The sequence below is a fragment of the Lysobacter sp. FW306-1B-D06B genome (genome assembly GCF_038446665.1).
Lineage (GTDB): Bacteria > Pseudomonadota > Gammaproteobacteria > Xanthomonadales > Xanthomonadaceae > Lysobacter_J.
This window is the reverse complement of the sequence record NZ_CP151802.1, coordinates 3455351-3513021: the sequence shown is the minus strand read 5'-3', so window position 1 is coordinate 3513021 and position 57671 is coordinate 3455351. Positions and strand designations below refer to the sequence as shown.

General features: G+C 64.7%; 39 protein-coding genes and 2 tRNA genes (2 of these 41 running past the window's edge). 15 read left to right on the top strand and 26 right to left on the bottom strand.

Going from position 1 to position 57671, the window contains the following annotated elements; translation table 11 throughout:
- From AAFF32_RS16235 to AAFF32_RS16180, 12 genes are all read right to left on the bottom strand, one after another.
- Window positions 1-1141, bottom strand: the 5' portion of a protein-coding gene (locus AAFF32_RS16235; RefSeq protein WP_342315765.1) for a pectin acetylesterase-family hydrolase. The gene continues 164 nt to the left of window position 1, outside the view; only the first 1141 of its 1305 coding nucleotides appear in the window; it begins with the start codon at window positions 1139-1141; the stop codon falls past the left edge of the window.
- A 350-nt stretch (window positions 1142-1491) separates the two neighbouring features.
- Window positions 1492-2592: a hypothetical protein gene (locus AAFF32_RS16230; protein ID WP_342315764.1), complete on the bottom strand. Its 1101-nt coding sequence runs from the start codon at window positions 2590-2592 to the stop codon at window positions 1492-1494.
- Window positions 2593-2653: 61 nt separating this feature from the next.
- A complete protein-coding gene (locus AAFF32_RS16225; RefSeq protein WP_342317293.1) occupies window positions 2654-3523 on the bottom strand; it encodes a DMT family transporter in 870 nt (289 codons plus the stop codon).
- A gap of 54 nt (window positions 3524-3577) precedes the next feature.
- Window positions 3578-4624, bottom strand: a complete 1047-nt coding sequence (murB, locus tag AAFF32_RS16220; RefSeq protein ID WP_216962286.1) for a UDP-N-acetylmuramate dehydrogenase — start codon at window positions 4622-4624, stop codon at window positions 3578-3580.
- A gap of 65 nt (window positions 4625-4689) precedes the next feature.
- The gene (locus tag AAFF32_RS16215) at window positions 4690-5748 is read right to left on the bottom strand and encodes a quinone-dependent dihydroorotate dehydrogenase (protein ID WP_216962283.1); all 1059 of its coding nucleotides are present in this window, start codon (window positions 5746-5748) and stop codon (window positions 4690-4692) included.
- Window positions 5749-5907: 159 nt separating this feature from the next.
- Window positions 5908-7440 (bottom strand): aldehyde dehydrogenase family protein, encoded by a 1533-nt coding sequence (locus AAFF32_RS16210; RefSeq protein ID WP_216962281.1) that lies wholly within the window; start codon window positions 7438-7440, stop codon window positions 5908-5910.
- Window positions 7441-7512: 72 nt separating this feature from the next.
- A tRNA-Arg gene (locus tag AAFF32_RS16205) sits at window positions 7513-7589 on the bottom strand.
- A gap of 255 nt (window positions 7590-7844) precedes the next feature.
- The gene (locus tag AAFF32_RS16200) at window positions 7845-9110 is read right to left on the bottom strand and encodes a dicarboxylate/amino acid:cation symporter (RefSeq protein ID WP_342315763.1); all 1266 of its coding nucleotides are present in this window, start codon (window positions 9108-9110) and stop codon (window positions 7845-7847) included.
- 80 nt (window positions 9111-9190) lie between these two features.
- A complete protein-coding gene (locus AAFF32_RS16195; RefSeq protein ID WP_342315762.1) occupies window positions 9191-9970 on the bottom strand; it encodes a L,D-transpeptidase family protein in 780 nt (259 codons plus the stop codon).
- Window positions 9971-9984: 14 nt separating this feature from the next.
- Complete coding sequence (locus AAFF32_RS16190; protein WP_216962272.1) at window positions 9985-10836, bottom strand: MurR/RpiR family transcriptional regulator; 852 nt, start codon at window positions 10834-10836, stop codon at window positions 9985-9987.
- Between the two features lie 24 nt (window positions 10837-10860).
- Entirely contained in the window at window positions 10861-11958 is a 1098-nt protein-coding gene (locus AAFF32_RS16185) for a dipeptide epimerase (RefSeq protein ID WP_216962269.1), read from the bottom strand.
- Between the two features lie 59 nt (window positions 11959-12017).
- Window positions 12018-13418 (bottom strand): SH3 domain-containing protein, encoded by a 1401-nt coding sequence (locus AAFF32_RS16180; RefSeq protein ID WP_342315761.1) that lies wholly within the window; start codon window positions 13416-13418, stop codon window positions 12018-12020.
- 323 nt (window positions 13419-13741) lie between these two features.
- On the opposite strand from AAFF32_RS16180, the gene AAFF32_RS16175 reads away from it, so the two are divergent.
- From AAFF32_RS16175 to AAFF32_RS16155, 5 genes are all read left to right on the top strand, one after another.
- Complete coding sequence (locus AAFF32_RS16175; RefSeq protein ID WP_342315760.1) at window positions 13742-15208, top strand: transglutaminase-like domain-containing protein; 1467 nt, start codon at window positions 13742-13744, stop codon at window positions 15206-15208.
- Window positions 15209-15253: 45 nt separating this feature from the next.
- Window positions 15254-18274: a TonB-dependent receptor gene (locus AAFF32_RS16170; RefSeq protein WP_342315759.1), complete on the top strand. Its 3021-nt coding sequence runs from the start codon at window positions 15254-15256 to the stop codon at window positions 18272-18274.
- A 75-nt stretch (window positions 18275-18349) separates the two neighbouring features.
- Window positions 18350-19615: a diaminopimelate decarboxylase gene (gene lysA / locus AAFF32_RS16165; RefSeq protein WP_342315758.1), complete on the top strand. Its 1266-nt coding sequence runs from the start codon at window positions 18350-18352 to the stop codon at window positions 19613-19615.
- Complete coding sequence (locus AAFF32_RS16160) at window positions 19605-21152, top strand: serine hydrolase (RefSeq protein WP_342315757.1); 1548 nt, start codon at window positions 19605-19607, stop codon at window positions 21150-21152. Before lysA ends, AAFF32_RS16160 begins: the two co-directional genes overlap by 11 nt.
- Window positions 21153-21217: 65 nt before the next feature.
- Window positions 21218-21856 (top strand): M15 family metallopeptidase, encoded by a 639-nt coding sequence (locus AAFF32_RS16155; RefSeq protein ID WP_342315756.1) that lies wholly within the window; start codon window positions 21218-21220, stop codon window positions 21854-21856.
- 4 nt (window positions 21857-21860) lie between these two features.
- Here the strand turns inward: AAFF32_RS16155 and AAFF32_RS16150 are convergent, their stop codons facing one another.
- Entirely contained in the window at window positions 21861-22922 is a 1062-nt protein-coding gene (locus AAFF32_RS16150; protein WP_342315755.1) for a serine hydrolase domain-containing protein, read from the bottom strand.
- Between the two features lie 125 nt (window positions 22923-23047).
- Between AAFF32_RS16150 and AAFF32_RS16145 the strand changes: the two genes are divergently transcribed.
- Entirely contained in the window at window positions 23048-23509 is a 462-nt protein-coding gene (locus AAFF32_RS16145; RefSeq protein WP_216962253.1) for a hypothetical protein, read from the top strand.
- Between the two features lies 1 nt (window position 23510).
- Here AAFF32_RS16145 and AAFF32_RS16140 read toward each other — a convergent pair whose 3' ends face one another.
- Window positions 23511-24986 carry a M15 family metallopeptidase gene (locus tag AAFF32_RS16140; protein WP_342315754.1) on the bottom strand — a complete coding sequence of 492 codons (1476 nt, stop codon included), beginning with the start codon at window positions 24984-24986 and terminating at the stop codon, window positions 23511-23513.
- 710 nt (window positions 24987-25696) lie between these two features.
- Here AAFF32_RS16140 and AAFF32_RS16135 point away from each other — a divergent pair.
- The 7 genes from AAFF32_RS16135 (at window position 25697) to AAFF32_RS16105 (ending at window position 45923) form a co-directional block, all read left to right on the top strand.
- Window positions 25697-25769 (top strand) — tRNA-Val (locus tag AAFF32_RS16135).
- Between the two features lie 685 nt (window positions 25770-26454).
- Window positions 26455-27573, top strand: coding sequence for a dsDNA nuclease domain-containing protein (locus AAFF32_RS16130; RefSeq protein WP_342315753.1), 1119 nt, complete (start codon window positions 26455-26457; stop codon window positions 27571-27573).
- Between the two features lie 38 nt (window positions 27574-27611).
- Window positions 27612-29309: a hypothetical protein gene (locus AAFF32_RS16125; protein ID WP_342315752.1), complete on the top strand. Its 1698-nt coding sequence runs from the start codon at window positions 27612-27614 to the stop codon at window positions 29307-29309.
- A gap of 674 nt (window positions 29310-29983) precedes the next feature.
- The gene (locus AAFF32_RS16120; RefSeq protein ID WP_342317292.1) at window positions 29984-31657 is read left to right on the top strand and encodes a ShlB/FhaC/HecB family hemolysin secretion/activation protein; all 1674 of its coding nucleotides are present in this window, start codon (window positions 29984-29986) and stop codon (window positions 31655-31657) included.
- Between the two features lie 66 nt (window positions 31658-31723).
- Window positions 31724-42004, top strand: a complete 10281-nt coding sequence (locus AAFF32_RS16115) for a hemagglutinin repeat-containing protein (RefSeq protein ID WP_342315751.1) — start codon at window positions 31724-31726, stop codon at window positions 42002-42004.
- 500 nt (window positions 42005-42504) lie between these two features.
- A complete protein-coding gene (locus AAFF32_RS16110; RefSeq protein ID WP_342315750.1) occupies window positions 42505-43083 on the top strand; it encodes a hypothetical protein in 579 nt (192 codons plus the stop codon).
- Between the two features lie 224 nt (window positions 43084-43307).
- Window positions 43308-45923 carry an autotransporter outer membrane beta-barrel domain-containing protein gene (locus AAFF32_RS16105; protein ID WP_342315749.1) on the top strand — a complete coding sequence of 872 codons (2616 nt, stop codon included), beginning with the start codon at window positions 43308-43310 and terminating at the stop codon, window positions 45921-45923.
- On the opposite strand, the gene AAFF32_RS16100 is transcribed toward AAFF32_RS16105, so the two are convergent.
- Both AAFF32_RS16100 and AAFF32_RS16095 read right to left on the bottom strand, forming a co-directional pair.
- Window positions 45852-46115, bottom strand: a complete 264-nt coding sequence (locus AAFF32_RS16100) for a hypothetical protein (protein WP_342315748.1) — start codon at window positions 46113-46115, stop codon at window positions 45852-45854. The genes AAFF32_RS16105 and AAFF32_RS16100 overlap by 72 nt on opposite strands.
- A gap of 282 nt (window positions 46116-46397) precedes the next feature.
- A complete protein-coding gene (locus AAFF32_RS16095) occupies window positions 46398-46694 on the bottom strand; it encodes a hypothetical protein (RefSeq protein ID WP_342315747.1) in 297 nt (98 codons plus the stop codon).
- A gap of 142 nt (window positions 46695-46836) precedes the next feature.
- On the opposite strand from AAFF32_RS16095, the gene AAFF32_RS16090 reads away from it, so the two are divergent.
- Both AAFF32_RS16090 and AAFF32_RS16085 read left to right on the top strand, forming a co-directional pair.
- Window positions 46837-47181 (top strand): DUF6572 domain-containing protein, encoded by a 345-nt coding sequence (locus tag AAFF32_RS16090; RefSeq protein ID WP_342315746.1) that lies wholly within the window; start codon window positions 46837-46839, stop codon window positions 47179-47181.
- 173 nt (window positions 47182-47354) lie between these two features.
- Window positions 47355-50117 (top strand): UvrD-helicase domain-containing protein, encoded by a 2763-nt coding sequence (locus AAFF32_RS16085; RefSeq protein WP_342315745.1) that lies wholly within the window; start codon window positions 47355-47357, stop codon window positions 50115-50117.
- Window positions 50118-51428: 1311 nt separating this feature from the next.
- Here the strand turns inward: AAFF32_RS16085 and AAFF32_RS16080 are convergent.
- From AAFF32_RS16080 to AAFF32_RS16035, 10 genes are all read right to left on the bottom strand, one after another.
- Window positions 51429-51737, bottom strand: a complete 309-nt coding sequence (locus AAFF32_RS16080) for a hypothetical protein (RefSeq protein ID WP_342315744.1) — start codon at window positions 51735-51737, stop codon at window positions 51429-51431.
- Between the two features lie 305 nt (window positions 51738-52042).
- Window positions 52043-52609 carry a hypothetical protein gene (locus AAFF32_RS16075; protein ID WP_342315743.1) on the bottom strand — a complete coding sequence of 189 codons (567 nt, stop codon included), beginning with the start codon at window positions 52607-52609 and terminating at the stop codon, window positions 52043-52045.
- Between the two features lie 16 nt (window positions 52610-52625).
- Window positions 52626-52919 carry a hypothetical protein gene (locus AAFF32_RS16070; RefSeq protein ID WP_342315742.1) on the bottom strand — a complete coding sequence of 98 codons (294 nt, stop codon included), beginning with the start codon at window positions 52917-52919 and terminating at the stop codon, window positions 52626-52628.
- A 24-nt stretch (window positions 52920-52943) separates the two neighbouring features.
- Window positions 52944-53783: a hypothetical protein gene (locus AAFF32_RS16065; protein WP_342315741.1), complete on the bottom strand. Its 840-nt coding sequence runs from the start codon at window positions 53781-53783 to the stop codon at window positions 52944-52946.
- Window positions 53773-54015: a hypothetical protein gene (locus AAFF32_RS16060; RefSeq protein ID WP_342315740.1), complete on the bottom strand. Its 243-nt coding sequence runs from the start codon at window positions 54013-54015 to the stop codon at window positions 53773-53775. The genes AAFF32_RS16065 and AAFF32_RS16060 overlap by 11 nt, the downstream gene beginning before the upstream one ends.
- A gap of 121 nt (window positions 54016-54136) precedes the next feature.
- Window positions 54137-54715, bottom strand: a complete 579-nt coding sequence (locus AAFF32_RS16055; protein ID WP_342315739.1) for a hypothetical protein — start codon at window positions 54713-54715, stop codon at window positions 54137-54139.
- 81 nt (window positions 54716-54796) lie between these two features.
- Window positions 54797-55927 carry a hypothetical protein gene (locus tag AAFF32_RS16050; protein ID WP_342315738.1) on the bottom strand — a complete coding sequence of 377 codons (1131 nt, stop codon included), beginning with the start codon at window positions 55925-55927 and terminating at the stop codon, window positions 54797-54799.
- Window positions 55927-56571, bottom strand: coding sequence for a helix-turn-helix transcriptional regulator (locus AAFF32_RS16045; protein ID WP_342315737.1), 645 nt, complete (start codon window positions 56569-56571; stop codon window positions 55927-55929). Before AAFF32_RS16045 ends, AAFF32_RS16050 begins: the two co-directional genes overlap by 1 nt.
- On the bottom strand, window positions 56561-57388 hold the full coding sequence (locus tag AAFF32_RS16040; protein WP_342315736.1) for an ATP-binding protein: 828 nt from the start codon (window positions 57386-57388) through the stop codon (window positions 56561-56563). The genes AAFF32_RS16045 and AAFF32_RS16040 overlap by 11 nt, the downstream gene beginning before the upstream one ends.
- A protein-coding gene (locus tag AAFF32_RS16035) for a helix-turn-helix domain-containing protein (protein WP_342315735.1) crosses the window boundary here: on the bottom strand, window positions 57370-57671 show its 3' portion. Its footprint extends 463 nt past the window's final position; only the last 302 of its 765 coding nucleotides appear in the window; the start codon falls outside the window, past its right edge — the gene reads right to left on this strand; its stop codon occupies window positions 57370-57372. Before AAFF32_RS16035 ends, AAFF32_RS16040 begins: the two co-directional genes overlap by 19 nt.

Here is a 57671-nt window from a genome sequence, read left to right as displayed (position 1 = left end):
TGAAGTCGACGATCGTGTCGCAGTGGCTTTCGTTGAGTGCGCGGAACTGCGGGAAATAGCCGCCGACGTTGGACAGGCTATCCGTCGTGGCCTTCAGTCGCGTGGTGTCGACTGCCCACTTCTGGTGCAGCAGCGCTTCCTTCGCGGCCTGGTTCGGCGCGTTCTGGATCTCCGGGAAGAAGCGCTCGTAGGAATACGAGGAGTAGTTCAGGTCCTGCCAGAAATAGGTGATGCCCAGGCGATCGCTTCGGCGCTTGTTCGCCAGCGCGGGAATCAGCGTGGCGTAGTCGTTGCGGCTGAAGCCCGGGCCCAGGCGGCCGGCGAGGTAGTCGATCGGACCGTTGGTGGCGTCCAGGCCCCATGCGGGGCGGATCGTCGCGAACAGCGGCACCGACGGATACTGCGCCGGACTGGCGCCATTGGGCGCGCTGAACACCGGGCCCGAATCGTTGATCAGGAACGCGCGATTGGGCGCGAGATCGCCGCGCATGTGTTCGTAGTTGAGCATGCTGCCCACGCCGCCGGCGCTGCATCCGGCCTGCACCAGTTGGGTTGGCCGCGGCAGGTGGTCCTTCAACCACGACACCACCGCGCGCGCGTTGCGCAGGCCGTTGTGGTGGTAGACCAGCGGCGCGCCGCCGTTCGGGTCGGGATACACCGCGACGCGATCGCCGCTGTAGATGTCGCCCGTGCAATAGGGCACGTAGACCAGGTTCCACTTCTGCGTCTTGACCACGTCGCCGGTCGGCGAGATGCGCAGCACGAACGGGCTCACCAGGCTCGCACCTGGATTGAGCAGCGACATGTAGTCGTCCGGAATACCGTCGGGATTGCGCGCGCTGCGCGGCGTGAGGCCCTTGCAGCTGGCGTAGTCCCAGCAGGCGCCGCCGCCTTCCATGTAGATGAGCGTGTTGCGCGTGTCGGCGACGCGGTTGACGAAGAACTTGTACGGCGTGCCGTTCCCGCATACGGCGCCCGTCTGCGGCGCGAGCTGCACGGTCTGCCAGCCGCTGTAGTGGCCGGGCGCGAATCCGTCGTCGAAGCCGGCGGGATTGGCCAGCAGCGGATAGGTCGGCGCATTGCGCTGCGCGGGTGTCACCTTGTTGTCGGCCGCGGGCGGCGAGACCAGATTCACCAGCACCTGCCACCAGGCGTAATCGCCTTCCCTCGGCCAGTGCGGCGGCCGGCATGGCGAGGGCGAAGAGGAGCACGAGCGTTGCGGGCTTGCGGTTCATGGGAGCAACTCCTGTCGATCCTATGGGGCGTGCGAGCGCGGCAAACGGCGGCCACGCGCTGACGGCCGCCGCAGCGGGCGGCGCACTGCAACCGTACGAGCGCGTACTTCTTGCCGCCGCCAACGCGGCCGGGTCAACGAAGGCCGCGTGAAGATGCGGGCAAACGGCCGCTTTCACCCGCTGCGCGGCCGGTGTGCCCCCCTTTCACCCCGCAGGCGGCGCCGTCCCTAGTGCGGCGCACCACGCCACCGCGCGCTCATCGCATGCGGCAGGTGGCACCGGCGCAGGTCATGGTGTTCCAGTCGAGGATGCTCGAATGGCCCGGATCGCCCGTCGGCCGCTGCACGCCCTTGGGCACGATGAAGGTGGCCGAGTGCGCGCCGTACAGGCCGGCGGGGATGCGCATGGGCCGCACCACGACGTAGGCGTTGTGCATGGAATAGTCGCGGCTGCTGCGCGGCGGCGCGCCGGAAACCGGTGGTGCATCGCGCAGTTCGATGGCGGCGAACGCGGATGCCCAGGCTTGCATGTCGCTGGATCGTGCTTCACGCAGCAGCCCCTTGGCGACGGCCTCGCGCAGGCCGGCTTCACCGGCCAGCGGCGCATCGGGATCGCGGAACTGCTCGGGCTTCTGGTTGGCATCGGTGACCAGCGCGGACTTCGACCCGTCGCCGATAGCGACGAATCCGTCCTGCGCGATATACGCCCGCGTCACCCGCTGTCCGAAGACGCGGCGCGCGATCGGATTGAGCTCGCCCAGGTTGCGCTCGCTCACGTAGAACTGGCCGCACTGACCCTTGTTGTCGTAGCTGCTGTTGATGCGCGGCACCGACGGCGGCAAGCCGGCGACGGCCTGCCGGTGATACCCGCTTACCAGCACGGCGACGATGCGCGTGCGGGGCGACCAGCCGATGTTCCAAACCGTGGGCTCGTACGCGCCCAGCATCAGCACGACCGGCGCCGCATCTTCGCTGACGGCCACGTCGATCTGCGTCGCCGTGTGGCCGCTCTGGTCGATCTGGTAATCGAGCTTGCGGCCCGAATACGCGCCGGCGGCGTACACGTTGAACCTGGACGGGAGACCGGCGAATTCGCAGCCGGGGACGGAGGAGGGGCTGTCACGCGAGGCCGGGACCTCGAACGGCACCAGGCGGCTTTCCTTCGCGGGAGCCGGAGGCGGCGCGGGCCGGCCCAACGGCGGCAGATCCGCGGCCGGCGCGACGGAGCGGTCGGCAAACCCGGACGATGCGTTCGAAGCGGCGTCCGCTTTCGCTCTGCGGTGCGCCGGGTTCCATTCCTCGCACGCGGTCAATGAAACAAGCGACACCAGCGCCGCCAGCGCGATCCTTGCCTTCATGTCCATCCCCCTGATGATGCGCGCATCGTACGGGGGCGGTCGCGATGCTGTCGACGCCGCGTTACTCGCCCGGCTTGGCCGCTTCCGTCGGCGCGTTCGTGGCGTGGCGGCGCAGCAACACGGCCTCGCGGTGCGCGATGTAGGCGTTGGCGGCGAGGATGATGCCGGCACCGACCCAGGTCCATGCATCGACGACTTCACCGAACCACAGCCAGCCCACCAGCGCCACCAGCGGCAGCTGGACGAAGCTGATCGGCGTCAGCGCGGAGACTTCGCCCAGCTTGAGCGCATGCGTCCACAGCACCTGTCCGCCCGTGCCGAACAAGCCGGCGGCGACCACCCACACCCACGCGATGCCCTGCGGCCACTCCCACACGAACAACGCCGGCACCAGCGACAACGGCACCCAGAACAGGTACGTGTAGAGCACGATGGTGTTGGCCGCATCCACGCGCGAGAGCTGCTTGATCTGGATCGCCACGACCGCGCTCAATACCGCCGCGGCCAACGCGATCAGCGTGCCGGCGGTGAACTCGTGCGAGCCCGGCCGCACGATCACCAGCACGCCGATGAAGCCCAGCGCCACCGCGGCCCAGCGTCGCCCGCGCACGTGTTCGCCGAGCATCAGCGCGGCGAGGATCGTCACGAACACCGGCGAGGAATACGAAAGCGAGATCGCCTGCGCCAGCGGCAGGTGGCCGATGGCCCAGAAACCGCACAGCATCGAGAAGATGCCGATGAAGCAGCGCACGAAGTAGCGCGGCAATTGCTTCGTGCGCAGCGACGCCGGGTCCATGCGCATCAGCAGCGGCAGCACCGTGAGCAGGCCGAAGAAATTGCGGAAGAAGGCGATTTCCAGCGTGTTGAGCGAATGCGACGCCAGGCGGATCGTAATGGCCATCACGCCGAAGCACAGCGTGCTGGCGAGCATGAAGCCGGCGGCACGAAGCGGATGGGGCAGGGCTTCGCTCACTGACGCCGTTCCTTACCAGTTCGCGCCGACGATGCGCGGCTCGGGTTCGATGGACACGCCGAAGCGCGTGCGTACCGAATCGGCGATGCGGCGCGCCAGGACCAGCAGTTCATGCCCGCTCGCCTTGCCGTGGTTCACCAGCACCAGCGCGTGGCTCGGCGCGACGCCCGCATCGCCGTCGCGGTGGCCCTTCCAGCCGCAGGCGTCGATGAACCAGGCGGCGGAGAGCTTGCGCGTGTCGGCGGCGTCGCCACGGAACACCGGCATCGTCGGGTCCTGCGCATGCAAGGCATCGGCCTGCGCGACCGGCACGATCGGGTTCTTGAAGAAGCTGCCGGCGTTGCCGAGCACCGCCGGGTCGGGCAGCTTGCGGCGGCGGATCGCGATGACCGCCTCGGCGACGTCGCGCGGGGTCGGCACGGCGATTCCCATCGCGATGATCTCGTCGCCGATGCCGGCGTAATCGAGCTTCAGCGCAGGCGTGCGCGATAACGCGAACTCCACCGCGGTGACGATGTAGCGGTCCGGTTCGTGCTTGAACACGCTATCGCGATAGGCGAAGGCGCAGCGTTGCGCATCGAAACGGTGGACTTGTCCGCTGGCCGGCTCGAAGCACTCCACCGCGTGGACGAACGCACGCACTTCCACGCCGTAGGCGCCGATGTTCTGGATCGGCGCAGCGCCGACGGTGCCGGGAATCAGCGCGAGGTTTTCCAGGCCGGCGAAACCGGCGTCGAGCATGCGCATGACGAAGCCGTGCCACGGCACGCCCGCGTCGGCGCGCACGATCGCCGCGTCGCCTTCATCGCGCACCACGCGAACGTCCTGCCCGGTGAGCGCGAGCATCGGCGCATCCGGATCGCCGGCAAACAGAAAATTGCTGCCGCCACCGAGGACGAGCGGCGCGTGCCCGGCGAATTCGGGGCGTGCGAAAAGGTCCGGGAGTGCGGTCGCGTCGGCGACTTCCGCCAGCAATGCCGCGGTCGCGGCGACGCCGAAGGTGTTGCGCGTTTGCAGCGGCGCGTCGCGGAAGAGGCGGATGGGATTCCCGTAGCTCATGTCACTCAACGCTCGTCATTCCCGCGAAAGATTCCCGCTTTCGCGGGAATGACGGAAAGAGAGTCTCATACGATCGGCGGCATGTTGCCGCGGCTCGGTGCTTCCTTGCGCCGGCGCATGGCCTCGACGCATTCCTTCACCAGGGCCGGGCCCCGATAGACCAGCCCCGTGTAGGTCTGCACCAGCGTCGCGCCGGCCGCCATCTTCGCGGCCGCGTCGGCGCCGGAGAGGATGCCGCCCACACCGATCATCGGAATCGATTCGGGCAGACGCGTACGCATCATGCGCAGCACGGCGGTCGCCTGGCCGAGCAGCGGCTTGCCGGACAGCCCGCCGGTTTCCTGCGCATGCGGCGCGCCTTCGATGCCCACGCGCGAGACGGTCGTGTTGGTGGCGATCACGCCGTCCACCTGCAGATCGCCCAGCACGCGCGCGGCGGCTTCGACGTCGTCGTCGGTGAGGTCGGGCGCGATCTTCACCAGCATCGGCACGCGTCGGCCGTGCACGGCGGCCAGGCGCTCCTGCGCCTCGCGCAGCGTGCCCACCAGGCGGCGCAGTGCCTGCTCTTCCTGCAATTCACGCAAGCCAGCGGTATTGGGCGAGGAGATGTTGACGGTGACGTAATCGGCCAACGGATACACGCGCTCCAGGCAGAGCAGGTAGTCGTTCTCGGCCGACTCGTTGGGCGTGTCCTTGTTCTTGCCGATGTTGATGCCGAGCAGGCCGTGGCGACGCTTGGCCTTCTCGACATTGCGCACCAGCGCATCCACGCCGCCGTTGTTGAAGCCCAGGCGGTTGATGACGGCCTGCTGGTCCGGCAGACGGAACATGCGCGGCTTCGGGTTGCCTTCCTGCGGACGCGGCGTGACCGTGCCGACCTCGACGAAGCCGAAGCCCAGCGCGAGCAGGGCGTCGATATGCGCGCCGTTCTTGTCCAGCCCGGCGGCCAGGCCGACCGGATTGGGGAAGGTCAGGCCGAAGGCGCGCGTCGGCAGTGGCGTCGGCGGGCGCGCGAGGAACGCGCCCGCGCCGGTGCGGTACGCCACTTCCAGCGCGCTGAGCGCGGCGCCGTGCGCGGTTTCGGCATCGAGGCCGAACAGGAAGGGGCGGGCAAGTCCGTACATTTGTTCGGGATTAGGGATTCGAGATTCGGGATTCGGTGGGAACTCGGTCGAACTGGGAGCCCGTGATCGTGATTGGAATGAACCGGACTTCACGGGACAAGTCAACGACGTCGCGCGCCGCTTTCACGAATCCCCAATCCCGAATCACGAATCCCGACTTCACAGATCGAACTTGATGCCCTGCGCCAACGGCAGCGCGTCGGAATAGTTGATCGTGTTGGTCTGACGGCGCATGTACGCGCGCCACGCGTCCGAACCGGACTCGCGGCCACCACCGGTTTCCTTCTCGCCGCCGAAGGCGCCGCCGATTTCCGCGCCCGAGGTGCCGATGTTGACGTTGGCGATGCCGCAGTCCGAACCGGCCGCCGACAGGAACGCTTCGGCCGCCTTGAGGTTCTGGGTGAAGATCGACGACGACAGGCCCTGCGGCACGTCGTTCTGCATGTGGATGGCGTCGGCCAGCTCGCGGTACTTCATGACGTAGAGGATCGGCGCGAAGGTCTCGTGCTGGACGATCTGCGCGTCGTTGGACAGACCGGTCACGATGGTCGGCAACACGAAGTTGCCCGGACGGTCGATCGCGGCGCCGCCAGTCTCGACCTTGCCGCCGGCGGCCTTGGCCTGCTCGATGGCGTCCAGGTAGGCCTGCACCGCGTCGCGGCTGTTGAGCGGGCCCATCAGGTTGGCCGGGTCGGTCGGGTCGCCGATCTTCTTCTCGACCTGCTTGTAGGCGGCGATGAGCTTGGCCAGGACGTCGTCGTAGATGGATTCGTGCACGAACAGACGGCGCGTGGTGGTGCAGCGCTGGCCCGCGGTGCCGACCGCGCCGAAGGCGATGGCCGGGATGGCGAGCTTCAGGTCCGCCGTGGCGTCGACGATGATCGCGTTGTTGCCGCCCAGTTCCAGCAGCGAGCGGCCCATGCGGCGCGCGACGCGCTCGCCGACGATGCGGCCGACCTTGGTCGAACCGGTGAAGCTGATGAGCGGGATGCGCTTGTCGTCGACGAAGCTGGAGGCGAGCTCGGTGCCGGCGTCGTTGAACAGGAAGAAGATGTCCGGGAAACCGCCGGCCTTCAGCGCTTCGTTGCAGATCTTCATCGAGGCCACCGCCGACAGCGGGGTCTTCGGCGAGGGCTTCCAGATGGTGATGTCGCCGCAGATGGCGGCGATGAACGAGTTCCACGCCCACACCGCGACCGGGAAGTTGAACGCCGAGATCACGCCGACGATGCCGAGCGGGTGCCACTGCTCGTACATGCGGTGGCCCGGGCGCTCGGAGTGCATGGTCAGGCCGTAGAGCTGGCGCGACAGACCGACGGCGAAGTCGCCGATGTCGATCATCTCCTGCACTTCGCCGTCGCCTTCGGGCTTGGACTTGCCCATTTCCAGCGCGACCAGCGAACCCAGCGCGTCCTTGTGCTTGCGCAGCGCGTCGGCGCACAGGCGGATGGCCTCGCCGCGACGCGGTGCCGGGGTGGTGCGCCACACCTTGAAGGCGGCCTGGGCGCGCTCGACGATGGTGTCGTAATCGGCCTGCGAGGACGCGTGGACCTTCGCCAGCACTTCGCCGTTGGTGGGGTTGATCGACTCCAGCACGCCGGCGTCACGCGAGGTGGACCATTCGCCGCTCCCGAGGTAGGTGCCGGATTCGGTGGCGGTCAGGCCGAGGGCGGTGAGGACGGGGTGGGTCATCGACGTGCTCCTGTAGGACGGGCGGAAAGCAGGCGCGGCACGGTCGCCACGGGTCTCCTGCGTTCGCCGAATTGGCGGCCCCGACACGATTCGAACGTGCGACCTTCCCCTTAGGAGGGGGACGCTCTATCCAGCTGAGCTACGGGGCCATGAGTCCGGGCATTTTCGCATGAACGCGCGCGAATCGGGCCGGGTCGCTGCCGCCGCGGGGCAGATTCCGACGTTTTCGTGCGTGTTTGCGCGTCCCCGTGCCGGTGGCCAGCGGGTTTCAATGGCGTCATTCCCGCGCAGGCGAGAATCCAGCTGGCCGGGTGCTTCCGTTCCCCGGAAGGTGAGGGCGCGCTCGCCTGGATCCCCGCCTGCGCGGGGATGACGGCAGGGCCTACGCCCGTTCGTTGGAAGGGCTACGAATCGCCGCCTTCGCCCAGCGCGGGTTCCACCGGATCGTGCTGCCCCTTGGCGACCACGGTGGTCGCAGTGAGGTCGCCGGTCACGTTGCCCAGCGTGGCGAACACGTCCGGAATCGTGTCCAGCGCCAGCAGCAGGCCCAGCGGCTCGATCGGCAGCCCCAGTGCCTGCGTCACCGGCATGTTGGTCGCCATGAAGCTGACCTGCCCGGGCAGACCCACCGAGCCCATGCTGATTACCACCGCCAGCGCGGCCGCGGCGGCCCACTGCGCGAAGGTCAGGTCCACGCCGTAGGCCCAGCTGATGAAGGCCGCCACGCCCAGGTACTGGATCGGGCTGGTGATGCGGAACAGCGACACCGCCATCGGCAGCACCAGCGAGGTCACGCTGAGCGGGTGGCCCAGGCGTTCGCGCGAGGATTCGATCATCGCCGGCAGCGAGGCCAGCGAGGACTGCGTGCTCGCCGCCACCACCTGCGCCGGTGCGATTGCCGATGCGAAGCGTTGCAGGCGCTCGCGGCCGGCGATCACCGCGATGGGGTACATCAGCGCGGTCGCCAGCAGATACATCGTAGATAGGATCGCGATGTACCAGCCGAACGCGCCGATCATGCCGTGGCCCACGCGCGCGCACACCGCCAGCACCAGCGCGAACACGCCGATCGGCGCGACCCACAGCACCCAGTGCACGATCACGATCATCACGTCGGCGATGCCCTGCACCAGGTCGAGCACGCGCGCGCGGCGACCGGCCTCGATCTTCGTCAGCGCGAAGCCGAAGAACAGAGCGAACACCACCAGCGGCAGCATCGCGCTCGAGGCGGCGGCGGACAGTGCGTTGGCGGGGATGATCCCGGCGAACCATTCCGCCAGCGAGCTGGGCAGCGACAGTTGCGCCGCGCCGGCAGTGGCCGCGCGCAACGAATCGGCGAGCCCTTCCTGGCGCGGGACGAACGAGAACAGGATCGGCGCCAGCGTCGCGGCGAACGCGGCGCAGACGGCAAGGATCACCACGAAGGTGACGATCGCCTTGCGCGCCGTGCGTCCGGACGCGGCGGCATCGGTGGCGTTGTTCACGCCGATCACCACCAGCGCCGCGACCAGCGGCACCACCGTCATCTGCAGCGCGTTGAGCCACAAACGCCCGATGGGCGCGACGAAGTCGGCCACCTTGCCGGCCAGCGCGGGATCCAGCCAAGCCAGCAACAGGCCGATGACGGCGCCGAGGAAGAGTCCGAGGAGTACGCGGGCGGTGGTCGACATCGGGTGTCCGTTGGGAAAGTCGGTGGTTCGGTGGCCATCCTCGCGCAGTCGCGCAGCGGAAGGCCAGGGGCGCCGTATTCTCAGCGCCGCGAGGCCGCGCGTGGCAGGTGCCAGGTGTCGTGCAGTCGTTCCAGTTCGTTATCGGGCAATAACGCGAACACGGGTTTACGGCGCGGGTCGAGCCATGTCAGCAGTTCCTGCATCGCCGGCTCGGGCATGGCGGTGCAGCCCGCCGTGGGTTCGCCCGGCGCGCGCCACAGGTGGGCGAAGATGCAACTGCCCGCGCCACTGCGGTTGTCGGGGTTGTGTTCGATCACGAAGCCGAGCTTGTAGCGCACGTCGCCGCCTGCGTGCAGGTCGCGGCGCATGGGTTCGCTGGAGCCTTCCACGGCCGCCTGGCCGACCTGCTTCGCGTCCACGATGCGGTTGTAGAGCGGGGATGCGTTGACGTCGATGCACCAGTCCGACGCGCTCATCGCCTCGTAAGGCCACGCGCTCGCGACGGTGTCGGCGTAACCGAACGCCGTGCCGATGCGGAACACGCCCGCCGGCGCGCGACCGTCGCCTTCTTGTTTCTGCGGGCCATCGGACTGCGCGGGATTCAGGCCGATGCCCCACGCGGCGCCGCTGCGTCCCACCGTGATCGGCGTCGCTTCACCCACTTCGCGCCACTGCTCTCCTTCGCGGTCGTAACGCCGCAGCGTGCCGGTGGTCGCGTTCCAGTCGGCGGTGGTAACCATCACCAGCTGGCGCGCGTCGTCCCACGGCGTGGTGGGCGTCGGCGCAACGCTGGCGCAGCCGGCCAGCGCGAGGAACGACAGGGCAGCGAGGCTTCGTACGAGTGCGGCGGTGACGCGCATGCGCAAATCCCGGATCAGTGGTCGAGCAGATCCTGCATGCGCTCGAAGTTGAAGTCGAGCTGCAGGCGGCGTTCTTCGCTGGCATCGCACAGCAGGACGAAGATGAGGTCGAGCAGGTGCTGCAACGCCGACTGGTACAGCAGCGGCTCGATATGCCGGCGCTCATCGTGCGCGGACACCAGCAGCGCCGCGTCGCCGTGCGCGCGCAGCGGGTTGGGCGTGTGCCGCGTGACCGTGATGACCTTGCCACCGTGCTCGCGGAACAGGCGGCTGATCTGGCACAGCGCCGGCTGCCGGCCCTGCTCGGAGAACACCAGCAGCACGTCGCCCGGTGCGGCGGTGGACACGCCCGACTGCATCAGGATCGCATCGACGTAGTGCACGGTAAGGATGCCCAGCATCGACAGCCGCGTCGCGAACGCACGCGCCGGAATGCCGTCCTCGCCCAGGCCAATGATGAACACCTTGCCCGCCTGCTGCACCGCGTGGGCAATGGCGTCGATGCGCTCGGGCGGATTGATCGTGCGCGTCTGCGCCTCGGCCAGTGCCTTCAGGTGCCACAGGTTCTCGGCCAGCGCGGCGTGGGGGTCCTCGATGCGCGCTTCGCGCGCGGTACCGTTTTCCTCGCCACCGTCGCCGCGCGCCACGGCCTGGCCGATGGAGTACTTCAGATCCGGATAGCCCTTGTAACCTAGCTTCTGGCTGAACTTCACCACGCTGGACTGGCTGATCCCCAATGCGTTGGCCAGCTGCTGCGACGAGTAGTCGCGCAGCAGGTGAGCGTTCTCCAGCAGGAAGTCGCCGATGCGCCGTTCGATGGCCGACATCTGGTCGCGTTCGGCGCGGATCTTGAGCAGCGGCGACATGCGGGCTCCGGACTCGGTGGGCGGTCAGTCTGGCAGAAGTTCCAGCCCGCGGATCTCGCGGATGCCCAGGCCCGGCGCGTCGGTCACCGAGATCTCCGATTCGTTGAAGATCACGCCGCCATCGACCGGATTGAACGCACTCAACGACGGGCCGTCCAGGTCGACCTTGGTGATCGCGTTGGACTTGGCCACCGCCAGGTGCACGGCAGCGGCGACGCTGATGCTGCTTTCCAGCATGCAGCCGATCATGCATTCCACGCCGTAAAGCGCGGCGATGTCGGCGATGCGGATCGCGTTGGACAATCCACCGGTTTTCATCAGCTTGATGTTGATGATGTCGGCCGCGCGCATCTTGATCAGGTCGATCACTTCGGTCGGGCCGAACACGCTCTCGTCGGCCATGATCGGCGTGTGCACGCGTTCGGTGACGTACTTCATGCCGTCCAGGTCCTGCGCTTTCACCGGCTGCTCGACCAGTTCCAGGCGCACGCCGGCGTCCTCGAGCATGCGGATCGCGTGCACGGCCTGCTTCGCGGTCCAGCCCTGGTTCGCGTCCAGGCGGAGCAGGGCGCGGCCCTGCACGGCGGCGTAGATCGCCTTGACGCGCTCGACGTCGACGCCGATGTCCTTGCCGACCTTGATCTTCAGCGATTCGAAGCCGCGGTCCACCGCGCTGATCGAATCGGCGACCATCTTGTCGATGTAGTCCACCGAGATGGTGATGTCGGTGGTGATCACCGGATCGCCGCCGCCGAGCATCTTGTACAGCGGCACGCCGTAGAGCTGGCCGAACAGGTCGTACACCGCGATTTCCACCGCCGCTTTCGCGCTGGTGTTCTTCTCCAGCGCGGTCTGGATCAGCTGGGTGATGCGGTTGAGGTTGGCGATCTCCTGGCCGATCAGGCGCGGCGCGATGAACTTGCGGATCGCCTCGATGATCGAGCCGTGCGTGTCGCCGGTGATGACCGCGGTGGCCGGCGCTTCGCCGTAGCCGATGTGCCCGGTATCGGTGTGCACGGCCACGACGATGTCCTCGATCGCCTCGACCGTGCGCAACGCGGTCTTGAACGGTGTCTTCAGCGGAACACGCAGCATGCCGAACCGGATTTCGGTGATTTTCATTCTGGAGATTCGAAAGTGGGGTTTTCGGGATTCGGATTCGATGTGGCGCAGCGCCGCGATTACGGCCGGATGCGCTGGATGTTGGTGATGCGGTCGACGAAGGTCTGCGTGCCGTTGAACAGCAGCGGCGTCAGCGGCGAAACGGTCACGCCGTTGGTCTTGGCACGCATCGTGCGCCCGTCCGCACCGGCGAAGCTCAGGCCGGTGGTGTCGTGGATCACGTACGGTTCGCCGTCGACCTCACCGATCACCATCATCACGTGGCCCGGGATGTAGACCAGATCGCCCACCTGCAACTCGCGCACCACGGCCATGCGCTTGTCGCGGCCGTCCTTCTCGTTGAACGCGATGCGGTTGAGCGCCGGGCTCACCGCCTGGTCGCTGGTGTTGCGCGGCAGCTGCACGCCCATGCTGCGGTAGATCTCGGAAACGAAGCCGCTGCAATCGCGCGCGTTATAGCTGTGGCCCCAGCCGTAGCGCTCGCCGAGGAACTTGAAGCCCTGTTCGATCAGATGCCGCGACGCGAGCGCGAGCGGGGCGTCGGACGTCGGTTCACGGCGCGGCAGCAGCGCCGGCGCGAACGCGAGGCGGCCGTTGTCGTCGCGCACGGGAAGCTGGATCACGTGCGAGGTATAGGCGTGCTGACCGTTGACCGGCTCGCCCACCGGCCAGTCCGCAAGGACCGGCACACGCACGCCCATGTCGAGCTGGAGCTCGGAGACGCGCGGCTCCTCGGGTGTGTAGACGGTGGTCGCGCGCGCGCCGGTGACGATGCGGAACGGCGTCCTGCGGCCGTAACCGAGCACCTCCTTCGCGCGGCCTTTGGCGACGTACTGCTTCTCGATCCACGCCGCATAGCGTGTGTTGACCACGAACCACCAGAGGCCGTCGCGGCTTTCGTGCACGATCGCGACGGGATCGCCCGGGAACAGGGCGCTTTCCTGGAAGCGGTCGATGTCGTGGTCGTCGTTCGAACTGAACACGCGCGTGCGTGTGGGGAATGCGCGCAGGTCGGCGCGATGGACGACCAGGCCGAAACGCGTGGGCTGCGAGGCGGGAATCGCCGATGCGTTGGCGTTGGCGACGATCGCGTCGAGGTCCGACGCGGCGACGGGCTGGCCCTGCACGTCGTAAAGGGCGCGCGTGGGCCGCTTCGAAATGCCGTCGACCCATGCGGCGACCCGCGTGCGCTCCAGCGTTGCCGGCAGTGCGTCCAGGTCGTGCATGCTCCGGTCGAGCTGCATCAGCTTCGCGTTCTGCGCGGCGATCGCCCGGGCGTCGAGGATCACCCGATCCGGTTCGGCCTGGCGCGCGACCCACCAGGCCGGATCGAGCTGGGCGCGTTCGACGCCGACGACGCCGGTCTCGGCGGGTACGGTCCAGGCGCGCTCGTAGGCGGCCGCGGACGAAAGCAGGCCCAGCGACAGCAGCGGGGCGGCAAGGCAAAGAAAAATTCGCATGCGAAGTCCTGGCGCGAACGGCCCGAGGCGGGCGGGGCGAGCCGCCGGGCGGGCGTCGGGTTCCGGCATAAACGACGGGAACGCGGCGCCATTGCCGGTCGGGCAGCCCTGGGCCTGAGCGTCATCCATCATCGCGTCCCCTCATGACCGCCCGAACGTAGGGCGGCCGCTCGGGCCAGAATAGATACTTCTTTTGTTGCGATAGTCAAGAATAAATTATTGACCGGGTACTCCTCCCATGTTACACAGCGATGAACGGCCCCAGAACGGCCGCCCAGTGAGTGGCATGCGTGGACGGTCTTCGGTCTTCCCTGCGATCGCCAATGCCCCGGACGCGCCCCCGGCACGTCCTGGCCGCGGCCGTCATCGCGCTGGCCGCCATGGTCGCCACGGATGCGGCGATCACCGCCACGTCGTCGCCGCTTCCTGAGATCGTCGTGCGGATCGACGCCGGCGATTTCAGCGGCGCGCAGACCCGCATCGATACGGCACTCGCCAAGCCGGGCCTTGATGCCGCCACCCGCGCCGACCTGGAATTCCAGCGCGAACGCATGCGCCGCATCCGACTGGACTTCACGCTCACCGCGGATCAGGCGAAGGCGAAGCTGCGCGAATCCATTCCGGACCTGCGCGATGACGAGTTCGCACGCTGGACCGCATCGAACCAGCTCGAGCACCTCGTCATCGACGGAACGCCCTGGTACTTCAATCGCTCGGTGTCGAACCTGTTCCGCGTCAGCCCCGAGGCGCTCGCGCGCCGCGCCACGCCGTTCCAGCGCAACGACGGGCCGATGGAGAACGCCAACGCGTACCACGACGAAGCCGTCGCCGACGCGCGCCGCAGTGGCACGTCGAGCGTCGCGCCGCGTCGCGTTCGGGTGACGCAGGGCATCACGGTCGATGCGGACGCTGTGCCCGCGGGCGAGACCGTGCGCGCCTGGATTCCGTATCCGCGTGCGCTGCCGGGCCGGCAGGAAGGTATCCGATTCGCGTCCAGCACGCCGGCGAAGCACCGCATCGCGCCGGAGTCGACGCAGCAGCGCACGGTGTACCTCGAGCAGCCCGCCGTGGCCGGCAAGCCGACGACGTTCTCGATCAGCTACGAACTCACGGTGTTCGGCGAACACCACGTCATCGATCCGGACAAGGTCGTTGCCGTCGCCAACCGCCCCGACCTCGCGCCGTACCTGGCGCAGCGTCCGCCGCACATCGTCTTCACCGACCAGATGCGCGCGTTCTCGCAGCAGGTCGTGGGCGATGAAAAGAATCCGTACCGCATCGCGCGCAAGCTGTTCGAAGCGGTCGACCGCATTCCCTGGGGCGGCGCGCGCGAGTACTCCACCATCACCAACATCAGCGATTACGCGCTGCACGCCGGCCATGCCGACTGCGGCCAGCAGACGCTGCTGCTGATGACGCTGCTGCGCATGAACGGCATCCCGTCGCGCTGGCAGTCCGGCATGGTCTATTCCGACGGCACCTACGACAACCTGCACGACTGGGGCGCGCTGTACCTGGAGCCCTACGGCTGGGTGCCGATGGACGTGACGACCGGGCAGTTCAAGGGCGCGCGCGATCCGGACGTGGAGTGGTTCTACCTCGGCGGCCTGGACGCGTACCGCCTGACTTTCAACGACGACTACGGCACGGACTTCGTGCCGGCCAAGCAGCACATGCGGTCGGAGACCGTGGATTCGCAACGCGGCGAAGTCGAGTGGTCAGGGGGAAACCTCTACTTCGACCAGTGGGAATACAGCTTTGAAGCGCAGGTGCTGCACGCGCCTGGCTGAAGGTCTACGGGAAATACATTCAACCTTTGAGGGAGGGGATTGGGGATGAGCGGCAAGGTTTTCCGCAAGGCAGTATTGGGGCTGGCGCTGGGTGCCTGCCTGGGATCCATGGCGCCCATGGCGTATGCACAGAACGTCACCGGTTCGGTTGGCGGTCGCGCAAGCGCGGGCGACCAGATCACCGTCGTCAACAACGCCACCGGACTGAGCCGCACCGTGACGGTCGGTTCCGACGGGACGTATCGACTGGGCCAATTGCCGGTGGGCGACTACCGCCTGCAGGTGGTTCGCGACGGGCAAGCGGTCGGCGAGGCGGTCGCGGTCAATGTCGCGCTGGGCGGCAACACCACGGTGAATCTCGGCGCGCAGGGTGAGGTCGTCAACCTCGCCGCCGTGCAGGTCGTGGGCTCACGCGTGGTGAACCGCGTCGACGTGCGCTCCATCGAGACGGCGACCAACATCACCCGCGAGGAACTCGCGCGCCTGCCGGTGCAGCAGAGCGTCGAAGCAGTCGCGCAGCTCGCGCCCGGCGCGCAGGCGGGCAATTCGACCTTCGGCGGACTCTCGTTCAGTGGCTCCTCGGTGGCCGAGAACGCCGTGTACATCAACGGCCTGAACGTTACCGATTTCTACACCAGGCAAGGATTCTCCAGCGTTCCGTTCGCGTTCTATCGCGAATTCCAGGTGAAGACGGGCGGCTACTCAGTCGAGTTCGGTCGCAGCACGGGCGGCGTGGTCAACACGATCACGCGTTCGGGCAGCAACGAAGTCGAAGGCGGTGTGGAGATCACGTTCGAGCCGGCCGCGATGCGGTCCTCGGCCGATGACCAGTACCACCGCGACGGCACCGTCCACGCGCTGGCCAGCCGCGACGAGCAGCAGTTCACCAAGGCCAACGTCTGGGCGTCCGGCCCCCTGGTGCGTGATCGCCTGTTCCTGTTCGCGATGTACGAGCAACGCGACTTCGGTGAGCGCTATACCAACGATCCCGGCAACACCTGGACGACCAGCGACTCGGACGACGGGTTCTGGGGCGCCAAGCTGGACTGGAACATCACCGACAACCACCTGCTCGAACTGCTGGCCTTCTCCGACAAGTCCGACGCGGATCTGTCGGCTTACAACTACAACTTCGCCGCCAACCAGATCGGCGCGTACCAGGGCGACAGCTTCTCCACGACGGGCGGTGACAACTGGTCGCTCACCTACACCGGTCACATGACCGAGAACTTCGTCGCCAAGGCGATGTACGGCATCAACAACCGCAGCAGCTTCGTGCGTTCGGCATTGGACGAGCAGTGCAGCCGCGTGACGGCCGGCTCCAGCTACTCGGCGATCTACGCCTCCATGGGCAGGCCTGTGCTGGGCTGCCATCCGACCGGCAACTCGGTGGTCCAGCGTGACGACGAACGCGAAGCCTCGCGCCTGGACTTCGAATGGAGTCTGGGGGATCACCTGCTGCGGTTCGGTTTCGATCGCGAGTTGATGACCACCGAGCAGTCCTCGCGTTATCCGGGACCGGAGGGCCAGACCTACACCGCCATCACCGTCACGCCGGGCCAGGAAATCTGGGACACGTCGAACGCATTCGTGCCGCCCGGTGTCACCCAGGCCATCGATGCGCGCAGGCGCCTGCAGGGCGGCACCTTCGAAACGGAGGCCAATGCCTTCTACATCGAGGACAACTGGAACATCACGCCCAACCTGCTGGTCAACCTGGGCGTGCGCTGGGACAGCTTCGACAACCGGACGGCCACCGGCGAGAGCTTCATCAAGATCGACGACATGGTCGCCCCGCGCGGCGGCTTCTCGTGGGACATGAAGGGCGACGGCAGCACCAAGGTGTACGGCAACCTGGGCCGCTATTACCTGCCCGTCACCAACAACATCAACGTGACTTTCGCCGGCGGCCTCACCGACGAGCACACCTACTACGCCCTCAACGGGTGGAGTCAGCAGGCCAACCCGGTCACCGGCGCGGCCTACATGGCGCCCGTGCTCGGCCCGCAGATCGGCCCGGTGGACACCCGCCTCAACATCGGCGGCGGCGATCTGCGCCAGAGCGTGGACCGCGACATCAAGGCGGTCTATCAGGATGAGTTGATCCTGGGCTACCAGGCCATGCTCGATCCGGCGTGGTCGTGGGGTGTCAACGGCACGTACCGGCGCATGGAACGCGCGCTAGACGACATCCGCATCAACCACACGCCGTGCGGACCGACCGGCAGCACGTTGTTTCCGATCGGCAACCCCGGCGAGAGCCTGACGATCTGGGGCGATGAAAGCATCGGTTGCCAGACCGAAGGCTGGATCACCATCGATACGTCGAAGGACGGCTATCGCAAGGGCGGAAGTGGCGAGGTGATCGGCTACTGGGACCCGGAACGTACCTACAAGGCGGTGGAGTTCCAGATCGACCGCGCGTGGGATGCGAAGTGGGCGCTCAATGCCTCCTACCTGTGGTCCAAGTCGGAGGGCAATTTCGAAGGCCCGGTCAACTCCGATACCGGCTACGGCGACACGGGCATGGTGCAGCACTGGGATCACCCGGCCAACAACCAGCGCTACGGCTATCTGTTCAACGACCACCGCCACCAGATCAAGGTGCGCGGCAGCTATGCACTCAACGAGACGTGGACGTTCGGCGCCAACCTGCAGGCGCAGTCGGGCGGCCCAGTGACGGCCTTCGGCGTGGCTTGGCCCAACGACAGCATCGCGGCGGGCAGCTTCACCAACGAGTTCGGCAGCGGCGGCTCGGGCTGGATCTGCGTGCAGAACTGCACCGGCTCCTATGCCGATCGCGTGTTCGAGTACACCCCGATGGCGGCCTATGGTCGTCTGCCGTGGACCTGGACGCTGGGCGCGAACGTGACCTGGAAGTTGCCGGTGGAAACGACCGATCTGCAGGTTCGCTTCTCGGTCTTCAACCTCACCAACAACCAGGAAAAGATCAACATCCACTCGCGCTACGAAGCGGCTCCCGGTGTCTATCGCCCGTACTTCGAGGAAGGAACCCGTTGGCAGTCGCCTCGTTACGCGCAGCTCGTGGTGAGCTGGCGCTTCTGAGTCGCGCTTGATGCCCGTGTCTGGCGGCGGACATCCGCCGCCAGACATCCGGGTCAACGAACAATGGAAGTAAGGATGACCGTCACTGCAGACGTGGCCGACGCGAGGACGTTCGAGGGCGTCGATCTGGACGTCCTCGCAACGAAGATCCAGACGCCCTTCTACGCCTACTCGGCCAACGCGATCCGCGGGCGTATCTCCGGGCTGCGAAGCGCATTCCACGGCCTCGACCTGCGCATCTGCTACGCGGTCAAGGCCAATTCGAACATCGCGATCCTGCAGTTGATGGCGCAGCAGGGCGTCGGTGCCGACATCGTGTCGCTCGGCGAGATGCAGCGCAGCCTGAAGGCGGGCATTCCCGCCGCATGCATCGTCTTCTCCGGCGTTGGCAAGACGGGCGAAGAGATCGGCGCGGCGCTGGATGCGGGCGTATGGCGCTTCAACGTCGAATCGACGGACGAGCTCGCACTGCTGCAACGCATCGCCAGCGCACGCGGTGTGACCGCGCGTGCCGCGGTGCGCATCAACCCGGACGTCGACGCGCAGACACACGCGAAGATCTCCACGGGCAAGGCGGAGAACAAGTTCGGCGTCTCCATCGACGAGGCGCGTGGCTGGTTCGCCGCGGCGGCGTCGATGAGCCATGTGCGCCTGGATGGCCTGCACGCGCACATCGGTTCACAGATCCTCAGCCTGGATCCGTTCCGCGAGGCGCTGCGCCGTGTCGACGACTTCAGGCGGCAGCTGGAAGAAGCCGGCCATTGCATCGCCAGCGTGGACATCGGCGGCGGCTTGGGCGTCGCGTACCGGCGCGGTGTGGATCGGCCGATTCCGATCGAAGACTACGCCGCGCTCGTGCGCGAGACCTTCGCCGATTTCGGCGGAACGCTGGTGCTCGAACCAGGTCGATACCTGGTGGCGGAAGCGGGCGTGTTGCTGACGCGCGCGATCCGCGTCAAGCACGGCACGGACCGCAGCTTCCTCGTGGTGGACGCAGCGATGAACGACCTGTTGCGCCCTTCGCTCTACGACGCCTGGCACGAGATCGTGCCGCTGCACGATCGCAGCGGGACGGCGCGTTACGACGTGGTCGGGCCGGTGTGCGAAACCGGCGACACCTTCGCCCGCGATCGCGCCCTGCCGACTTGTGAGGCCGGCGATCTGTTGCTGATCGGCGCCGCGGGCGCGTACGGTGCGTCCATGGCATCCACCTACAATTCGCGGCCGCTCATCGCGGAAGTTCTGCTCGACGACGGCCGCTACGCGATCATCCGTCGGCGCCAGACTTTCGAGGAGATGATCGCCGGCGAGCAGCTTGCGCAGGCATGGCATGAAACCTGAGCGACGTTTCCGCGGCTTCCTCCTGGCCCTGTCGCTGGCGTGGCTGCCGGCGCACGCGCAAACCGATCGCGCCGCGGTCGATGCGATCTTCGACGACGTCGTCGCGCGTTATCGCCTTCCCGGGCTCGCGCTGGGCATCGTCGAGGATGGGCGCGTGGTGTACTCGCGCACGGCGGGCGAACTCGTGGCGGGCGAGGGCGAACGCATCGACGCGGACACCTTGTTCAAGGTCGCTTCGAACAGCAAGTCGATGACCACCGCGACGCTGGCGCGGCTGGTCGACGCCGGCAAGCTGCGCTGGGACGACCCGGTCGTGAAGTGGCTGCCGCAATTCCGCATGCATGACGCGTGGGTGGGCCAGCAGATGCAGGTGCGGGACCTGCTGATTCACAACAGCGGCCTGCGCGCCGGCGCGGGCGATCTGATGCTGTGGCCGGAGCCGAACACGTTCACGCGGGCGGACATCATCCATGGGCTTGCCTACCTCAAGCCGTACCGCAGTTTCCGGTCGGGCTACGACTACGACAACCTGATGTACATCGTCGCCGGCGAAGTCGCCGCCGCGGCGGGCGGCGCGTCGTACGAAACGCTGGTTCGACGCGAAGTGTTCGAACCGCTGGGCATGACGCGCTGCCAGATCGGCGAATGGAACCGGCGCGAGGTCGGCAACGTCGCCCAGCCGCACCGTCGCGAAGGCGAGCGCAACGTTCCGGTGCGCAGCGACGGCGACATCGTGCGCGCCACCACGATGGACCCCGCCGGCGGCGTGCGCTGCAGCCTCAACGACATGCTGCGCTGGACCGCCAACTGGCTGAAGCCGGAGGCGAAGAACGCCGGCTGGCTTTCGCAGGAACAACGCCAGGCCCTGTGGGCGCCGCAGATGCCGATGCCCGTTTCCAAGCGCATGCGCGAATGGGACCACAGTCACTTCTCCGCGTACGGTTACGGATGGCGGCTGGCCGACGTGGACGGCGTGTTCAAGGTCGCGCACACCGGCACGTTGATGGGCATGTACTCGGCGGTGACGATGCTGCCCGACAAGGGCGCCGGCTTCGTCATCCTCATCAACGGCGAGGGTGAAGATGCGCGCACCGCACTGACGCAGGTTCTGGTCAAGCGCTACACCTCGGGCGATCCCGCGCTGTCCGTCGCGCATTACGCAGGCCTGCTTGAGAAGGAAGAAGCGGCCCGACCCGCCGCCGAAAAGGCGCCGGATACGTCGCGTCGCCGTCGTGCCACCGCGAAGGAACTCGCTCCGCACCTGGGCGTGTACCGCGATCCCTGGTTCGGCGAAGTGACGTTGTGTCGCGATGGCGATGCGGTTCGCCTGCGCGCGCGCAAGTCGCCGCAGCTGGACGGCGTGGTGCAGAAGGTCGGCGATCGCTGGCTCGTCGACTGGGACGATCCGAGCGTGGACGCCGAGGCCTGGCTCGACATGGCTGGCAACGGGTTGCGCATGGCGAAGGTCGATCCGCAGGCCGATTTCAGCTACGACTACGAAGACCTCGCGTTCGAGCGCGTCGGGAACTGCCCGTGATGCACGGCGGCGCGCTCGCGGCCGTCGCGCTGCTCTGCTTCGCCGGCTGCGCGTCCACGCCAACGATGAACGTATCGCCGGCCGCCACGCCCGAAGCCGCGGGTTTGGTGGATCTGCGCACGCTCGTTCCGGACATCGATCTCGACATCCGCTACGCCGGCCACGACAACTTCACCGGCGCACCCGTCGACGGCTACGGCGCACCGCGCTGCTACCTGCTCGCGCCGGCCGCGCAGGCGATCCAGCGCGCCGAAGCTGTGCTGCGTGCGCAAGGCCTGCGCCTGCGCATCTACGATTGCTACCGTCCCGCGCGCGCGGTTCGTCGATTCATCGCTTGGGCGCACGACGACGATCAGCGTACGAAGCCGGACTACTACCCGGCGTTGGAGAAGCGCGACCTGCTGGGCGAGTACATTTCGCCGACCTCGGGACACAGTCGCGGAGCGACGATCGATCTCACGCTGATGCAATGCGACGCGGCAGGCGCGTGTTCGCCGCTCGACATGGGCACGCCGTTCGACTTCTTCGATCCGCTGGCCAACACTGATTCGCCGCGCGCGACACCGCAGCAGCGCGCCAACCGCGAACGCCTGCGCGAAGCGATGCGCAGCGCGGGCCTGCGCAACTACCCGATGGAGTGGTGGCACTACACGCTCGATCCGGAACCGGCGCCGAAGGTGTTCTACGACGTGCCGATCCGGTAGTCGATCAGCGCGGAGCCGGATCGCGCATTGCCAGCGCACTGATCTTCTTCGCCGTCTCATAAGGTTCCGGATCGTCGCGGTTGGTCAGCACGACGACGGTGAGATGGCGTTTCGGCCAGCGCACGATGACGTTGCGGAAACCGATGCTTTCGCCCGAATGCCACAGGGTCTCACCGGTGATGCGCCAGCCGAAGCCGTACTGCACGTCCGGATCGTCGGTCTGCGTGGCGGGCGTGAACGCCGCGCGCGACGTTTCCACCGGAAGCAGCCGGCCGTCGTAGAGCGCCGCGTCCCACTTCGCCAGATCGTCGATCGAGGCATAGATGCCGCCGTCGCCGAGCACCGCACTGGTCGTGCTCTGGTCGGTGCGTTTCCATGCGCCGTCCACGAAGCTGTAGCCGTAGGCGCGATCGCGCACCTGCGAGATGCCCGCCTCGAACGCGACCGCATCGTCCATGTGCAGCGGCAGGAAGATCCGCTCGCGCAGGAACTGCGCATAGCGCTGGCCTGACGCGCGCTCCACGATCAACGCCAGCAGCGCATAGCCGCTGTTGCTGTAGCGATAGCCGGCACCGGGCGCGAAGTACGTGCGGTCCTGCGATTCGAGCAATCGCAGCACGTCGGCGTCATGCACCTGGCGCGGATCGGCCGGGTCCATCACGTCCTCGTAGTCGATCAGGCCCGAGGTGTGCGTGAGCAGGTGGCGGATCGTCACCGTGTCCGCTGCGGCGGGCAGGGACGGGAGCCAGCGTCGGACCGGATCGTCCAGGCCGAGCCGGCCGTCCTGCGCAAGCAGCAGCACGGCCGTGGCGGTGAACTGCTTGCTGATCGAGGCGAGGCGGTAGTGAGTGGCCGGCGTGGCGGCGACGCCCGCTTCCAGGTCCGCCATGCCGTAAGTGCGGCGCACCACGGCGTCGCCGTCGCGCAGCACCAGCACCGAAGCGCCCGGGACGGGGCCGTCGTACTGGCGCATCAGCGCATCGATGTGGTCTTGCATGGAGGGTCCTCTGCTCGCGCAACCGGCGAGGAGCAGGACGGTGCCCAGAAGCCAGGAAGGGATGCGCATCGGCCGATGGTAGCCGGCCCATCGCCGAGTGTGCGAGGCTTCTGCCGAGGCGCGGTGCCGCGGTGCGCCGCACAGGGAAGGACGGCAGCCAGGCGGCTCGCCGCGTCATCGCAAAGGGGAAGGCAATGAACGCATTGAAGGTCTGCGCGGGCGCACTGCTGCTCGTCGCCGGCGTGGGGGTCTGGAAGACGTACGTATCGACCGGACGCGTCGATCCGAAGGCATGGGTGAGCGAACACGTCGGCTCCGGCGGCAAGGCCGAAGGCGACAGCGCGCGCGGCTTCAAATCGATGCCGCTGCCCGATGGTGTCCCGTCGCGCGGCGTCGTGGTGTTCGCGCCGAAGCATTGCACCTCCGACGCCGCACGGCGCACGGACGAACTCGTGCGGCACCTGTCGAAGCATGGCGTTGCCTATTCGCGAACCGACAGCGCCAGCTTCAACAGCATCACCTCGCAGGAAGAGGCCACGCGCGTCATGTCGGTGATGAACGGCCCGGTGCCGATCGTCTACGTCAACGGCAGGGCCAAGGCCAACCCGACGCCGCAGGAAGTCGTGGCGGAATTCCGCGGCAAGAAGGCAGGCTGACTCAGCCGGGAATCGCTGCCTCACCCCGCTCCCACGCATCGCGGAACCGCGACATGCCGTGCGTGCCTCCGTTGACGCAGCGTCGCGCCTTGACCAGATCGTTCGCGGCGAGCGCGGCGCGCAGGCGGGGTTGGCAGTTGCGCAGGAACTGCGCGAGGATCCGGCCCGCCACTCGGCTGTCGTTGGCCAGTTCCGGATTGCCGATGAGATCCGTACCGATCTGTCCGCCGATGCGGCGATAGTTGTCGCGTCCCGTCAGTTGCACGAATCCGCGGCCCTTGAACCGCGCTCCGTCACCGGGTTCGGTGTTGCCCAGATTGCTGCCCACCCGTGTGCCCGGGTCGTACAGATCGAAGGGATGCGTGCGCGTGTTGAAACCGCTGCGGCCTTCGGAGATCGGGCGGAAGCCTTCGGTTTCCGCGCGGATGGTGGCCAGCGCCATCAGCACCATGTCCCGGTCGCCCAGTCCACCGGCATGCAGTCCTGCGAGCACGTCGGGCAGGTGCGTGACGATGTTCGCCTTGGGCGTGCTGGGGAACATGCGTGCGACCAGCTCGGCGGTCACGTTGCCTGTGATGTCCGCGCGTCCGGTTTCCACGGGCACGATTGCAGGCGCGGCGGCGATCGCGACAGGCGAAGCGCCGTCTAGCGCGCGCAGGAAGGCCGCGCTCACGAAGCCGTCGGCCAGACCATCGCCGAGCAGGTCGACCAGCGCCCAGCCTTCGCTTCGATTCATGACGAACAACTGCGTGCCGGCGGGCAGGACGCGCTTGATGTCGTGGCCGGTCGAAGGCCCCGTGCGAAGGCGCAGTCCGTCGCGTGCGATCACTTCGAAGCGCTCGGTGGATGTCGACAGCGGCGACACCGTGGGCATGACCGTGAGCGTCGATGGTTCCGGAGCGTGGCCTTCCAGCGTGGCCAGATAGGCCGCCAGTCCCACGATCGACTCACGGTCCAGCCCCGCCGCAAGTTCTTCCGGCGAGACATCCAGTTCGAAATGCATGCAGTCCTTGTGGCCCCCCCAGCTGCCGCCCCATTCGAACACCGGGATACCGGCGCGCGTGCGGATCTTGCGCACGTCGTCGATCATCGCCGCCGTCATGTCGGTGTCGGCGCGGCCGAAACGCACGTCGCGCGCGCGCAGGGCCTGCGTGTCCTCTTGCGAGAACCGCACCTGCCGCGTGCCCTGGTGATCCTTGAACGGATTGGTCTGCCAGTTCACATCCACGGCGATGCCATAGGAATGCAGGCTCTTGCCGGCGCCGCCCGTGATGGTGCGGCAGTTGTAGCTGTCGGTGTCCTGCGTGCGGATTTCGTAGCCGTGGTGATGCAGCACCGCGGCGAGTGCCTCGAATGCTTCCGTCGTCGGTGGCGCCACCCGGATCTTGTCCGGTCCGAACGGGATGAGGACCATCGCGTCCTCCCCGCATTCGAATTCATGCCAGAGGCGGCGCAATTGCGCGGTGGTCTTGGACATGGTCGCTGCTTCCTTTTCGTGATCGAAGAGCGGAAACGGCGCGACTGGAGTACGACCGTCAAGCGCCGCCCCCGACAGGGCGAACGCGCCCGCCGCATGGGCACGGCCATCGGCGAGTCTGTTCAGCGCAGGCGCGCGGCATTGCGTCAGGCGCGCACGCCGGGCAGGGAGGCTTACCTTGTTCGATCGACCTGACACGTGTTCATGTGTTCGTCGTCCGATTGCGCGGTGTCTGCACGCAGGATGCGCGGGATTTCGCGCAGGGGTTGCACGCGCGGCATGCCGAGGGACGGTTCGATGAGGAACCTCGAATGCGGTCCTGGCGATTCGACTTTGCCGCAAAGCATGTGCATGTTTGCGAACAGGTGCGCGCCTTGGTGTCCCGCGCTATCGAGAGTTCGTCCTTCGGGCGACACGATCGTGACGCCTCCGACTCGCCGCCGCCGGCCGGCTTCGGATGGACCAAGCCTGATGACCGATAACCGCTGTCACCGCCCCAAAGCAAAACAGCGCATCACGCCGGAGGCGTAACGCGCTGTTCTGGCTGGTATGAAGTGGTGGAGCGGAGGGCTACCGAAGGCCGGCTGTAAGCCTATAGAACTACTAGATTTCCTGTCAATTCGGCTTTCGAGTTGCCCCCAAAGTTGCCCCTAGCGTGTTTCAAACAGGATTTCGTACGTCCTCCACACCCTCTGAGACTGCCTCCCTTCGGCGGCGAGGCGAATAAGCACCCTCGCCGTGACATGGTAGGGGAGCGCAGGTTCGAACCCTGTACCGCCACCATCTAATCAACGGGTTAGGTTGGGAATTCCGGCATATCCGGGAGCAGTACGACAAAAGTACGACAGGAGGGGCTCCTTGCGAAAGGGGCCTCTTTGCGTTCCTAGTGCAGGGACGCCGTATCCGGCAGGTCGCCCGCAAGTGCAACGTCTCAGGATGAAAGTTCCAGTACAGGACGCAGCACGCAGAGCCCGCAGCGGGCGCGACGGCGCTCTGGACTGGCCGGCGACCGCGAAACCGTTGGAGCAGATGGAGCAGATGACGCCGGGCATTGCCGGTGCCGGTCGGTCAGCAGGCCATAGTTTGTGCGCCGGGCACGACTATGGTGCCCCGCCTATTGCCGATTTGCGCTCACGCGCTGGGCAGGCCGGGTGGCCCCCCGTCTCTCAGACGGAGACCCGGTTTAGCGGCTTAGTGCTGGCGGGCTTGAGGCACTCGAATCGAAGCGAGGCGCATTGAAGTCATGTCCGTTCCTGGCCTTTAGCGCGGCCAGTTGGCCATTGCATCGCCGCGCTTCGCTTGTTAGCGGGCCCAAACATGGAGGGCGGAGACGAGTGCTCCGCGGGCGCTATGGTGCCGCATTCGGAACGGGCGTCTGCGAACAGGCAAGATTGTTGACTTAAATCAGCGAGTTGCCTCTAATCCGATCAGGGTGCCGGCTAAGGAGTTCCGGCGCAAGGGGCAGGGAATGAGTTCCAACGTCATTGCTGACTTCATGTCTGCTGCTCCGTTAGCAGAGGAGGGCGGCGCGATCTCGGCCGATCGATTCGACTATCAGAAGAATTGGGCGCTCGCACGCCTTCTAAGCCTCCATCAGGGGGATGGCAACTACGTGCTGCTTTGCGAGCTTCACGAGGACATTGCTGTCCTTGACTGCTCCGAACAGCCCAAGATGGCCGCGTTCTATCAGATTAAGACCAACGCCGGCGGCGCTTGGACTTTGAAGAAATTAACGAACCGCAAGCAGGGTAAGGCCGGGAGTTCCCTGCCCTCCATCTTGGGCCGACTTTGCGCTAAGGCGGCGGAACTGACGGATCAAAAGGTGACGTTTCAATTCGTCACCAACGAGGGCAGCGGTTTCAGCTTCAAGGGGCTAGATACTGCAAAAGCGGCGTGTTCTTCTGGACAGCGCCTCTTCGAGGCGTTGAGTTCGAGTGAGTGGGCAACCCTCAAGGGTTGCTTAGCTGATGAGTTGGGACACGATTTCAGTGTTGCTTTGCAGGATCAGCTGACGGTTTCAGTTGCTCAGATTCACCTGACCAAGCACAACGAAACCACCGTTGGCCTGGTGGCAAACTTCCTGGAAGAGCATGCGCCTAACGCGCACATTCAACCAAAAACGTTCTATCGGACATTGTTCGATGAATTGCGGCGAAGAACCGTCGCCCCAAGGCCCATCGGCCGCATCTCTGACGTGTGCAAGGCGAAAGGCATCGATAGGGAGGCGTTCGACGCCATGCTTGCCAGTGCTCGTTCCGTTGCACCAGCCGCTGCCGCTTGGACTCATATCCAAGCTGAGCTTCACTCGGATGGCGTTTCCCTTCTCGCAAGGCGAAAGCTCAAAGACGCTTATCCGGGTTATTTCTCAAGGATGCAGAGTCCCCTCGATGCGGCTTTCCGCCGAGACCGACGACTTCTCGTCGCAGCCAGTGAGCGCGCGATGTCTGAAGATCAAACTCTGCTTGCATTCGCCGAAGCTGCGGTAGAAATCGCACATAAAGACCCAAGCTATGGCGCCTCCGGCATGTCTGCCGAGCAGGAACTCATCGTTGTGATGATGGCCTTCTATGAAACCCACCCCCATTAACTTTCGGATGCTGGTGCGCAGTCTAAGGACCAGGACGCATGAAAAACTTAGTCTTTCAAAGGCTTCATCTCGTATCCCATCGGGAACGAAAGGCAAGGTCAGTCGAGTTCCATCCCGACGTGACGGTGATCAAGGGCCTAAATGACGTAGGCAAGTCATCGCTTGCCAAATCCATATATGGCACCCTCGGCGCTGAGGCTGCCGAGGTTCATCCCGATTGGAAGAACGCGAGCGTGATCTCCGCGTTGGAGTTTACCGTAGACGCGGAACCTTACGTGCTTCTAAGGGAAGGTAAGACCTTCACCTTGATCCGTGCGGACACGATCGTGGGCTGCTACGCCAGTGTCTCGGACGGTCTAGCCCCAGCCCTATACAGTCTCTTGGGGGCGAAGTTGAGGCTGAAGAATCGCTCTGACAAGGTGGTGGTGCCGCCCCCGGCGTTCCTCTTCATTCCCTTCTATGTAGACCAAGATGCGGGCTGGAATCAGCCGTGGACGTCTTTTGCGCGTTTGGAACAGTTCGCCCGCTGGCGAGAGGACGTCGTAAATTTCCATGTCGGAGTGACCGGCGCTGAGTATTTCGAGGCTATGGAGGCTCAGGCGGAAGCAACGGCTGCTCGCGTTGAGCCAGCTAAGCAACTAGAGGGCCTGAAGTCCCTGCAGAAGCGCGCCCAAGAAACGGCCCTTCAAGACATTGATATGGAACTTGATCCTGCGGTCTTTGCGGAGGAGATTGAGAGGGTCGTTGGCTTGCTACAGGGCCTAGTCGAAGTGCGGGAAGTCGAGCGTGCCAAGCTGTCGAAGTTGACACAGCGCCGACTCGAGCTTGAAGCACAGAGGGAGATTCTGGATAGGGTGCGCAAGGAGCTTCATGCCGACTACATGTTTGCGGTGAAGCACGAGGACGATGAATTGGAGTGCCCGACATGCGGCCAGCTCCACGAGAACTCCTTCGCACAGAGGTTTGCACTGGCGCAAGACGAAGGGCGAGCAGATGATGTGCTAGTCGAGGTTATGAACAGCCTCGCCGATGTTTCAGGACAGATCGCTATCAGCCGGCAACGCTTGAAAGATGCCACGGAAGACGAGCAGAAGTTCAATGAATTGCTGACCCGGCGTAAAGGACAGGTCACATTCGCCAGGCTTCTCGAACGGGCAGGGCAGAAGAAGTTCTCTTCGGAGTTGGATGAGCAAGTTGCCAGTTTGGTTCGAGTGATAGCCGACTTGGACTATCAGATCAAACAGGCGGGAGAGCGGCTGCGAAACGCGCGTTCTACTGGGCGGAAAAAGGAAGTCGTCGACACCTACGCCCGGTTGCTAAAGGGCTTTGCCCAAGGGTTGAGCGTGTCGTTCCCGGATCAGTTCCTTGAGTCCCTCACGGCGAAGCTGCATGAGACAGGAAGTGATCGTCCTAGGGCAATCCTCGCTTATGTCTACGCCATCCTGCGTTTGGTATGGGAAGCTGAGGATGCTGTGAGGTGTCCGATCGTTTTTGACTCGCCCAAACAACAGGATCAGGATGACATCAATCACGTTAAGTTGCTTGAGTTCATTCGGGACGAGCGCCCCTCGGACTCTCAGCTAATTCTATTGCTCGTGGATGATGCTGGCGTTGACTTCGGCCGTGAACCATTGGTTCTTGATCAGAAGTATTCGCTGCTTTCTGCGAGTGAGTACGATGATACGTCGGCCTTGATCCGGACTTGGCAGGCTCTTCGAGAGGCTACCCAAAATTGAGCCGTGCCGGCGAGCATGCAACTTCGCCGAGCTGCACTTGCTGGCGAGCCTCCGTCACGAAATCCCGACCGGAGACGAAGGCACGGGATGGTTCGCCGGGTGCGGGCGGCACGCCTGGCGCGGCGCCGGCCGAAGAAGGGCTGCAGTCAGTCGTCGTCTAGCTGCCCAACTTCTTGGGGGCAGTTCGTTCGATGGAAGGCTTTCGTTGCGTTCGGGTGTCGGGAAATTCCTTCGCGCCTGCGCATAGAACCCCGACGGCGGCGCGTCAAGGCAATGCGCGACAATGTGTGCGCAGCAATGTGCGTACTACCAGTCGTCTCGGCGCACACGAACCGACGTGAGACAACGGTCGGCTGGTTGAGCCCGACTGAGTGAAGTTTCCAGTGAACTTTGAGATTTATCTGATATCGGGCTCCGCAACGGAGCGCTAGTCTGGAATACATAAAGAACCGCGTACCGGTTTTTTTCCGATCAATTGTATTTCCGCCTCTGCGGTCGGTCCTTAGCCTGACTGTGGGAGGAGCTGTGCGCCTATTCCTCCGTCGTGATCGACAGGGCGCTCACCGTATCGGCTTCGGCGTCTTGCAGGCGTCGGAGCGTTCGAATAGCTGGAACAGGGAAGTATGAAAGTACGTGGTGGCAAGTCCCGCGGCCGCAATCGCCGCATGCAGTGGATGGGAACGCTCGGTGGGTGGCTGGCGCCGCTGTCGCTGGTGATGGCGCAGGTTTCGCCTGACAGTCAGGAGCTGTTGCGGCAGCAGGAGCGCGAGCGCGCCCTGCGCGAGCAGCAGGAGCGGGCACCCGATGTGCGCTTGCAGGAGCCGGCCGCCGCCCTGGAGCGGTTGCCGGTCGACGAGTCGCCGTGCTTCCGTATTGAAAGCATTCGCCTCGACGGCGAAGGTGCCGAGCTATTCCGTTGGGCGTTGAAAGCGGCCGACCCGAAAGACGACCCGGCCACCGGCCGCTGCCTGGGTACGGGCGCCATTAACGTGGTGATGAAGCGCGTGCAGAACGCGATCATCGCCAAGGGGTTCGTCACCACGCGTGTTCTGGCTGCTCCGCAGGAGTTGAAGGACACCCAGACGCTCACGTTCACGATCGTGCCTGGACGCATCCGCGCGATCCGCTTCGCCGACGGCATGAGTCCGGACGCAACGCTGTGGAATGCCATCCCGGCCAAGCCGGGCGATCTGCTGAATTTGCGCGACATAGAGCAGGGGATCGAGAACTTCAAACGTGTGCCGACCGCGCAGGCCGACATCCAGATCGTGCCGGCGGACGGAGCCGATGCGCAGCCTGGACAGAGCGACCTGGTCATCACCTGGGCGCAGCAACGCCAAGTGCGTCTGGGGTTGTCGCTGGACGACTCGGGTAGCGCGTCGACGGGCAAGGTGCAGGCCGGCGCGACACTGTCGGTGGATCACGCCCTGCACGCCAACGATCTGTTCTACGTGAACGTGGGTCATGGCGTGTTGAACGGCAACCGCAAGGGCACGGAAAGCTGGGCAGCGCACTACGACCTGCCTTACGGGTACTGGCTCATCGGGGCCAACGCCAGTGCCTACGACTACCGCCAGACCGTGGCGGGGCACTCGCAGACCTATGTCTACAGCGGCAGCAGCGGCAACGCCGATGTGCGTCTGTCGCGACTGCTCTATCGCGATGCCACGAGCAAGTTCGGCGCATACACCCGTGCCTGGGCGCGCGATTCGAAAACGTACATCGATGACACCGAGATCGAAGTGCAACGCCGTCGCGCGGGCGGTTGGGAAGCCGGATTTACCTGGCGCCAGTTCATCGGCAAGGCCACGCTCGACGCCAATGCGGCCCTTCGGCACGGCACCGGCGCGTTCGGTTCCCTGCAAGCACCGGAGGAGCTGTTCGACGAAGGCACCTCGCGCATGAAGGTCATCACCGCCGACGCGCAGCTCAATATGCCCTTCCAGATCGGAAACCAGGCCCTGCGCTACACCGGCAGCTGGCGCGCACAGTGGAACCGCACGCCGCTGACGCCGCAGGACCGCTTCGCGATTGGCGGGCGCTACACGGTACGGGGCTTCGACGGAGAAGTTTCGCTCACCGGTGAGCGCGGCTGGCTCGTGCGCAACGACCTGGGTCTGACGCTCGGTGGCGGCCAGGAACTGTACGTGGGTGCCGACTACGGCCATGTCGGCGGTCCCGCCACGGCGTGGCAGCTGGGCGATCACCTGGCCGGCGCCGTGGTCGGCCTGCGCGGTGGTTGGAAAGGCGGCTATTGGGATGTGTTCGTGGGCGCGCCCATCGACAAACCCAATGGCTTTCCGACCGCGTACACCACGACCGGTTTCAGCCTGGGCTGGTCGTTCTGACCGGACCGCTGCACGACATCCCATGAAGCACCGCAAGAAGAACGCACAAGAAAAGGACAGCACGCCGTGAACCGCATCTATCGACTGGTTTTCAACCGTGAACTCGGCCTGGTACAGGTGACCAGCGAGCTGGTGACGTCGCCACAGGGCGGAACCGATCGCGGTGGCGGTGTGCGCACGGCGGTGTTGCCGGCCCTGCGGTTCGCGATGTACGTCGCCTTGGGCTTCGTGACCACGTTACCGGCCTTCGCACAGGCGGTGCAGGGCCAGATCGTCGGCGATCCCAGTGCGCCGGGTAACCAGCGCCCGCAGGTGCTGGAGGCGCCGAACGGAACGCCCTTGGTCAATATCACCACGCCGAGTGCGGCCGGTGTCTCAAGGAATCAATACAGCCGTTTCGATGTCGGCCCGGAAAACGCCATCCTCAACAACTCCCGCGAGAATACGCAGACGCAGGTCGGCGGCTGGGTCCAGGGCAACCCGTGGCTCGCGACCGGTGAGGCGCGGGTCATCCTCAACGAGGTCAACTCGGCCAACCCGAGCCACCTCAACGGTTACGTCGAGGTGGCCGGGCGCCGCGCCGAGGTGATCATTGCCAATCCCGCCGGCATCCAGGTGGCGGGCGGTGGTTTTATCAATTCAGACCGTGTGACGCTGACGACCGGTCGGCCGATCCTTAACAACGGCGCGTTGGACGGCTACCGGGTTGAAGGCAGTGGTGTCCTTCAGGTCGACGGCGCCGGACTGGATACCAGCGGTGCCGACTACACCGATCTGATCGCGCGATCGGTGCAGCTTAATGCCGGCGTGTGGGCCAACCGGCTCAAGGTCACGACAGGCGCCAACACGGTCAGTGCCGATCATACCCAGATCACGGCAATCGAAGGTGCCAGCGGCGCCGCCCCGCAGTTCACGATCGATGTCAGTGCCTTGGGCGGTATGTATGCCCATCACATCGCCTTGGTCGCCACGGAAAACGGCGTGGGCGTGCGCAACGCCGGTACGATCGGCGCGCAGACCGGTGAGTTGACGGTCACCGTCGATGGCCGCATCGAGAACACCGGCGCGCTGCAATCGCAGACCAACACGACCATCGCCGCCAGTGGCGGCGCGGCCAACGCCGGCACGATCAGTGCCGGGCGCGAGCTGACCATCACCACACCGGTGGATGTCGACAACGGCGGCGGCACGCTCAATGCGCGCCGCGTCGAGGTCAATGCGCAATCGCTACAGAATCGCGATGGTGCGATCCAACAAGCCGGGTTGCAGGCGCTGGCGTTGAACGCCGGCACGCTGACCAACCGCGACGCCGGTCGGATCGGCGTGGCCGCCCCCATTGCCGACGGCGGTGGCGGAGGCTCCGCCGGCGGCAGCGAGAGCGGCTCGGATCCGAATTCCGGCAGCGGTAGCGGCGGCCAGGACGGCGGCGGCAGCACAGGAGGCGGCACGCTGCCGCTGCCGGAGCCACTGGCCGACGGTGTACTGAACATCGCGGGGGTGCTGAACAATGACGGCGGCCGCATCGAGGCCAGTGGCGTGGACTTGGCCGCAAGTGGTGGCCTGAACAACGACGGCGGTCACCTCGGCCTGCGCGACCTGCGCGTCGATGGCGGCCACTTGGGCAATGCCGGTGGCGAGCTGACCATTGGCGGCATGGCCGCGCTCCGGGTCGAGTCGCTCAACAACGACGCCGGTCGCCTCAACGTGGGCGGCCCGCTGACGCTGGACGCCCAGACGGTGTTCAACCGTGCTGGCACGCTCTCGCACAGCGGCACCGACGCCACGGCACTGAATGTTGCGGGGACATTGGATAACTCCGACGGCACGATCGCCAGCAATGCGTCGAGCCTGACCCTCAATACCGGATCGTTCGTCAACGAACGCGGTCAACTGCAGCACGCCGGCGCGAACGGCCTGCAGATCCATACCGGCACGCTGTCCGGTGCGGGCGGCACGATCGCCACCGCCGGTGCGGTGAACCTGGCTGCCGGTCAGGTCGATCATCGCGGCGCGACGCTGAGCGCGACGCAGGTAACGCTCACCGCCGACAACTTCGACAGCCGCGGCGGCCACATCATCGCCAGCGGCGAGGCGGGCAACACCCTCAACGTGCACGGCACGCTCGATAACGGCGACGCCGGCACGATCGAAAGCAACGGTGACCTGGCGATCACGGCCACCACCTTCGGCAATGCCGGTGGCACGGTGCGCCAGGTGGGCGCCGGCGCGCTCGCGATCAATGCGGACACGTTGAACGGTGCTGGCGGTACGCTGGCCAGCAATGGCGCCTTGAGCATCGCCGGCGACGCGACGGATCTGCGCAATGGCACCACGTTGGCACAGCGCATCGCCATCGACACCGGTACGCTGACCACCGCCGGCGGTTCGCTGACGGCCACGAGTGCCGACGCGCTGGATTTGCGTGTGCGTGGCCTGCACGACAACACGGCCGGCACGATCGCGACCAAAGGCGCCTTGAACCTCGAAGCGGGTGCGCTGACCAACACGGGCGGTTCGCTCAGCAGTGCCAGCACGGATGCCTCGCGCGTGGCCGTTGCCGGCGCCTTGGACAACACGCGCGGCACGGTGGGTGTCTCGGGCGACCTGACGGTGACGACCGACACGCTGGTCAACCGCGACACCCTCAGCACCGATCCCGATGCGCCCGCGAAGGGCATCTTCGGCGACAGCGTGACGGTCGCGTCCCGCACCGTGGACAACGCGAACGGCCAGCTGGCCGCGAACGACACGCTGACGCTGACGGCGCAGGCGCTAGACAACACCGGCGGCGCAGTGACCGCGGTGAATGGGCTTGGTCTCGATGTCGTCACCCTCGATGGTACGAATGGCACGCTCGCGACGGACGGCACGCTCACGTTGACCGGCGAGACCACGAACCTGCGCGGCGGCACGACACAGGCTTCGAGGATCGCCATCGAGACCGGCTCGCTGACCACGGCGGGTGGCACGCTCAGTGCGACCGGCACCGACACGCTGGATCTGCGTGTGCGCGGCGCGCTGGACAACGCGGCGGGCACGATCGCGACCAACGGCGCACTGCAGCTCGACGCCGCCACGCTGACCAACACCGACGGCGTGGTGAGCGCGGCCGGCGAGGCGTCGTCGCGGGTGGTGGTGGCGCAAACGCTCGACAACACGCGCGGCACGATCGCCACGGGCGGTGTGCTGGACGTGACGGCGGACCGGCTCGTCAACCGCGACACGCTGGTCACCGATCCGAACGCCGCGCCCAAGGGCATTCTGGCCCAGCAGGTGAGCCTCACCGCGCGGCAGCTGGACAATGGCCATGGCCAAATCGGTGCCAACGGCGCGGTGCAGGCGACTGCGGACACCGTGGACAACTGGGGCGGCCTGATCAGTGCCGGTGACACCGTGGGGTTTGCGGTGACGCAGGCCCTGGACAACCGCGGCGGCACGGTCGTGGCCACGAACCAGGCCACGGTCCGGGCGGGTACCGTGCTCAACGGCGAGAACGGCGCGATCGTCTCCACCGAGGGAGATCTCCAGCTCAGTGCCGACGGCCTGCTCGACAACACGGGCGGTACGTTGCAGGGCAAGGGCGATGTCACGCTCGACAGCACGGGACTCACGAATGCGGGCGGGGTGGTCGTCGGCGCGAACACCACGATCGACACGCGCCAGCAGGCGCTGGACAACACCGGCGGCACGATCGCCGCCACGGCCAGCACGCTGGCCATCGACAGTGGCGCGCTGAACAACGACACCGGCCTGCTGCAAGCGGTGGGCGATCTGCGCATCGACACCCACGGCCAGACGCTGACCAACACCAACGCGGGTGACAGCGGCGGCATCATCGGCGGTGGCTCGGCCACGCTGATGACCGGCGACCTCGACAACCGTGCCGGCGTCATTTCCAGCACCGGCGACCTGGCAGCGCACGCCGCCGCCATCGACAACAGCGGCGGTTACCTGGGCGGCGATAACGTCGAACTCACCGGCACTGCGTTGCGCAATGCCGACGGTACCTTGCAGGCCGGCACGAATCTGACGGCGGCGTTGTCGGGCGATGTGGACAACACGCGCGGCCTGGTGGTCACCGGTGGCACCCTGGACCTGACCGCGGCGTCGATCGTCAACCGCGACACCCTCAGCGCCGATCCGAATGTCGTGCTCGGCCTGCAGGGCGAGTCGGTGACGCTGAACGCCCACCGGATCGACAACACCGCCGGCGTGATTGCCGCCGATACGCACATCGGCGTGACCGGCAATACGCTCGACAACACGACCGGCCTGGTCTCGTCGTCCGGCAGCATCGGCGTCGCCGTCGATCAGCTCACCAACACCGCCGGCACGCTGCTGTCTGGCACGAACCAGACGATTACCGCCAATGGGATGACGGGCGACGGCACCGTGCTGTCGCAGGGCGATCTGACCATTGCGCTGCAACAGGACTACCTCCACACCGGCGAGATCACCGCCAACGGCCAGGCCGACGTCAGCACCGCTGGCACGTTGACCAACCGCAGCGTAATCCAGGCCGGTGACCTCACCGTCCGCGGAGCGAATGTCGACAACACCGTCGACGGCACGATCAGCGGTGGCCGCACCCACGTGGTGGCCAACGGCGAGGTCAGCAACCGCGGCCTGATCGACGGCGGCGAGACGCGTCTGGATGCAAGCCGGGTCACCAACTCCGGCACCGGCCGCATCTACGGCGATCACGTCGCCATCGGCGCGAGAACGCTGACCAATCAGGAAGAAATCGTCGGTGGCGTCACGACCGCCGCGACCATCGCCAGCCGCGCCGATCTGGACATCGGCGTCACCGACCTGGTCAACCGCGAGCACGCCAGCCTGATCGCGATGGGCGATGCGCGCATCGGCGGCGCGCTGGACGGGAACGGAGTCGCGACCGGCCAGGCGCAGCGGGTGACCAACAGCTCGGCCACGATCGAGGTCGCCGGCGACCTGACGCTGGCCACGGCCGGGTTCTGGAACCTCAACGCCCATTACGTCGATACCGTTGTGCCGATAGGCAGCGAATCGCTCGTCGACATCTACATCAACGACCACACCGACAACAGCGAAGTGCCGCCGGAGCTGTTCGGCCGCACCTTCTCGATGGACGATTTCGAGATGGTGTACTTCGGCGGCTGGCACACCGCCGGCTTCCTGCTCGGCCGGGACGGCACGGAAGTGGCCGGGCTGAAGGTGTTCGCGTGGACCGAAACGCGGTACGACCGGAGCACGGAAGAATCGCAGGTGGTGTCGAGCGACCCGGGCAAGGTCTCGGTGGGCGGCAACCTGCACCTGGACGGCGGCGAGTTCGTCAACGACAAGAGCCAGATCCTGGTCGGCGGCGCGATCACCGGGGCGATCGGCGCGCTGCGCAACGTCGCGGCCGAGGGTCAGCGCACGGTGACCGACACCGGTGCGAAGCGGTTCACCTATGACCTGGGATCGGGCTCGAACAAGCGCCGCATCTGGGAGGATCAGGGGCCCTACCAGCAGCAGGTCAACAGCACGATTACGCTGCCGGTCGCGGAGGTGAAGCAGAACCTGGGCGGCATCGATCCGAGCGGCAACGGTGCGGGCGAGCGCAGCACCGGCACCGTGGGCGGCGCGGCGAGCGGCGCGGCTGGCACGTCCAGTGGCGCGGGCAATCGTCAGGTGACGGAAGTCGGGCAGACCGTGGCCGTCATCAGCGACACGCCTGAGGCGGCCAATAACCAGGACGTGCCACAAGGGGAGGTGGTGACCGACGGCATGACGGTCGATGCCGGCGACAAGGCGCTTTCGTTCCTACCGGCGACGGTGCGCACGATCGGAGCCGACACCCACTGGCCCGACAGCAGCCTGTTCCGATCCGCCCCGGGCGCCAGCGGCTACCTGATCGAAACCGATCCGGCCTTTGCCAACTACCGCAACTGGCTGTCCTCGGACTACCTGCTGGGCCTGTTGGGCCAGGATCCGGCGAACATGCACAAGCGCCTGGGCGACGGCTACTACGAGCAGCGCCTGGTGCGCGAGCAGATTGGGCAGCTGACCGGTCGCCGTTTCCTCGATGGCTACGCTTCGGACGAAGCGCAGTACCGCGCCCTGTTGGACAACGGCGCCACGTTCGCGCAGAAGTGGAACCTGCGCCCGGGTGTTGCCCTGACCGCCGAACAGATGGCGCAGCTGACCAGCGACATCGTGTGGCTGGTCGAGCAAACGGTGACGCTGCCGGACGGCACCTCCGCCACCGCCCTGGTGCCGCAGGTGTACGTTCGGGTCAAGCCGGGCGATTTGAGCGGCAATGGCACGCTGATCTCGGCCGATACGATCGACCTCGACCTGAAGGGCGATCTGGTCAATTCCGGCACCATCGCCGGTCGCACGGCGGTGCAGCTGACCGGCGAGAACCTGCGCAATCTGGGCGGGCGCATCACCGGCGACACGGTCGCGCTGCATGCCCGCACCGATCTGGACAACATCGGCGGCGTGATCGACGCAAACCGAGCCCTTGTGGCAACGGCCGGCCGCGACGTGAATGTCGTGAGCACGACGAACTCGTGGTCCACGCAGATCGGCGCCAACAGTTACAGCAACACCACCATCGACCGCGTGGCCGGACTGTACGTCACCAACCCGGGCGGCACGCTGCTGGTGGCGGCCGGACGCGATACCAACCTGACCGCGGCGCAGGTGGTCAACGCCGGTGCCAGTGGGCAGACCGCCGTGGTCGCCGGCCGCAACGTCAACCTGAACACCGTCACCGTGGGTGAGCAGAACAACAGCGCGGCCGACGCCGACAACTACGTGCGCCACGGTTATACCCAGGAGGTGGGCACCACCATCCACGCGTCGGGCGATGCCCTGCTGCAGGCCGGCGGCGACATCAACGCCCGGGCCGCGACGGTCACCAGCGACCATGGCGCGGTGACCGCCGTCGCCGAAGGCAATGTGAACATCACGCATGGCGTGGCGACCGCGAACCGCAGCGAAAGCCACAAGTCCACGAGCGACCACACCTTTGGCAGCAGCACGACGCTGCAGAGCAACAGCGTGGACGAGACGTTCGTCCAGGGCAGCACCTTCAGCGGCAAGACCGTCGGCATCCAGGGGCAGAACATCACCGTCACCGGCAGCAACGTGGTGTCCGATGCCGGCACAACGCTGATCGCGAAGGAAAACCTCACGGTGGAGGCGGGGCACGACACGCGCAGCGAGAGCCGCTTCCACCAGAAGGACGAAAGCGGTGTGTTCAGCGATGGCGGCGCCAGTATCACCGCCGGCAAGCGCAGCACGACGACCGAATCGAACGAGGTCAGCACGTACGCGGTGGGCAGCATGGTCGGCAGCCTGGGCGGCGACACCACCCTGGTGGCGAAGGACGGTGCCCTGCACATCCAAGGCTCAACCGTCTCGTCGCCAGAAGGCAACGTCACTCTGCTCGGCAAGTCGGTGAACATCGAGGAGGACTACAGCACCTCCACCACGCAGGAGAAGACCAAATTCAAGCAGAGCGGCGTGACCGTCGCCGTCTCCGCCCCGGCGCTGGATGCCGCGACCGGTGCTTACGAGTCGTCCCGCACCATGGGTGAGAGCAAGGACGGTCGCGTCAACGCCATGGCCGCGGCTAATACGGCCTATAACGCCTACCAGGCCGCGGGTGCGGCGAAGGACGTGGTGCAGAACGGTGGCACGGCGGCCAGCGCATCCATCACCTACGGTGAGCAGCAGTCCGAAAGCGAGACCAACGCGACCAGTCGCGAAGTGGTCGGCAGCAACATCAACGGCAAGAACGTCGCCATCGTCGCCACGGGGGCGGGGGAAGACTCGACCATCCGCATCTCCGGTTCGGACGTCTATGGCCGCGACAGCACACTGCTGGATGCCGAGGGCAACATCGACATCGTCGCGGCCCAGAACACTTACGAGCTGCACAGCACCAACAGTTCCAGCGGGTGGAACGCGGGTGTGGCAGTGTCGTATGGCAAGGATGGGTTCGCCGCGGGCGTGACGGCGGGTGGCAACGTCGGCAAGGGCCACAGCGACGGCACCACGGTCACCCACACCAACTCGCACGTCGGCAGCGGCGGCACGACGACGGTCAACAGTGGCGGTACGTTGACCCTGAGCGGCGGCCAGCTCACCGGTGAGCGCGTCGATGTGGACGTGAAGAACCTGGTCATCGAGAGCCTGCAGGACACGCAGACCTATGACAGCAAGCAGATGGACGCCAGCGCCCAGGTGACCGTGGGTTACGGTGCCTCGGTCAGTGCCAGCTACAACCAGTCGAAGGTCAACTCGGACTATGCCAGCGTCAACGAGCAGAGCGGCATCCTGGCCGGCGACCGTGGCTACAGTGTCAACGTGAAGGACAAGACCGAGCTGAAGGGCGGCATCATCACCAGTACCGAGGCGGCCGAAGCGGCAGGTCGCAACAGCTTCAGCACCGGCACGCTGCAGATCGCCGACATCGAAAACCACGCCGACTACGAGGGCGAGGCGTTCGGCCTGAGCGGCTCGGCCGGCGTCAACGGCAGCGGTGAGCGCGGCGAGCACCAGATGGCGATGGGCTCGCAGGATGGCAAGGCCGGCGGCACCACCGCCAGCAAATCGGTCGGCTTTGGTCAGGACGACGACCACCAGCGCAGTACCACCCACAGCGGCATCAATACGAAGAACATCACCATCACGGACGCAGCCGGTCAGGCCGCCACGGGCAAGACCGTGGACCAGATCAAGGCCGAGGTTGCCACGGCGACGACCACCGACACAGTGGCGACGAACAGCGGTGCGCTAGTGAATCGTTTCGACGCCGCCGAAGTGCAGAAGGAACTGGACCTGCAGGTGCAGGTCACACAGTCGTTCGACCGCACCCAGCAGGGCGTGCGCAGCGAGATCAACGCCTCCATTGACGACGCCCGGAAGCGCAAGGAGGCTGCGGTGGCTGCTCTCAGCGACAAGGAGAATCCCCCCACGAAGGAGCAGGTGGCGGCGTTGACGATGGAGGGCATCGATGCCCAGAAGGACATCGAGCGGCTGCAGAAGGTCAACGTGTTGGTCAACATGATAGGAGCCAGCCTGGCCAGTCCCGCCGATGGTGTGGGTGGCATCGCTACTGCCACGCTGGCGCCTGGAGCGTCCTACCTGATCGGCCAGGAATTCAAGAAGAACGCCGCCAGGAACGACGTGGATAACGGTAATCGGCCCGAGGAAGGAAGCGCCACGCACCTGCTGACCCACGCGCTGCTCGGCGCCGTAGTGGTGGGATCTGGCGGAGACAGCGCCCTAATTGGTGGACTGGCGGCGGCGGGTGCCGAGGCTGCGGCGCCCGCACTCGCCAAGTACCTGTATGGAAAGGAGGCGAAGGATCTGACGGCAGACGAGAAGGAAACCATCAGCGCGATTGTCGGCGTCGGTGGTGCGGCGCTGGGATCGCTGCGCAACGACGTCAGCACGATGATCAACGCCGCCTCGGCGGCGCAGAACGCGGCGAACAACAATTGGGGAGAGGTCGGGCATTACTCGACCATGGCGACGGTGCTGTATCTGGCGGGGTTCTCGGAGCAGGATGCGAAGGCAATTGCATTGGCCGCGTGGTCACCGGACACCGACAAGCGAAATGCCATCACGCTAGAAAATGTTCTTCTTGGCATGCTTCCGTCAGGACATCAGCAGTCCGAACATCTTCTCGACGGAGAGACTGATCCTGCGAAGATCGCAGCCAAGCAAGAGCAGCTCACCAATCAGGTTCAAGCTATTTTGACTGTGTTGAAGCAATATGAGAATGATCCAGTGGCGAAAGCAGGGATCCTTTCTGATTCGAGGATTCAAACGATCCTGCATGCGTTCGGTGATTCGTTCGCACACGTCACTGACGGGAAGCACTATCCAAGCGGTGCTGGTCATTTGTTGGACTGGACTCATCCAGATGAGCCAGATCGAAATCCCGTAGCCTACGCGAACTACACGAAGGCACTTTATTCAGCCGCAACGACAGCATCCGGCGAGCGAAATGACGGAAATGTTGATGCGCTAGCAAACGCTGTGTCTGCCATGGCAACTGGCGAAGAGCAAAAGGCCGCGCTAGCAAACGCCGTACGACGTGCGGGTGGAAATGATGCAGGTGGGCTGGTGAACTCACCAGTAAACGGTTGTGAGTCTTTGGACTATTGCGGGAGGAGAACGCCTGGCAACACTGCAAACCCAACGCTCCGCGAAATATACGGCGTCCATCAGGGGGCGTCCGGAAGGTTGGAAATGATCCCGATCAGATCCCCCGTAAGTGGTTCCATTGACTCCGTCTCCAAAAAGATACTCGGACAGCCGACTATTCCGATGAAACCCCAAGTGCCGGCAAGTGGAGGTCGCTGAGATGAAGAAACGACTTTATCTGTCCCTTTGGGTGGCGTGCGGACTCTTTTGGTTTGCCATCATCCTGCTGAACACGTTTACGAATCCATTCACAGCCTCTGGCTGGCACAGAAGCGTTTTGGGCGGCATTCACTCGGTTAATGAGTTCTTGTTTGTACCGACCCTACTTATAACGCTGGTCCTGACGCTCGTCTTCCTTTGGCGTCTCATTAGTTTCTTTCCACTTTCCAAACGAGAGACCTACATAACCTTGGGTGCGCTAGGAATGTTCATGTACAACGTTGCTCAGTGGAGCACCTCATAAGCTGCCTCGAAATCGCTGACTTCGATCCGATGCATACGAAGCATGCATGAATCGAAAGGGATTTCGGTACTACGAGGAGGGTGATCCGAGGTGCGGTGAAGGTCTACGCAGCCGAGCGGAGGCTCTCGGGTGCGGTATCAGGTGCGGCCATCCGGGCGGTGGTGTCGTTCCGCTTCTTTTTTCGAATGGAGTGCTTATGCGATTCACCACTTTTATTGGCGTCGTCTTGATGAATTTTGCTTGCGGAAGCCATGCAGCGTCCAATCCAGCCAAACCAGATGGCGAGAGCCGAATCCGCATCTTCGGCCAGAACGGAGCCATTGCGCAGCTCCATGCAGGCAAGGCGTGCATCAAGGGTCATGGTGAGCGGGTCTCCGGAAGCTTGGGCAGCGCATTTGGTTCGCTTTTTGGCGCAGTGTCTAATGTGTCGCTCGGTATGCCGGACACCGAGTCGACCCGTAATCTGTCGCAGATGAATGGCATTGCATCGAAGGCATATTTTCGCGAGTACGCCATTCCGGCGGGCATCCCCACGAGCTTGCGCCTGGGCTATCAGGATGTTTCGTCGTTCTACACCGTAGGCAACGTCAGGTACTCCGGCCCCAGCGCCTCATGCAGTGGCGCAATTTCGTTCACACCGGAAGCAGGACGCGACTACGAAGTCGGCTTTTCGTGGCAGGGCCGGGCCTGTCAGCTCTCGGTCAATCAGCTGGTGGATGAAGGCGGTACGACGCGCCTGGAACCCGTGCCGGTTCAATCGGCTCCCAAGTGCTGACAACCCACGCTGGCGTCTGGACATGGCCTGGCGCTGATGCCACGTGCGCGTATGTTCGTACGGAAATGGTGCGCTGACGTTAGCTGCAAGCAAATTTCCATCGACCTAGAGATCGCTCTGACGTTGCGTTGGCGCCGTGATTCAGGTCGTGTGGACTCGATACTTTTCTCACTTCCTTGGATCGAGGTGAGGCTGGCCCATTTTTTTGAAACAGGAAGATAAGCATGAACCACAAGGAGTTCTCGTGCGGTACTTTGGCGTTGGCGATCGGTGCGGCATTGGCTGGTAGCCTATTGAGTTCAAGCGCGCACGCAGCGCAGCTGATTGTCACGGATGGCACTACCCAGACGGCTTCGGGTGCCTATGACACCGGCACGGCGTATGGTGGAACCGTTTCGTCATCCGGAACCGCTTTGGGAGCTGAAGGTACTAACAGCATCATTCAAGGCTCAGGTGTGACTGCGACTACGGGTGGTCCGTCAGCAAATGCCGTCATTGCCAACCGCGGTGGTCGAGTTTCCCTTTCTGATTCGACGCTATCGTCGTCGAGTGGCCTGACCGTGGTGTCCGGAAATCAAGGTCTGGTCGAACTGTCGGGTTCACGTGTCGATGGGTGGGGCGTCAAGGCTGAATATGGTGGAGCGGTCACCTTGCGCAACGGAACGACCGTCGCTGCAGGCTCCAACAATGCGTTGCTCTCTGACGGCAGTGGCAGCTTGATTGACGTGGATGATGCAACGGTAAGTGGCCGCGCAGGCGCTACCGCGAAGGGCGGTCGGATCAACATTGCAAACTCACAGATTCAGGGTGCTTATGTGGGTATCCATGCCGATTACGCGGGCGAAGTTCACTTGGATCAAACTTCGGTCGCATCAAATGGACGGGGAATCGAGGTCCATGGGGCTACGCTTGTGGCAACAGATTCCAAGATCAAGGCTGGAGGTCTCGAGCAAGGAGTCGAAGTTAGTATCGGTGGAACTCTGGAGCTGGCCCGAACCACGGTTGAGGCAGCAGGTAATGCCCTTAGCATGGGTACTGGGGTCAAGATTACGGGTCGCACTACGCTCAATCGGGCGACTGTTTCGGGCGGTAGCTTGGCTTCTTCGGGACACGCAGCCGTCCTGGCAATGGCCGATACTAACGAGTTGCATCTGCGCGACGGCGTAAAGTTGAGTGGCGGCAATAACGAGTTGATCTACGTCGGCATCAACCCCGAACCGATTACGTTATCCGTGACAACGGATCAGGTGGATCTGGTCGGTGATCTGCGGGCAAGCTCCGGCTCTCTGAATCTTGCGCTCGCGAATCGTTCGACCCTTACGGGCAAGATCACCAATGGCGACGCCGTGTCGCTGGACTCTTCCAGTGCATGGACCGTCACGGGTTACTCCGATGTCAATTCACTGACCTCGGCAGGCGCGATTGCCTTCGCTACACCCATCGGGCGAGGTTTCAAGTCCATTACGGTCGACGGCGACTACGCCAGTAGTGGCGGCACATTGACGCTCAACACCGAACTGGGCGATGACAATTCACAAACCGATAGGCTGGTTGTGAAGGGCGCCACCTCTGGCGATACCGCGGTCACGGTCAACAACGTAGGCGGCGCCGGTGCGCAGACTGTCAACGGCATCCAGGTAGTACGGGTAGACGGCGCATCCAATGGCACGTTCGCGCTGAACGGCCGTGCGGTGGGCGGTGCTTACGAATACCTGCTGCACAAGGGCGGCGTTGTCGATCCGAACGACGGCGACTGGTATCTGCGTTCGCAAGCGACCACCGTTCCAGTTCCGACACCCGATCCGCAACCCGTGCCCACTCCAGGTCCGCAGCCAACGCCCGCACCAAGTCCGCAGCCAGCGCCGAACGCTGATCCGACTGCGGTACCGCTTTACCGCCCGGAAACCGGAGCCTATCTGGCCAACCAAGCTGCCGCCGTTGGCATGTTCCAGCACGTCATGCATGACCGCATGGGCGAACCGACCTTTGCCCATGGTGGCGACGACCGCGCTGCGGCCGGCTGGGTGCGCGTGGTGCGTAACCAGATGGACGGCCAGGCTGGCTTCGACCAGCTCAATGTCGGCACCGACACCTCCGTGGTCCAACTCGGTGGCGAAATGGCCCTGTGGACCGGCGATAGCCGTTTCCATCTCGGCCTGATGGGCGGTACCGGCCGCGCCGACACGCATGTCGACTCCAACGCCCGCGGTGTTGATGCCCGCGCCAAGGGCAAGGTCAAGGGCTACAACCTGGGCATGTACGGCACCTGGTTCGCCACTGCCAGCGCGCCGGCCGGGCTGTATGTCGACGGTTGGCTGCAGTACGGTCGCTACGACCACAGTGTGTTGGGTGACTACTTGGATGAAGAGCGTTACGACGCCACGAGTTGGGCTGCCTCGCTGGAGGCGGGTTATGCGTTCGCGTTGTCGCAGGGTGGCAAGACCGATCTGTACATCGAGCCGCAGGTGCAGGCGATCTTTACTGATTACTCGGCGCAGACGCACCGTGAGCGCAACGGCACCGTGGTCGAGGACATACAAGCCGGTGGCCTGACAAGCCGTCTGGGTGTGCGGTTCTACGGCCATGCCAGTAGCGACGCGGGCAACCTCGTGCAGCCGTTCGTCAGCGTCAACTGGTGGCACGACAGTGACAAGAACGTCATGGCCTTCGACGGCACTACGCTAATTCTGGATCTGCCGCGTGACCGCTACGAGCTGAAGTTGGGCGCGCAGGCGCAGCTCGGCGGCGGATGGACCGGCTGGGGCCAGTTAGGCTTGCAGGCCGGTGCCGACGGCTACCGCGATGTCGGTGGTCAGGTGGGTGTGAACTACCGCTGGTAGTACGCGGGGGCGTTTTGTGTGTTCGTCAGTCCGCATCTCTCTTGAAGTGGGATGCGGACTGAGACACGCCCGTTGTTCGTCCCATTGCACCGGCGGATTGATCGCCAGGTCGTGCAGCCGCCCCGCCTCCGGTAGCGTGTCGTCGAGGATGGCCGCGACGAGGTCCGGCGCCAGCAGGGTCAGGTTGAGCATGGCGCCTGACGTAACTGCGGTCTTCGCCTTCGCGTACGGCGATGTCGAGGATGGCGGCGGCCTCGCCGGTTTCCAGCATCCGCAGCCACAGGTGTGCCCGCGCCAGTGCCAGCTGAAGGGACGTCGCCTGGCGCGTAGTCGACTCGTTCGCCGGGTTCGGCGCCATCTGGCGGCGCTGGCTGCGCCGGGTCAGGGTAATGGGCACCGACAGGGGCAGGCCGCCGTCAGCCAGCACCGCAGGACCGGCGGTCTGCAACGTGGCCCGGCTCATGCGGCGTGCCGCTATGCGGTGGGGCGGAACTCAGCGGCCAGACCCCCGCAGACCACACGGGCGCAAGCGCAGGTCCAGGCTGTCGGACTGACAACGACCCGTTCGATTAGCAACCGCACTAGCCGCTGCTGCTCGGCCGGAAACAGCTGCGCCCAGATTTGGTCGACCTGCGTCATCGCCACGGTGATCTGGGCCTCGTCGAGCGTCGGATCGCGTGCCATCGCTTCGAGCAAAGATGGCAATATTGTTTTGCCGTGAATGTAAGGCATCCGAAATGGCGCCACTGACGAGGAATCAGCGCGCTGCATTTCCTGAGATCTAGTCGAGTGGCGCTACCATCGTCGGCAAGGGAAAGCCTGGATTTGCTGGGGGCACAGCAATTCCTCCAACCAAGGTTGAAATTGTTCGTCCACCTAAGCCGAAAGGCGAGCCAAAATCTGATTAAGCGATATGTCAATTCTAGAAAGTGACAAGGTGGACATGATCGGCAGTCCGCTGACTGATGCGGGGATTGTCGTTCTGGGAATAGCAGATCACTTGCCGTGGGAAAGTGGCGAGGATGAGCAGCACTTGCTTCTCCTGCAGGAAAAGATCAATCGCTATCTGGCCTTTATCGAGAGCGGGGAGATGGTTGTGGCTTTCCCCGCTGCGGTGGGGAAAAAAGCCACTAATTCAGCTGCTAGCGAAATACGAGCTGGGCGGGATTGCGAAAGAGTTTGTTGCAGCTGCCTCCGCGGTCATTTCAGAAGCAGGATTTGGTTTCGAAGTAAAAGTCTCGCCATAGGTGCTGATTGAATGAGACAGTTCCTCACTGGTTCGCCACCTTGGTCGGACTCAGTGACCGATGGGCTCTGCAGTGGTCTCGGATCGATCAACTCCAGATCACGACGGCCGACCGCCAATACACGCTCCCAGCGCTGGATCTGACGGTCGCTGTTGAACGGGGCTGGTGCTTCCCCTGTGTCCGCTTGTTCGAGCGCGGTGAGGCGCGCACGGTGTTGCGCGGCTTGCGCCATGCCGATGCCGCCGTTTTGGTGGAACAGATCGAACAGCGACGCCAGGCAGCGCTGGCGCGATTGCGGCGGGAACTGCAGGAACACCTACAAACACTGGAGCCGTTGTGGAGTGCGCTGCGGAAGGAACTTAATCCGCCGCGCTACCTGGCGGCGCGGGATCGGGAACGAATCAGCGAGCGACTGCGTCCGCACACCGACCGCGTTGCCGATGCCCGGGAACGGCTGAAGTCACCCCACGTCGATCGCTTCGAAGAAGCGGCCCGCCTGCGTGTGTTTATCGAGCCGCTGTCAACCATCGCGCGGTTGCCCGCGCAGGTGTTGGAGAAGCACAACAGCCGCTTTGTCGATAACGAGTGGCGGCGCTGGCAGCCGTTCTTCGCGCAATGCGAGGAACGGCCGCTGACCGAGGAGCAGGGCAAGGCTGCGATCACGCTGGAGGAGAACACCCTGCTCGTGGCCGCGGCGGGATCGGGCAAGACCTCGACCCTCGTCGGCAAGGTCGCCTACTTGCTGGCCAAGGGCTTGGCCGCACCGGACGAAATTCTGTGCCTGGCTTTCAACGAGAAGGCGGCGAAGGAGATCGGTCAGCGCATGGTCCAGCGCCTGACGGCAATGACGGCGCCCGAGTGCCCAATCGATGCGGATATCAAACACCGCTTCGCGCAATGGTTGAGTCAGGGCGCGACGATCGAGTCGCGCACATTTCATTCGCTCGGTCTGGACGTCATCCGGCAGCATGAGGGACGAAGGCCGCCCGTGTCGAAGGAGCAGGACAACCGCCAGCGTCTGCGCCGAGCCATCGAACGCTGCCAACGCGACCCGACCTTCGCCGGGAAGTGGTGGCTGCTACAGGCGGTGCTGCGCTTCCCGCAGCCGGCCGAATCGCGTTTCAACAGCGAAGCCGAGTACCTCGAATACCTGCGCGGGATCTGGCAGCAACGCGGGCAGCGGGACGGCATTCTCACGCTGGGTTGCGCCAAGCCGGTGCGCTCGTTTGAAGAAGTCGCCATCGCGAACTGGCTATACCTGATGGGCGTAGAGTTCGAGTACGAGACCCCTTTCCCAGAGGGCGCGGCTCTGCTTGGTCCGGATGCGACATGGCTTCCGGACTTCACCTATCGCATTCGCGCCGGCGCGGGCGAAGTCCGCATCGTCCACGAGCACTTTGCGCTCAACGCCGACGGGCACGCGCCGAGCTTCTTCAACGATCCGCAGGGCTATGCGGAGCAGGCCAAAGTCAAGCAGGCGGCCCTGTCGAAGCTGGATGCCCGCCATTTCTGGACGACCAGTGCGCAATACCGCAATGGCATCTTGTTCGCGAAGCTCGCCCAGTGCCTGCACGAGTTGGGCGTCGAGTTCCGGGCGCGTCCCGCCAGCGAAGTCGAGGCCCGTCTAAAGCAGATTGGTATATCCGTCGATGACGACATCGTGGGGCGGGCGGTCTCGCAGGTCCGCCTGAACGGCTGGGACCGCGCCACGCTGGAAGCGCGGCTGGTCCGCCAACCGGAGCCGGCACGGGCACGCTTGTTCCTCGATGTGGCGTGGCCGGTTGCCGAGGCCGTGAACGAGTTGCTGCGGGAAGATCGCCAGATCGACTACGACGAGATGATTCGTCGCGCCTTGGCCTACCTGAAAGAGCCGGAGGCGGCGCGTCCATACCGCTTCATCCTGGTCGATGAGTTTCAGGACACGGCACCGGGACGGGGCGAGATGGTGCGAACGCTTCTGGCGAACCGGCCCGATAGCCATCTGTTTGCCGTCGGAGACGACTGGCAGGCGATCAACCGCTTCGCCGGTTCGGACCTGATCTTGTTCAACCAGTTCGGCCCGGCGTTCAACCGCCGCGCGGGCGGTGATCGGCGTTGCGACTTGACCCAGACGTTCCGCACCAACCAGGGCATTGCCGACATCACCCGACAGTTCGTGCTGAAGAACCCCACCCAACTGGTGAAGGATGTGCGCGCACAGGATCAAGCCCGAATGGGTGTCATCGATGTGCGCAGCTACAGCGCGGACGCTGACCTCGTGCCAATGGTCGAGGACACGCTTCTGCAGTGGGTTGAACGTCATCCGGTGGGCGACAAACCAGCGGTGTTTGTCTTGGGTCGTTATGGCGAAAAGCGGATCGCGGGTCTGGGCAGTGACCAGGTCGACGCGCTCAACGCCCGTTGGGGCGATCGCCTGACGTTGATCACGCGGAACAAGCGCGCGACGCTATATCACACGATGCACAGTGCCAAGGGATTGCAGGCGGACTACGTGCTGGTCGTAGGGCTATATCGGGTCGAGCACGATTTCTTCTGTTTCCCCAGCGAGCGCGAGGACGATCCACTGCTGGAGATGGTGCTGCCGGCGAAGGAGGGCGTGACGGACGCAGAGGAGCGGCGCTTGTTCTATGTCGCACTGACGCGCGCCAAGCGGCAGGCGGTGTTGTTGACCCAGAGCAAGTACCCCTCTCCGTATGCGATTGAGCTGCTGCGCGAGCACCGTGACGGATCGGTGCTGTTTAACGGCAGCCAGGAGCTGCCACCGGAGTGCCCGCATTGCGAACAAGGCGTAGTGCTGGTCCGTTACAACCCGAAGACTGAGCGCACGTTCCATGCGTGCAGCAATCGGTACGGCTGCGGTAAGGCATGGTCGACATGGCCGCCCCGGCCCGATACTTCCGGCCTTTCTCGTCGTCGGGCCCGCACCGGCGTTGGCTTACGGCGTTAGGGATGAGGCCGGACCGTTTAGGAGAACTGTGCGCTGCGGCTGCTACGAAAGGCGGGGTGTGCCTGTCAACCGAATATCGTGGCCTCAAGGCCAAGTACCGTTATCGCTGCGCGCATGGACACGAATGGGAGTCCAGCGCCAGTAACACGCTCTACAACGACCGTTGGTGTCCTCGCTGTGGCGACGCACGAACGGCGGAAGCCAAGCGGCAGCGTGCGGCTGAGCGGCATCGGGCAACCGGCGCGTTGCGTCTGCAGCGGCTTCAAGCGGCGGCGGTCGCCAACGGGGGTGAATGCCTGTCCGCGGAGTACCGCGGTTACACCATCGCCTACCGCTTTCGATGTGCGCAGGGGCACGAGTGGAACACCCAAATGCAGAATGTCCTGACGCAAGGTCGTTGGTGCCAACGGTGCGCGACCGAGCGTCGGGTTACGGCGCAGCTGGGGTATTCGAGCACAACCAATCTAGAAGCGGGGCGGCTTAGAGAGCTGCGTGCGATAGCGGCGGCGAAGGGTGGGGTGTGCCTTTCCGACACCTACCGCGGCGTTAACACCAGGTACCGGTTCCGCTGCCGGCGGGGACACGAGTGGGAAGTCTTAGGACGGGACGTGCTACGCGGTCGTTGGTGCAAATCCTGCCATCAAGAAGGCCGGCGTCTGGGCATAGAGCCGATGCGTCGGTTGGCCGAGTCTCGCGGTGGCCGCTGTTTGTCGGAGATCTATGTGTCTAACGCGGACCACCTGCAGTGGCAGTGCCATCGGGGACACGTCTGGTCGACGGCGCCTAGCATCGTGCTGCAAGGCCACTGGTGCCCTCACTGCAAGTGGCAGGATCAGACGATGAATCCGGCTCACCGTCGGCGGTACGAGTCAGGATAAGCCGACGAGCCGCTCGTAAGCGGTTGGGATGCTATTCGAGATGCCCTGCACCTCCAGGCGCTGTTCGCCGCGCTGGAAGGTGCCGATCCAAGTCTGCCGTGAGTTCATGATGGACTACCGGCATCTGCGAGCCTTACGAAGGCCGAGGCATTAGCACTCCGTGGCAGCGTTGACGATCCGCAAGTCGTGGAGCGTCGTAACAGATCGGAGCATTCTTGCCTGAACAAGCCATCCGCGCGCGGCGGACATGATCGCAAAAGCCGGCGCGGGCACGACGATGGACATTGCCCGCCCCAAGGGGCGAGGATGAGAATTCGCCTCGCCGCCGGACAAGGGTGATTCTAGTTCGTTCTGTCCAACGGAGGGTGCTTTGGCGCCGGAAAGGAAAACGGCCCCAAAAGTGGGGCCGTCTCGTTACGGGTGTAAATGACAGTTAGGCCGCATCACGGAGCTGGGAATCGCCGATTTCGCTCAAGGCGAGGTCGAGCTTGGCGTTGGCCAAGGATGCGAGCCGGCTGATCGCATCGAAGGCATGGCCGGCATCGTCCGTAGCGCTACTCATATCGCTGTCCAGCGCATGCTTCGCCAGCCTCGCGATGGCGATGATCTGCATGTTGATTCCGTTGTGATCTTCAAGCATGGCTTCTAGTACAACGTCGAAGCCGGAGAATACGTTGAGGCCGGAATTGGCGGCGGGGTCGGCGACGGGTCGTATGGTGTTCTGGATGGGCTTCTTGGTCATGCGATGATCCCCTGTGAGTGATGAAAATGGTGGCAGCCGCTGCGCGGCAGAAGAATCGCCTGCAGTGGCACTTGAGGTACCAATTCGGCGCGAACAAGTGTGGGGGGCTGCTTCCTGCAAAGTCCCGCAATTTCTCTTCGAATTAATTGCGGGACATTGCGGTTCATTTCTGGTAAGGGCTGTATTTGTCCTGATCTGGGCGGCGGTAGAAATCTGTTGGCGAACCTGCTGGCATGCGCCACCAGCTTCGGTCAGCGCCGCCGGGAGCTGCCATGCGTCTGCATGCGAGCCTTGGCATGCCCCCCTCAGTTCTCATCACGCGGGTCAAGCAGGCCGCGCTCCGTCAGAACCGCCTGCTGCCGCTCGCGCGCCGCTGCCATGAGTACGAAGAACTTGTCGGCGGTCGCTGTGAGCGTCTCTGCTGGCGTCTCGTCCTCCAGAACCACCTTGTCCCGCCACTTCAGCGGCTGGCGGTTCTTCAGCCAGAAGATCTGCGCGGTCACGTTCGCCGCGAGCTGCTTCACCGTCTTCTTGGTGATGACGTTCCCCTCGGCATCCATTTCTTCCTTTACCTCGGTGACCGTGCCACCGCCGAGCGCCGAGTGATACAGGGACGTGGCGACGCCGATGTCAGCGCCATTCTTGCCAGCCTTTAGGGACTCCGAAAATTCCGGATGCTCCTTCTTCCACAGGTGCAATGTGGATTCGGCCACGCCGAAGAAGTCGCCCATTTCCTTGTCCGTCATACCGAGCAGGGCTAGCTTTCGGGCCTGGTCGGCGTAAGTGGGCTGGTACTTGGTCGGGCGACCGGCTCCGGCCTTGCGCGGCGGGTTGGCGGGCTTTCTGCGGGGCGGCTTCTTTTTGGTGGTCATTGCTATCACAGGGTACTCAGTGGCGAGTAACAGGGCGGTTCGGGAACAGGTGCTCGACAACCTCTTGAACCTCGCCTTGATCACGCTCCATGGCGAGCCGGATAGCCGCGCGGTCAGACTCAATCTGAGCCATCGCGTCCTTGTGAGGCGCTGGGATCGAATACCCGAGTCGGACAAGGTGAAGGAACGTCGTGTCGCCGATACGCTCGGCGGTACCGAGGAGCCTGAATCGGGCGACCGCCAACTCTTCGTGGAGCAACGCAAGTGCCTGCACAACTTCAGGGGATGGCAAAGTGGCTTCACAGGTCATTCGGTATCTCCTAGATTCCAATCTCTACAGCGACCCGATGCGCTTCCAGTCCTGACGGTCCAGCGCGGCCAGCGTGCAGAGGGTCATCGGCACCAGCAGCTCAACAAATCGGCCGCTGCTATCGACAGGGGAATCGATCGGCTGGCCAATCGACTCGATCACCAGCGGCGAGTAGGTCTTGCCTTTGTAGGTCATGCCGATCTTCGTCGGCGCCTTCGACGGCGCCAGCACGTCGGTCATGGAGGTCGGTCCGCCCACGGCGTAGTCCACCGCACGAGACAGGATCGGCCCCATTTCGCTCAACTTCTCCGGGAGCGCCCACGACATCAGCTGGTTGAAGGGGGCTTCCACTTCTTTCACAGGATTGGACCATGCCCGGAACAACGCGGTGACCTGAAACTTGATCGGCGGCATGCCCGAAAACACCTGCGTGGAGTTCAGACGGGTAATGCCCGTACGGCCCTCCAGGCCACGCGCGCCGCTACGCACGCTGGCGGACACGCGGCCCATCAGGCTGTCTGCATAGCCTTCAACCCCCGTGGCTTTCTGCAGGGCCTTACCGGCGGCGTCGAATGCGTCCAGCACGGGGGTAATCGCCCCAGACTGCAGCATGGCCATGAGCGCGGGCATGCTCGCCTCGGGCCCCGAGTTCTCAAACGGGCTTTGCCAGTTGAGTGTCGCCTCAAGGTTCGAGTCGGTGAGCGGCGCGACTACGATGGTGCCATCGTCCGCCAGCCACTCGCCGCCGGCGTCCTGCCGGTACACCTCGTAGAATTTCGCCAACAGGTGCGGCGACAGGCCGTCCCACTTCGAAGACAGGGTTTTGGCAGTGGTTCCGCCGGCGATATTCAGCTCAAGCGCCATGAACATCTCCGCTGGCCCGGTTCGGCACGGGCCGGCTCGTGGCATAGGCAAGGATGACTTCCGCAGCACGGACCCGATCTGCCTCCGGTGCCTGTTCGCTATTGGCTACATCAACAAGCACCTTGAGGCAGTCATGGGAGTGCCGCGACGCCAACACGCGGACGCCCCGGATGCCCTTCGGCCTGCCGTTGTTGCCGCGATTGTGGTTGTTGTTCTCGAGCTGAGGATTCATCGGAGTTCTCAGTAGATGGTGATCGGGCCTCAATGAGCGAGTTGTATCGCGGAGCCTATTCCCCGCCGAGGAACTGGCGGCGGGTGTTCTATTCAGCTCTCTCGACCCGACCGTTGAACCGTTAGGCGGCTTCGCGCACTTCGCGGGCAAAGCCATCCGGCAGATGGCGCGTGTCCTTGGTGCGGATGAATTCCAACAGCGCCTCGTTCTCCGCTTGGAGGTCGGCGCGCTCCGCCGCCAGCGCCGAGTTGTCGGTCGGAAGGGCGACGCTTTCGAGTTCAGCCCCCTTCAGGCCCGCCTTGCTGAGGCGCTCTCGCTTGTTGGCATCGTTGCGCTGGTTGGCGCTGATGCGGCCATCGATGCTCTTGATCCTGTCGATGATGGCGAAATGCCGGCGAGTCGCGGCTTCCAGCGTCGGTCCGATCCTTTCCTTCTCGGCATTGAAATCGGCCCGCAGTTCTTCGCTGCTCGCTTCCAGCGCGGCGAGGAATTCGACGACTTCAGTCCGGAAGTTCTCGAAAGCCAACTCCGTGGTGCTTTCGGAGAACCGCGAGCAGGCCAACGCCACGATGGCCGCCGGGCTCAGTCGGTTGACCTTGCGGGCAATCTCGCTACGGAGCGCTTCGACTTCCGCGATCACGTTGGTTTCGCGGGCCAGTCGCAGTTGTTCAGCGGCTTCGATCTTCGGCAGGGTCTTCATTGGGGCTGCATCCTTGGTGTGATGCAACTAGTTTCCGCCTCTCAATGCGGGGTTCCCGCCGGGTTTTCCGGATACGCACGCCTAGCTTTGCCCCAACAGACGCCGCACCACCTCCTCGGAACTGAAGCCGAACTGCTTAGCGAGGAGCGCCACCGCATCCTTTTGCCCGCTGGTGAGTCGCCGGGTCGCCGGAGCGACCCTTCTGGCCGGGCTCTCAGCAGCAGCGACCTGCGCGGCCGCGATGATTGAACGACGGGCCCGAGCCGCGCGGGAGATGGCCTTGCGCTGTTCGGTGGTCAGGATTTCGCGAGGCTTTGCAGCCTGCTTGGCCGCCACAGCATCTGCCTCCGCTTGTGTCGCCGCGTGACTGACGCGCTTCTCTATGCTGGCCTGCGCTTTGCTCATGGCCTTTTCGAGGAAGCTGAGGATGCCCGCCGACGACTGCAGCTCCGCCATTACGCGCAGGACGTGTTTGCAGGCGATGCCGCGAAGGGTCGGGTTCCGTACCTTGGGGTAGCCGGTTTCGTCACGGCCGGCATTGAAGCCGCCGATGGTGGCGACGTAGCGGAAAAAGTAGCGGTGACGCTCACAGTCGCAGTCGAAGGCCAAGTAGCCTTTACGCAGCGCGTCCGCCGCCTGCTTCGGAGTTCTGGCCTTTTCCGCCTCGGCCTTGTCCGGGTCAAGCGGGGCGGCGGCCAAGATGCGGAGCTGCTCGCCGTAGCCGAGGAGCCGGATGATGACGGTGTGGCGGGCAACCTTGGAATCGGGGCTGGCATCGGTCAAGAACCTCACGTCCAGGCTGCGACGCGACTGGATCGACACGGTTGCCGCGACCGGTGCGGCCATCTTGATCTGCTCGCGCGCGCGGCCGAGGTCGCCGATATCGCCTAGCTTGGTCATCAGCGGCCCAGAGCTGGCGATGTCGATCACCTGCCTGGCGGTGACGCCCGGGGCGGTGAGCTTGCCGACAGTCTGCATGTTCCGGCGGAAGGTGGCGAGGTCTTCGTGAGTCAGCGGTCGCCGCTCGCCGCCCAGTGTCGTCGTCAGCACGCGACCGGCGTCGTACTGGCCACGGACATCGTTCGGGCTGAGGATGATGCTACGAGGGGCCTTGCCGGCGGCCTCGCGCTCGCGCCGGTCCGTCTCGAACCGGTGCTTCGCCTCGGTGGAGCTACCGCGAATGCTGCCGAGGGGGGATTTGAACTTGGCCACTATGCAATCTCCATCGGGACATCCATTCGCAGCTTTGCCTTGGTCCGCTCCGTGGCCGCCAAGGCTTGCGTCATCGCGTTCACCAGCCTGTTGCTGCCACGCATGTCCTCGGCAAACTCAGGGTTCAAGTCGGCGAATTTCTCCAACGCCATGTTCGCTTCCCGAATTCCGGCATGGATTGCGGCCACGCCGGAACGCATTTCAAACAGGCGGTCGTTCAACATCCGCAACACGGACAGATCACGCTCCCGCGCTACTTTCCACTGCTCCTTCAGCCATGCCGAAACTTCCCGCTCCTGCGTCATACGAGCGCCGGTTTCCCAGTCGTCGGAGAAGCCGAACAGAAAGTCCACGCTCACCTCGTACTCCTCGGCGGCCCTGCGAATCAGCCACAGCGGCACCGAGTTCGTGTCCGCGGCTGCTTCGACCTTGGACAGCTTGCTTGGATTCGCGTAACCGAGCCGCTTGGCGGCCGCCGACTGGGACAAGTTGCACAACTCGCGTGCGTGACGCATGCGCGCGCCAATGGTGCGAACCAGCCCAACCTGATCTTGCTTGCCGGTCGAGACGGGACTGCTCGCAGCGATGGACTCCAACCAGTCCAGCGACTCCATCACGCCGGCGGCCTCATCATTAGGCTGCATTGCGCACCCCCTTCTTACCGCGATAGCTCTCCCAGCCAAATGCGACCAACTGGCTGCCGCTGTCCCGGAGTCGATCCACAGAGCGGTCTCCGAGGAGGGGGGTGATGTCCTTGATCGACAGGTTCGAGATGACCAGCGTGGGGAGCTGCTGGCGGTAGCGACCGTCGATTACTTGGGTGATGTAATCCAACTCGACTTTGCTTCCGGACTGCACCCCGGCCTCGTCGAGAATGAGCAGGTCGGCGCCCGTGAGGTCGTTCATTGCTGCGCTCTCGCTTTCGCCGTGGCGCTTCCATGTGTCCGTGAAGCGACGAACCATGTCGGCCACCGTGGTGTAGCGGACATTGCCCTTCATCTCAATCACGGCCATGCCGATGGCTGCGGCGAGATGAGTCTTTCCGCAGCCGGGCTTTCCCGTAAAGAGCAAATTGCAGCCCGAGTGGACGTGTTCACCGAAGTTGGCCACGTAGTCGCTGGCGACGTCCAGCGCGTGCTTCTGGCCGGGGTGGTCTGCGACGTAGTTGTCCAGACTGCATTCGAGGAAGCGCGAGGGGATGCCAGAGGCATCGATGCGATACTGGAGCTCACGCTGAGAATTGGCAGCTTCACGCTTCTCGCGAGCTTTGCGTTCGGCTTCCAGCTTCGCGGACTTCTCCTTGGCGCACTCGACGCACCCGCCGGAGCGCGGGCCGTCGAGGTGTTGGCCCTCGTCAAAGAAATCGATATGGCGCACGAACGTTACTTCGAAGTGGCAGTCGTGCATTTCGCAGGTATCAGTACGCGTCAGGGTGATGGTGTTCAGTTGGTGGCATTCCATTCGTCTGCATCCTTCTGGTAGTCGATTTGGTCGAATCCGGTGTGTGCGGCCTGTGTGGTGATCCTTCCGGGAGGGGTGTTGGCGCCTTTCCAATTCCAAGTCGCCTCGAACCCTGCCCAGCCCTTCTTTGTCGCAATTCGCACTGCCTCGCCTGCGGTAATCCCTGCCTTCACCGCTTCTGCCTTCACGTCCAGCCATGCAGTTTTTGTGAGGGGCAATTTCTTCTTCTTGCGCACGACGAGCCAGTCAATCGACACCTGCTCGTCAACGCCTTCGGCAACGA

Excerpts from the sequence above, each read along its gene's own strand:
- AAFF32_RS16230 (WP_342315764.1), bottom strand. The coding sequence starts at position 2,592 with ATGAAGGCAAGGATCGCGCTGGCGGCGCTGGTGTCGCTTGTTTCATTG.
- AAFF32_RS16225 (WP_342317293.1), bottom strand. The coding sequence starts at position 3,523 with ATGCTCGCCAGCACGCTGTGCTTCGGCGTGATGGCCATTACGATCCGC.
- murB (WP_216962286.1), bottom strand. The coding sequence starts at position 4,624 with ATGAGCTACGGGAATCCCATCCGCCTCTTCCGCGACGCGCCGCTGCAA.
- AAFF32_RS16215 (WP_216962283.1), bottom strand. The coding sequence starts at position 5,748 with ATGTACGGACTTGCCCGCCCCTTCCTGTTCGGCCTCGATGCCGAAACC.
- AAFF32_RS16210 (WP_216962281.1), bottom strand. The coding sequence starts at position 7,440 with ATGACCCACCCCGTCCTCACCGCCCTCGGCCTGACCGCCACCGAATCC.
- AAFF32_RS16200 (WP_342315763.1), bottom strand. The coding sequence starts at position 9,110 with ATGTCGACCACCGCCCGCGTACTCCTCGGACTCTTCCTCGGCGCCGTC.
- AAFF32_RS16195 (WP_342315762.1), bottom strand. The coding sequence starts at position 9,970 with ATGCGCGTCACCGCCGCACTCGTACGAAGCCTCGCTGCCCTGTCGTTC.
- AAFF32_RS16190 (WP_216962272.1), bottom strand. The coding sequence starts at position 10,836 with ATGTCGCCGCTGCTCAAGATCCGCGCCGAACGCGACCAGATGTCGGCC.
- AAFF32_RS16185 (WP_216962269.1), bottom strand. The coding sequence starts at position 11,958 with ATGAAAATCACCGAAATCCGGTTCGGCATGCTGCGTGTTCCGCTGAAG.
- AAFF32_RS16180 (WP_342315761.1), bottom strand. The coding sequence starts at position 13,418 with ATGCGAATTTTTCTTTGCCTTGCCGCCCCGCTGCTGTCGCTGGGCCTG.
- AAFF32_RS16175 (WP_342315760.1), top strand. The coding sequence starts at position 13,742 with ATGCCCCGGACGCGCCCCCGGCACGTCCTGGCCGCGGCCGTCATCGCG.
- AAFF32_RS16170 (WP_342315759.1), top strand. The coding sequence starts at position 15,254 with ATGAGCGGCAAGGTTTTCCGCAAGGCAGTATTGGGGCTGGCGCTGGGT.
- lysA (WP_342315758.1), top strand. The coding sequence starts at position 18,350 with ATGACCGTCACTGCAGACGTGGCCGACGCGAGGACGTTCGAGGGCGTC.
- AAFF32_RS16160 (WP_342315757.1), top strand. The coding sequence starts at position 19,605 with ATGAAACCTGAGCGACGTTTCCGCGGCTTCCTCCTGGCCCTGTCGCTG.
- AAFF32_RS16155 (WP_342315756.1), top strand. The coding sequence starts at position 21,218 with ATGAACGTATCGCCGGCCGCCACGCCCGAAGCCGCGGGTTTGGTGGAT.
- AAFF32_RS16150 (WP_342315755.1), bottom strand. The coding sequence starts at position 22,922 with ATGCGCATCCCTTCCTGGCTTCTGGGCACCGTCCTGCTCCTCGCCGGT.
- AAFF32_RS16145 (WP_216962253.1), top strand. The coding sequence starts at position 23,048 with ATGAACGCATTGAAGGTCTGCGCGGGCGCACTGCTGCTCGTCGCCGGC.
- AAFF32_RS16140 (WP_342315754.1), bottom strand. The coding sequence starts at position 24,986 with ATGTCCAAGACCACCGCGCAATTGCGCCGCCTCTGGCATGAATTCGAA.
- AAFF32_RS16130 (WP_342315753.1), top strand. The coding sequence starts at position 26,455 with ATGAGTTCCAACGTCATTGCTGACTTCATGTCTGCTGCTCCGTTAGCA.
- AAFF32_RS16125 (WP_342315752.1), top strand. The coding sequence starts at position 27,612 with ATGAAAAACTTAGTCTTTCAAAGGCTTCATCTCGTATCCCATCGGGAA.
- AAFF32_RS16120 (WP_342317292.1), top strand. The coding sequence starts at position 29,984 with ATGGGAACGCTCGGTGGGTGGCTGGCGCCGCTGTCGCTGGTGATGGCG.
- AAFF32_RS16110 (WP_342315750.1), top strand. The coding sequence starts at position 42,505 with ATGCGATTCACCACTTTTATTGGCGTCGTCTTGATGAATTTTGCTTGC.
- AAFF32_RS16105 (WP_342315749.1), top strand. The coding sequence starts at position 43,308 with ATGAACCACAAGGAGTTCTCGTGCGGTACTTTGGCGTTGGCGATCGGT.
- AAFF32_RS16100 (WP_342315748.1), bottom strand. The coding sequence starts at position 46,115 with ATGCTCAACCTGACCCTGCTGGCGCCGGACCTCGTCGCGGCCATCCTC.
- AAFF32_RS16095 (WP_342315747.1), bottom strand. The coding sequence starts at position 46,694 with ATGCAGCGCGCTGATTCCTCGTCAGTGGCGCCATTTCGGATGCCTTAC.
- AAFF32_RS16090 (WP_342315746.1), top strand. The coding sequence starts at position 46,837 with ATGTCAATTCTAGAAAGTGACAAGGTGGACATGATCGGCAGTCCGCTG.
- AAFF32_RS16080 (WP_342315744.1), bottom strand. The coding sequence starts at position 51,737 with ATGACCAAGAAGCCCATCCAGAACACCATACGACCCGTCGCCGACCCC.
- AAFF32_RS16075 (WP_342315743.1), bottom strand. The coding sequence starts at position 52,609 with ATGACCACCAAAAAGAAGCCGCCCCGCAGAAAGCCCGCCAACCCGCCG.
- AAFF32_RS16070 (WP_342315742.1), bottom strand. The coding sequence starts at position 52,919 with ATGACCTGTGAAGCCACTTTGCCATCCCCTGAAGTTGTGCAGGCACTT.
- AAFF32_RS16065 (WP_342315741.1), bottom strand. The coding sequence starts at position 53,783 with ATGGCGCTTGAGCTGAATATCGCCGGCGGAACCACTGCCAAAACCCTG.
- AAFF32_RS16060 (WP_342315740.1), bottom strand. The coding sequence starts at position 54,015 with ATGAATCCTCAGCTCGAGAACAACAACCACAATCGCGGCAACAACGGC.
- AAFF32_RS16055 (WP_342315739.1), bottom strand. The coding sequence starts at position 54,715 with ATGAAGACCCTGCCGAAGATCGAAGCCGCTGAACAACTGCGACTGGCC.
- AAFF32_RS16045 (WP_342315737.1), bottom strand. The coding sequence starts at position 56,571 with ATGCAGCCTAATGATGAGGCCGCCGGCGTGATGGAGTCGCTGGACTGG.
- AAFF32_RS16040 (WP_342315736.1), bottom strand. The coding sequence starts at position 57,388 with ATGGAATGCCACCAACTGAACACCATCACCCTGACGCGTACTGATACC.